This is a genomic window from Chromobacterium subtsugae (assembly GCF_001676875.1).
GTDB lineage: Bacteria > Pseudomonadota > Gammaproteobacteria > Burkholderiales > Chromobacteriaceae > Chromobacterium > Chromobacterium subtsugae.
Genome location: NZ_JYKA01000015.1, coordinates 54,908 through 103,199, shown reverse-complemented (window position 1 = coordinate 103,199; position 48,292 = coordinate 54,908). Strand labels below are relative to the sequence as shown.

Below are 48,292 nucleotides of genomic sequence, written 5' to 3'. Positions count from 1 at the left end.
TGGAGCGGTGACGGTTTGGCCGGCGTAGCCGCTCAGCAGGGCGGCGATTTCCGCCAGGGTGGCGGCGCTGCGCAGCTCGTCGCTGGCGGAGGCGGCGGAGACGCCCAATGCGTCGCGGACGCTGGAGAGGATTTCCACGCGCTTGATGGAGTCGACGCCGAGGTCGGCTTCCAGGCGCATGTCCAGCGACAGCATGTCCACCGGGTAGCCGGTTTTGTCGGCGACGGTGGCCAGCAGCAGCTGGCTGATGTCGGCCGACGGCGCGGCGGTGGGGACCGGAGCCGCTTGGGCAGCCAGCGGCGCAGCGGCCGGAGCCTGTGGCGGCGCGATGGCGGGGGCTGCTTGGACGACGACCGGCTGAGGAGCCGCGCTCGCGGCGGCGGCCGGGCGCTGGCTGTCGAGGAAGGCCTGGTGCAGCGCGTGCACCTTGTCCTGGGCGCGGCGGATTTCCGCCAGCACTTCCGGCGCGGGCTGGCGTTCGGCCAGGATGCGCGCCAGCTCGGCCTGCTGCTGCAGGAAGCTCTGGTGCACCTGGGCCAGCAGCTGGGCGCTGTCGACGGCGGGTTCGGAGGCGGCGGCCGGCTGCGGAGCGGGCGCGGCGGCGGTTTTGTCGACTACCGGCCAGGCCGGCTGATTGGCGGTGCGGATGATATGGGCTCCTACTTGTATCGACAGCGGGCTGGCCGCCGGTTTGCGCGGGGCCGGCGAGGCCAGGCGCATCGCCTGTCCCAGCACGGCGAGCCGCAGGATCGCTTCCTGGATTTGCCGGCCGTCGTCGCCAGCCGGGTCGTGCGCCACCGGCAGGGCGATGTGCGCCCTGTCGCCGAGGATGTCGTCGACCATGCGGGTGAGGATCGCGCGCGGGCCGATTTCGATGAAGATCCGGCCGCCGGCCTGGTAGGCGGCTTCGATCTGCTGCTGGAAGCGCACCGCGTTGAACGGCTGCTGCGCCAGCAGCGAGCGGATGCCCTCGCTGTCAGCCGGGTAGGGCTGGGCGTTCAGATTGGCCAGCACCGGCATTTTGGGGGCCTGCAGCGGTATGTCGCGCAGCGCCGCCTGCCACGGCGCGGCGGCGTAGCCGACATGGCCGGTGTGGAAGGCGGCGGCCACCGCGATGCGGGTGGCCTGGATGCCGTGGCGCGCCAGTTCGGCGATGGCGCGCTCCAGCGCGGCGGCGTCGCCGCCGGCGACGGTCTGCTTCGGGCTGTTGTGGTTGGCCAGGTGGAGGCCGGGCAATTGCGCGGCCAGCGCCTGCAGCTGTTCGGCCGATGCCTGGATGGCGATCATGCCGCCGGCGTCGGCGCCGGCCGGGGGGGTCAGCGCGTCGCCGCGGGAGAGCACCGCGGCGCGGTAGCCGGCGTCGTCGAACACGCCGGCCGCCCACAGCGCGCTCAGTTCGCCGAAGCTGTGGCCCAGGGCCATTTTCGGCTGCAGGCCGGCGTCGCGCAGCACCGAGTAGGCGGCCATGCTGTAAGCGCCGATGGCGGTTTGCGCGTACAGGGTATGGGTGAGCGCGGCGCGCTGGGCGTCGGCGCGCTCGGCGCTGAAGGTGTCGGGCGCGAAGATCAGCTGCGACACCGGCGTGAAGCCGCGCTCGCGGCCGGCGTCGTCAAAGGCTTCGAAGTATTGCCGGACTTGCGGCTGGTCTATCAGCAGGCGCGAACCCATGCCCACGGTTTGCGAACCCTGGCCGCTGAACACCGCCACCACTTCGCCCGCCAGCGCCTGGCGGCGGTAGTGGACGCCGGTGGGCAGCGACCAGGCGTCCTGGTCGGGCCGCTTGTCCAGCATGTCGGCGGCGCTCTTCAGCAGTTCGGGCGCGGCGTCCAGCGAGCGGGCCAACAGGCCGACGCGGGCGGCCGCGGCTGGCGGCGGCGCGTCCGGCCACAGCGGCGCGCTGTGGTCGCCGGCTTGCAGCCGGTCGGCCAGTTCGCGGCAGCGGCGCGCCAGTTCCGCCGGGGTGTCGGCGCTCAGCAGCATGGGCGCGGCCGCGTGGTGGCTGGGGGCGGGGTGCTTGTCCTGGTATTCCTCGACCGCTACGTGCAGATTGGCGCCGCCGAAGCCGAACACGCTGACGCCGGCGCGGCGCGGGCCGTTGGCGGGAGCCAGCCACGGCCGGGCGCGGCGCGGCAGGTAGAAGGGGCCGTCCTGCTTCAGGCGCGCGTTGGGCGCCTGCACATTCAGCGTGGCCGGGATCACTTTGTGATAGAGCGCCAGCACGGTCTTGATCAGGCTGGCCGCGCCGGCGGCCGCCTTGGTGTGGCCGATCTGGGCCTTGACGCTGCCCAGCGCGATCGGCGCGGCGGCCTCGCCCAGCACGGCTTCCAGCGATTCGATCTCCACCGCGTCGCCGACCACGGTGCCGGTGGCGTGGGCTTCGATCAGGCCCACCGACAGCGGATCGAAGCCGGCGTCGGCGTAGGCGGCGCGCAGCGCGCGCATCTGGCCTTCGCTGCGCGGCGCGTAGATGGCGCCGCCGGCGGCGTCGGTGGAGGCGCCCAGGCCGCGGATCACGCCGTAGATGCGGTCGCCGTCGGCCTCGGCGTCTTCCAGCCGCTTGAGCACCAGCATGCCCACGCCTTCGGAAATCATGGTGCCGTCGGCGTCGGCGTCGAAGGAGCGCACCTTGCCGGTTTTGGACAGCGCCGGAGTTTTGCTGAAGCTGAGAAAGGCGACATTGGAATTGTCGGTGTCCACCCCGCCGGTGACCATGATGTCGGCGGCGCCGCTGCGCAGCTCCTGGCAGGCCAGCCGCACCGCGGCCAGCGAGCTGGCGCAGGCGGCGTCTACGGTATGGCTGGCGGCGCCCAGGCCGAAGCGGTTGGCGACGCGGCCGGCGACGACGTTGGCGAGAAAGCCGGGGAAGGTGTCTTCGGTCCAACTGGGGTAGTGGCTGCGCATCGCGCGCGCCACGCTGTCTATCAGCTGGTCGTCGACGCCGGCCTGGCGCAGCGTGTCTATCCACTTGGGGATTTCGCTGCGCTTGGCCATTTCCAGCGTCAGCTTCATGGTGGTGCCGGACACGCCGAGCACGATGCCGGAGCGGCTGTTGGGCAGCTTGCGGCCGGTCCCGGCCGGGTCCGGATTGTAGCCGGCGTCAAGCAGCGCTTGCCGTCCCACCGCCAGCGCGTACAGCTGGGCGGCGTCGGTGGAGCTGAGGACATTGGGCGGCAGGCCGAACAGCAGCGGGTCGAACGCCAGGTCGGGCACGAAGCCGCCGCGGTCGGAATAGGTGCGGTCCGGCGCGGCGGGGTCGGCGTCGAAATATTCATCCAGCGGCCAGCGGCTAGACGGAACCCGCTCCAGGCAGTCGGTTTCGTTGAGGATGTTGGTCCAGTAGTCGCTCAGGCTGTTGGCCTTGGGCATCAGGGCGGCCAGGCCTATCACCGCTATCGGCGCGGCGTGGTGGTTGCGGGGCGGAGTGTTGCTTGCCATGTCCATTTCTCTTGTGCAATTGGAAAAATCTGGTTTTTGGTTTGGGTGCTGCCTGGATGTAAGGTGCTCACACTGTCGCCGCCGCCTCCTTGTCTCGCGCCTGTCCCGCTTCCAGCGCGCTGTCCACGCACAGCACGATCCGCTTGGCCAGCTCCGCCGCGTGGGCGGAGGCCACCATAGAGATGTGGTCGCCCGGCGCCGCCGCCGTGATGCCGATTTCCCGGCACAGTCCGCCCCAGCCCAGGGTGGGGTCGTCGATGCCGTGTTCCTGTTCGCTGCGGATCACGCTGAGCGCGCCGTCCCAATAGGCCGGGCGATAGGCGGAAAACGCCGCGATGCTGTTTTGATAGGTGGCCAGCAAATCGTCTATCACCTGCCGCGACGCGCCGGCGGGCAAGGCCCCGGCGGCCTGGAAGCGCGCCAGCATCAAGGCGCGGCGCGCGTCGGACGGCAGCGGCTCCAGCTCTTCCGGCGCGAGGTCGATAGGCTGGCCGAAGTAGCTGCCGGCGGCGTCGGCGATGGAGACGATCCAGTCGATCTCGCCGAAGCCGGCGAATTCGTCGCCGCCGTTCGGCACCGGGGTGTCGATCAGCACCAGCGCGCCCACGGTCCGCCCCTGGCGGGCCAGCAGCCGCGCGGTTTCAAAGGCGATGGCGGAGCCGAAGGAGTGGCCGGCCAGCAGCACCGGGCCTTGCGGCTGGCGGCGTTCGATAGCCTGAGCCAGGTCGGCGGCCACGGCTTCTATCGTCAGCGCCGCGCCGCGGTCCACCATGTCCGGCTGCGCGCCTATCAGCGCGTAGCGCCCCTCCAGCGCCTGCGCCAGCTCCAGGTAAGCCAGCGGGTTGCCGCTGGCGCCCGGCATCAGGTACAGCGGCCGGCCCTGGTCGGCCAGCGGCAGCAGGCTGACGCCGCCTTGCAGCTCGTCGCCGGCCAGCAGCCGGGCCAGGCCGGCCACGGTAGGCTCGGCCAGGAAGGCGGTGAACGGCACGCGGCGGCCGAAGCGGGCGCGCAGCCGCGCCATCAGGTCCAGCGCCAGCAGCGAATGGCCGCCCAGCAGGAAGAAGTTGTCGTCCGCGCCTATCGGGCTGAGCGCGAACAGGTCTTCCCACAGCTTGGCGATCTCCAGCTCCAGCGCGGTGCGCGGCGGCTGCACCACGCGTTCCGGCTGGCGGCACAGCCGCGGCGGCTGCGGCGGCAGGGCGGCGCGCACGCCGTCCAGCGCGGCGCCTTCGTCGGCCAGCGCGGCCAGCAGGCGGATGAAGGCGTCCAGCAGGCGGGCCGCTTCCTCGGCCGGGATGTACTGGTTGTCGCAGACGAATTCGCAGCGCCAGCCGTCGCCCGGCATGATCAGCAGCGTGACCGGGAAGTGGGTGCGGGCGCCGCGGCCGGCCACCGACACCAGGCGCGCGCCGCCCTCGGCAACCGGCTGCTGCGGGGTGTTGGGGTAGTTTTCGAAAATGATCAGGGTGTCGCTCAGGCTGCGGCCCAGCGATAGCCCCGACCAGGCGTGGATGTCGCCGCCGGCGCACCATTCGTACTGCGAGCGCTCGGCGGCGTTGTCGCCCAGCTGTTCCAGCCAGCGCCAGGCGTCGCCGGCGGCGGGCACCGTCAGCCGCAGCGGCAGGCTGTTGATGAACAGGCCCACCCAGGCCTCGCTGCCTTCTATTTCGGTGGGGCGGCCGGACACGGTGGAGGCGAACACCACATCGTCCTGGCCGGAGGCCCAGGCCAGCGTCAGCGCCCAGGCGCCCTGGGCCAGCATCGCCGGGGTGATGCGGCGGCGGCGCGCCAGGGTTTCCAGCTTTTCGGCGCGGGTGGCGTCCAGGGTCTGGCGCAGGTCGGCATAGCCTTCGCCCGGCTCCAGTTCGGCATCGCGGCGGCCGGGCAGGCTGGGGGTGGCGGCGTCGGCCAGGTAGCGCCGCCAGAAGGCCGCCGCGGCCTCGCGGTCGCGGCTGGCCAGCCAGCGGGCGTGGTCGCGCGCGCTGGCGGGGGCGGCCTTGCCGCTGGCCGGCTCCAGCACTTCGGCCAGCAGCCGCGCCACGCTCCAGCCGTCCAGCAGCGCGTGGTGATAGGTCCAGACGAACAGCCAGCGCTCGTCGTCCAGGCGCATGGTGGCGAAACGCAGCGGCGCGGCGCTGCCGGCGAAGCCGGCGGCGGCGTCGACCGCCAGCCAGTCGCCTATCCGGCTTTCCGCGCCGGCGTCGGCGCGCCAGTCCAGGTGCTGCCAGCCGGCGGCGGCCTGGCGATGCACCACGCGCAGCGGTTCGCCGTCATGGCGCCAGATGAAGCCGCTGCGCAGCGTTTCGTGGCGGGCGATCAGGCCGCTCCACGCCGCTTCTAGCGCCGCCGGCTCCAGCGGGCCGGCGAAGGTGGCGACGAATTGCTCGACGTGCATGCCGCGGCCGGGGTGGGCCAGATTTTCCAGCAGCATGCCGCGCTGCTGGGCGCTGACGGGCAGCAGGTCGTCCAGCGCCGGCGCCGCCAGCTGGTGCTCGGCCAGCAGATCGTCCAGCTCGCGCTGGCTGGCTATGCCGGACAGCGGGAAGTCGCAGGGGGCGCGGCCGCCGGCGGTTTCGGCGTCGGCCAGCGCGGCCAGGGCCAGCAGATTGGCGCGGGCGGCGTCCACCCAGGCGGCGATGGTGGCGCGCTCGAACTGTTCGGCGCTGTGGCGGAAGTCCACCCGCAGGCCGTCGGCGTCGACGCTGGCGACGATTTCCAGCGCGTAGGGACGCGCGCCGGCGGGATCGGTGCAGACGCCGCTGTCGGCGTCCAGCGGCCGGAACGGGCCGCCCGGCGGCAGGGTGTTGTCGAAGCGCCCGAGGTAGTTGAACGCCACCGCCGGCGCGCGGCCGTCGCCATTGCGCATCCGGCGCGGCGCGGTGCGCGCCGCCTGCTTGACTGCCAGCAAGGCCTGGCCCGGCGTTTGCGCCGCGGCGAGATCCAGCCGCACCGCGGCGATGGCGGTGAACCAGCCGACTGTGCCGGACAGGTCGATGCCGTCCGCCTCGCGGCCGTGCCGCTCCAGCGCCACCGTCAGCGCGTCGCGGCCGAAGGCGTCGCGCAGGCCCAGCATGATGGCGGCCAGCAGCAGCTCGGTCGGCTCGGTGCGGTAGGGCGCGTTGGCCGGCCCCAGCAACTGGGTAGCGGCATCCGGCGGCAGCAGCAGGCTGGCGATGGCGGTTTGCGATTCCAGATTGCCGCCTTGCGGATGGTCCAATGGCGGCAGGGCGGGAGCGGTTTCGGCGGCGGCCGGCTCGGCGTCCGGCTCGGCGTCCGGCTGTTCCGCCAGGTGGGCGGCCCAGTCGCACAGGCCCAGCGCCGGCGGCGTCAGCGCGCGGCCTTGCAGCGCCAGCGCCAGGTCTTCCAGCAGGATGCGCCAGGACACGCCGTCCACCACCAGGTGGTGGGCGATCAGCACCAGCTGCGGCCAGTCGCCCAGGCCCTCCAGCAGCAGCGCGGTCCATACCGGGCCATGCTCGATGTCCAGGCTGCGCTGGGCGGCGGCGATGCGTTCGCCGGCCTGTTCCTCGCCGGCGACCCGCTCGCGGCGCAAGCGCGGGCTGGCGGCGGCCGCGGGCAGTTGGCGCCAGCCGCCGGCATCGGGGCTGAAGCGCAGGCGCAACGCGTCGTGGGTTTGCTCCAGCGCGGCCAGCGCGGTTTCCAGGCGCTCGGCCGCGGCCGGCTCCAGCGCCAACCGCAGCGCCTGGTTCCAGTGGTTGCGGTTGGCGAGCGGCAGCTGGAAGAACCAGTTCTGGATCGGCGTGAGCGGCAGCGGCTGCGAGAACTCGCGCCGGGCCAGGGTTTTCGCCTTGCGGCGCAGCAGGCGGCTTTGCGCGCGCAAGGTGGGATGGCGCAGCATGTCCTGCGGCCGCAGTTCCCACTCTTGCCGGGTCAGGCGCATCGCCACCTGCATCGCCATGATGGAGTCGCCGCCCAGCTCGTAGAAGTTGTCGTCCAGGCCGATGCGCTCCGCCTGCAGCACATCGCGCCAGATCGCCGCCAGCAGGCGCGCTTCGGCGCTGGCCGGCTCCTGGCCGGCCGAGCTTTCCACGGCAGGCTGCGGCAGCGCGCGGCGGTCCAGCTTGCCGTTGCGGGTCAGCGGCAGCGCGTCCAGCGCCACCAGCGCGCCGGGGATCATGTGTTCAGGCAGGCGTTCGGCCAGGAAATCGCGGATATCGTCCAGGCTCAGCGGCGCGGACGCCACCACGTAGGCCACTAGGCGCTGGATGCCGCCTTGCTTTTGCGGCTCCACCGCCGCTTGCGAGATGGCCGGGTGCTCCTGCAGATGCGCTTCGATTTCCGCGGGCTCGATGCGGAAGCCGCGGATCTTCACCTGGCGGTCGGCCCGGCCCATGAATTCCAGCAAACCGTCGGCGCGCCGGCGCACCAGGTCGCCGCTGCGGTACATGCGGGCGCCGGGCGCGGCGTTGAACGGATCGGGGAGGAAGCGTTCGGCGGTGAGGTCCGGGCGATTGATGTAGCCGGCGGAGACGCCGGCCCCGCCGATGTACAGCTCGCCGGCGGCGCCGGCCGGCACCGGCTCGCGCCGGCTGTCCAGGATGTAGAGCCTGGCGTCGCCGTGGGCGCCGCCCAGCGGCACCGAGCGGGCGTCGGGGCCGACATCGGCCGGCAGGATGCGGTGGAGGGTGGCGAAGACCGTGGTTTCGGTCGGGCCGTAGGCGTTGTATACCCGCGCCGGGCCGTTTTGCGCCAGCACCGCGCGCGCCGCGGCCACCGACAGCCTGTCGCCGCCGCTCAGCAGGTAGTCCAGCCGCGACAGCGCCGCCGGATGGGCCTCGCACATCTGGTGGAACAGGCCGGCGGTCAGCCAGCAGACATTGACGCCCCGGCTCTCGATCAATTCAGCCAGCGCGTCCAGGCTGGGCAGGCCGGGCGGGGCGATCACCAGCCGGGCGCCGATCAACAGCGCGCTCCAGATCTCGATCACCGACGCGTCGAAGCCGGACGGCGCGAACTGCAGGAAAACTTCGCGGCCGCTGCCCGGCGTGGTCGGCATGTTGGCGACGAAATGCAGCGCGTTGGCGTGGCTGACCACCACGCCCTTGGGGCGGCCGGTGGAGCCAGAGGTGAACATCACGTAGGCGGGCGAGGCGGGGTCTATGGCGGGCAGTTCGGCGCCATCATCGCCATTCGCGGCGGCGCGGGCGTCGAAGGCCGCGGCGAAGCTGCCGGCCAGCGCGGCGCCGGCGTCGTCGCTGAACACCAGGCGCGCCGCGCCGGAATCTTCCAGCATTTCCTGGACGCGGGACGGCGGCAGGTCGGGCGCCAGCGGCATGTAGCCGCCGCCGGCGGCCAGGATGGCCAGCATGCCGACGATGAAGTCGCCGGAGCGATCGCCGGCCAGCGCGACGATTTCACCCGGACGGACGCCGGCGCGGCGCAGGCTGCCGGCCAACGCTTGCGCCCGGTCGCGCAGCGCGCCGTAGCTGAGCCCAGTGTCGGGGCCGGCGTGCTGCCATTGCGCGGGCAGCGTCAGGGCGGGGCGCTCGGGATGGGCGTCGGCCGCCTGCAGGAAGCGCCGCCAGAGATCGCCGGCACCGTCCCAGGCCTTAGGACTGCGCGGCGGGGCCAGCAGAGCCCGGCGCTCGTCCGCGTCCAGCATGGCCAGTTCGGACAGCGGCAGCTCCGGCGCCGCCACCGCGGCGGCGGCCAGGCGCACCAGGTGATTCAGCAATTGCCGCATGGCCGGCTGGTCGAAGCGGGCGGTGCTGTACTCCAGCGCCAGCGCCAGGCGGTCGTCGGCTTCGTCCACTGCCAGGAACAGCTCGAACTTGGCGGTATGGCCGGCGATCGGCAGCGGCTGGACTTCCAGGCCGATGAAGTCCAGCCGGTTTTTCACCGCGTTCTGCAGCGCGATCATCACCTGGAACAGCGCCGGCCGGGCATCGGGCGCCACGGCTTCGGCCAGGATGCGTTCGGCCGGCACCTCGGCGTGGGAGAAGGCTTCGGCTGCGGCGCCGGCCACGCGCCGCAGCAACTGCAGGAAGGAGGGATTGCCGTCCAGATCCAGCCGCAGCGGCAGGCGGCCGGCGAACAGGCCGATCACGTCTTGCAGCTCGGCGCGGCTGCGGCCGGCGATGGCGGTGCCCAGGGTCAGGTCGGTTTCGCCGGTGTAGCGGTGCAGCAGCGCGGCGAAGGCGGCGGCCAGCGCGCTGAACAGCGTGGTGCCGCTCTGCTTGGCCAGCTGGCGCAGGCCGTTGGCGGTGGCGGCCGGCAGTTCGGCGTGCAGCTCGGCGCCGGCGAAATCGACATCGGGCGCAGCCGCGCGGTCACTGGGCAGCTCAAGCGGCGCCGGCAGGTCGGCCAGCGCGCGGCGCCAGTAGTCCAGATCGGCGCGGTCGCCGCCCTGGCTGCGGCGCGCGTCCTGCCACAGCGCGAAGTCGGGATAGCCGAGCGGAACCGGGCCCAGGTCGGCGGGGGCGGAGTCCGGACGGTAGAGCCGGCTCAGCTCCCGCACCATGATGTCTATGCTCCAGCCGTCGGACATGATGTGGTGCGGCGTCAGGATCAGCACATGGTTGTCGGCCGCCAGGCGCAGCAGACGGGCGCGCAGCAGCGGCGGCGTAGCCAGATCGAAGGCCTGCTCGGCTTCGGCGGCCAGCTGCGCCGCAACGCTGGCTTCGCGGCCGGCCTGGCCTTGCGCGGACAGGTCGGTCAGCGGCAGCTCGAAGCGCACGTCCGGCAACGCCACCTGCATCGGGACGTCGTCCACCAGCCTGATCGCGCAGCGCAGCGCCTCGTGGCGGTTCACCAGCGCCTGCAGCGCGGCGCGCAGCGCATCCACGTCCAGCGCGCCGCGCAGGCTGAGGGCGCCGGGAATCAGGAAGGCGTGGCCGCCGCCGTTTTGTTCGGCCATCCACACCGAGTGCTGCTGCGGCGACAGCGGCACCGGCTGGCCGGCTGGCATGTCGCGGCGGACGATGGCGGTTTCCGCCGCCGCGTCCTTGTCCAGCAGCGCCAGCAAGGCGTCGCGGCGCGCCGCCAGTTCGGCTTTCAGCGGTTCGGTCAACCGGCCTTTGGGGGCGCGAAAGCGCAATTGGCCTTGCTCCGCCCAGACGCTGATGCCCAGGGTGTTCAGTTCGGCCAGCAGGCGTATCGCTTCGGCGCTCATAGTGCTCCCTCCTCGTATTCTTCCGCGTCGTCGGCGACGGCTGCGGCACCGCCTTGCAGCGCGGCGATGGCGGCGGCCAGCAGCCGCACGGTCGGCGCCTGCAGCACCAGACCGACCGACAGCGGCAGTCCGGTGGCGCCGCGCAGCTTGGCGATGACGCGGGTGGCGACCAGGCTGTCGCCGCCCAGTTCAAAGAAATTGTCGTCCGGGCCGATGGCGGGCAGGGCCAGGGTCTCGGCCAGGGTCTGCGCGACGATGGCCTCGGCGGGATTGGCGTAGCCGGCGATGTCCACCGGCGCGGCGGGAGCCGCGTCGGTTTCGCCGCCGCCCTGGGTCCAGCGCGCCAGCCGCTCCTGCAGCTGGCCGGCGCTGGCCAGCACCCGTCCGCTCAGTCCGGCGGCGATGGCTTGTTCGGCCAGCGCCACGCCTTGCGCTGCGCTCAGCGCCGCATCCTTGCCGGCCGGCTCGTCGAAGCGCCAGCCGTCGAAGGCCAGCGCCAGCCAGCGGGTGTCGCCGCTGCGGCTTTGCCGTTCGGCGAACACTTCCAGCCAGCGGTTGCCGGCGGCGTAGGCGGCGAAGCCCAGGCCGCCCAGCACGGTGGACAGCGACGAGCACAGCAGCACGTGGTCCAGCGGCAGGCCTTGCAGCGCCTCGGCCAGATGGAGGCTGCCGTCGCGCTTGGCGGCCCAGATGGCGGCGCTTTCCGCGGCGTCGGTTTCCAGGATCGGGCGGTGGGCGGCGTCGCCGGCGATGCCGGCGGCGTGGATGACCGCGTCAAGCCGGCCGAAGCGCGCCAGCGCGGCTTCCACCGCCTGGCGGGCGACGCCGGGTTCGGCGATGTCGCCGGCCAGCGGCAGCACCTCGGCGCCCAGCGCGCGCAATTCCAGCAGGCGCGGATCGTCGTCGGCCGGGATGCGCCGGCCCAGCAGCGCGAGTTTGGCGGCGCCGGCGCCGGCCAGGCGGCGGGCGAAGGCCATGCCGACATTGCCGAAGCCGCCGGTGATCAGCGTGACGGCGCCCGCCTGAGCCGCAGTGGCGGCCGGAACATCCAGCGGGCAGAGGCTGGGCGCGCGGCGGCGGCCGTCGCTCAGCACCAGCACCGCGGGACCGGAGGCCAGGCATTCATCGGCCAGCGCGGCCAATTGGCGCGGCCGCCGCGCCGGATCGCCGCCGGCCAGGTCTACCTGGCGCAGCGACAGTTCGGGCAGCTCCTGGCCGATTGCCAGCGCGGCGGCGGCGGTCATCGCGGCGTCGGCGTCGGCGTTTTCGTCGTCCAGCTGCGCGTTGCGGGTGACCACCAGCAGGCGGGCCGGTTGGCTGGCCAGCTGCCCGGCCAGCCGCGCCAGCGCGTCGAAATCGGGCGTCAGCGCCACCAGAAGCTCTATGTCGCGCTGCGCGGGCAGCTCGCGCCAGCAATGGGCTTCCACGCCGCGGGCGCGCAGCTTTTCCGCCAGCGCGCCGGCCAGCGCGGCATCGCCGCCGAGGATGGCGGCGCGGCGCAGCGGCCGCAGCTCCGGCGCTTCGGCGTAGCGCCAGTCCAGCAGCGCCAGGTGCGCGCCGCTGCGGCCTTGAACCGGCGCGGCGGCGTTTTGCGCCAGCCAGTGGCGTTTGCGGTTGAACGGATAGGTAGGCAGCGGCACGCGGCGCGGCGGCGCGTCATGCTGCAGCGCGCGCCAGTCCGGCGCGCAACCGGCCTGCCACAGCTGGCCGACGGCGGCCAAGAGCGCGCGGCGGCCGTTTTCGGCGCCGGCTTGCGGCAGCGCGGCGACGGCGGCGACGCCGGCCTGGCGGGCGAAGGCGGCCAAGGTGCGGCCAGGGCCGACCTCCAGCACCAGCGCGCCGCGCAGCCGCGCCTGTTCCAGCGCCTGGGCGAACAGCACCGGCTGGCGGATCTGCCGCGCCCAGCGGCCGGCGTCCAGCGCGTCTTCGGCGCTCAGCCAGCCGCCGCTCAGGTTGGTGAGGATGGGCTGGCTGGGAGCGGCGGTCTGCAGGTTGTCCAGCTGGCGGGAGAATTCCGCCGCGGCTTGGTCCATCAACTGCGAGTGGAAGGCGTAGCCGGTGTCCAGGCGCTGATGGTCGATGCCTTGCCCGCGTAGCGCGTCGGCGAAACGGTCCACCGCGTCTGCCGGTCCGGCGACCACGGTCAGCTCCGGCGCGTTGCAGGCGGCGATGGCCAGCTCCGCCGGCAGCATCGCCCGCAGCGCGTCGGCGGACAGCGCCACCTGCAGCATGCCGCCGGCCGGGCTGTCGTGCATCAGCCGGCCGCGCAGCGCCACCAGCCGCAGCGCGTCGCCCAGTTGCAGCATGCCGGCCAGCGCGGCGGCGCTGATTTCGCCCAGGCTGTGGCCGACCAGCGCGCTGGGGCGCAGGCCCCAGGCCTGCAGCAGCGTGGCCAGCGCGTATTCCATGATGAACAGCGCCGGCTGGGCGATGTCGGTGCGGGCCAGCAGCGCGTCGGCGTCGGCCGGCGGCTGCGGCGAGAACACCGCCGCGCGCAGGGTGGCGGCCAGTTCGCGGTCCAGCAGCGCGAGGCAGGTTTCCACCGTCTGGCGGAACAGCGGCTCTTCGGCGAACAGGCCCGCGCCCATCGCCGCACGCTGGCTGCCCTGGCCGGGGAAGGCGAACCACAGCTCCGGCGCGGCGGCGGCGTCGCGCGGCGGCGTCGCGGCGGCCAGCGCCTCGGCGGCGGAGGCGGCGTCGCTTGCCGCTACCGCCAAGCGCCACGGCAGTTCGCGGCGGCCGGTCTGCAGCGTCCAGGCGATGGCCGCCAGATCGGCGCCAGGCTGCGCCAGCGCGGTTTGCAAGCGCTCGCTCAGGCGCGCCAGGCTGGCGCCGTCGTTGGCGGACAGCGTGAGGAGCTGCGCGCTGGTCTGGATCGCCGCCGCCTCGGTGCGCGGCGGCTGCTCGACGATGCAGTGGGCGTTGGTGCCGCCAATGCCGAAGGAGCTGACGCCGGCGCGGCGCGGACGGCCGTCCGGCTGCCAGTCCTGGGCGGCGGTGGCCACCTGGAAGCGGCTGGCGGTTTCGGCCAGCAGCGCGTTCGGTTGTTCGACATGCAGGCTGGCCGGGATGACGCCGCGCTCCACGGTCAGCGCCGCCTTGATCAGGCCGGCGACGCCGGCGGCGGCGTCGAGGTGGCCGATGCCGGACTTGAGCGAGCCTATCAGGCAGGCGCCGCCGTCCTTGCCCAGCGCAGCGTTGAGGGCGCTCAGCTCCACCTGGTCGCCCAGGCGGGTGCCGGTGCCGTGGGTTTCGACGTAGCCGATGTCCTCGCCGCGCAGGCCGGCGTTCTGCAGCGCGGCGCGCAGCACGTTTTCCTGGCCGGCGATGGACGGCGCGGAGAAGCCCACCTTGTCGTCGCCGTCGTTGTTGATGGCGATGCCGCGGATCACCGCGCGGATGGGGTCGCCGTCGGCCAGCGCGCGCGACAGGCGCTTGAGCACCACCAGGCCGGCGCCGTTGCCGGGCACGGTGCCGGCGGCGGCGTTGTCGAAGGCGCGGCAGCGGCCGTCCGGCGACAGGATGGAGCCTTCCTCGTACAGGTAGCCCACCCGTTGCGGCACGGCCACCGAGATGCCGCCGGCCAGCGCGGCGTCGCATTCGCCGGACAGCACAGAGCGTATCGCCAGCGATACCGCCACCAGCGAGGTGGAGCAGGCGGTCTGCACGCCGATGGCCGGGCCGGTCAGGCCCAGCTTGTAGGCGGCGCGGCTGGCCAGGTAGTCCTTGTCGTTGGAGAACAGCGCGCGCAGCAGCTCGCTATCGGCCAGCGTGAGGTTTTTCAGCGCGCCCAGCGCGTAAGTGCTGACCGAGCCGCCGGCGAACATGCCGATGCGGCCGCCGGCGCGCGCCGGGTCGAGGCCGGCGCTTTCCAGCGCCTCCCAGGCGGTTTCCAGCAGCAGCCGGCCTTGCGGGTCGATCAGCGCGGCGTCGGCCGGGCTGTAGCCGAACAGCTTTTCGTCGAACTGGTCTATGCCTTCCAGCACGCCGGAGAAGGGCACGTAGCCGGGATGGTCCAGCAGCGCCGGGTCGGCGCCGTCGGTCAGGGCTTCCTCGCGGCTGATCTCGCGCACGCCGCTGCGGCCGGCCAGCAGGTTGTCCCACAGCGCCTCGACGCTGTCTGCGCCCGGGAAGCGGCCGGCCATGCCGATGATGGCGATGGCGTCGTCGCCTTCGGCGCGGCGCGGCGCGGCGGCCAGCGGCGCGGCCTGGTCCTGGCCGCCGGGGGCCAGGTGGGCGGCCAGCGCGGCGATGGTCGGGTGGCGCAGCAGATCCACCAGCGCCGGGGCCGGCTGGTACAAGGCCTTCAGCCGCGAATGCACCTTGATCATCAGCAGCGAATTGCCGCCGGCTTCGAAGAAGTTGGCGCGGGTGTCGATGGAGGCGAGACCCAGCACTTCGCACCAGATCGCTGCCAGCTGGCGCTCCACCTCGCCCAGCGGGCTATGGCCGGCGGCGGGGGCCGCCGCTTGCGCCAGCTGGGCCAGCAGGGCGCGGCGGTCGGTCTTGCCGCTGCTGGTGAGCGGGAAGCCGGGCAGCGGCAGGATGGTTGACGGGATCATGATTTCCGGCAGGCGGGAGGCGATCTCGCGGCGCAGCGCGGCCACGTCGATGCCGCCGTCCGGCGCCAGCAGGAAGGCGACCAGGCGCTGCGATTCGGCGTCGGCGCCGGCCACCAGCACGGTGGCGTCGCTGACGCCCGGATGCTGGCGCAGCACCGATTCGATCTCGCCCAGCTCGATGCGGAAGCCGCGCAGCTTGATCTGGTTGTCGCGGCGGCCGACGTATTCGATCCAGCCGCCGTCGCACCAGCGGCCGATGTCGCCGCTGCGGTAGAGCAGGCCGCCCGGGCGGTGGTCCAGCGTGTCGGGCAGGAAGCGCTCGGCGCTCAGTTCAGGCCGGTTCAGGTAGCCGTGCGCCACCTGGACGCCGGCGATGCAGATTTCGCCGGGCACGCCCACCGGCATCTCCATGCCGTTTTCGTCGAGGATGTGGACGCGGCTGTTGGCGATCGGGCGGCCGATGGGCAGCGGCTGGCCGCGCTCGATCGGCGCGCACGGCCACATGGTCATCTCGATGCAGGTTTCGGTGGGGCCGTACATATTGAACAGCCGGGCGTGGCGGGTCCAGTCGTGGAAACGATCGCGCAACTGCGGCGGCAGCGTTTCGCCGCTGGTGAACACCTGGCGCAGCGAGGCGCAGCGCGCGGCGTCGACCTCGGCCAGGAAGATGGCCAGCATCGACGGCACGAAATGCATGTGGGTGATGCCGCTTTTCTCGATCAGCGCGCTCAGGTATTCGTGGTCGCGCTGGCCGCCCTGGCGGGCCATCACCAGCGTGGCGCCGTTGGCCAGCGGCCAGAAGAATTCCCATACCGACACGTCGAAGCTGGCGCTGGTTTTCTGCAGCACCTTGTCGCCGGCCGCCAGGCCGAAGGCCGACTGGCCCCACAGCAGGCGGTTGACCACGCCGACGTGCGGCACCAGCACGCCCTTGGGCTTGCCGGTGGAGCCAGAGGTGTAGATCACGTAGGCCAGGTCGTCGACGCTGCGCGCGATTGCCGGCAGCGCTTCGGTTTCAGGCCCGGCCTCGTCCACCGGGACGACCTCCGGCAGCGGGGCGCTCAGCCAGCCGGTGCTGCCCGGATAGGCGACGATGGCGACCGGCGCGGCGTCTTCGACGATGTAGGACAGGCGCTCATGCGGCAGGTCGGGGTCGAGCGGCAGGTAGCCGGCGCCGCTGCGCAGGATGCCGACCAGCGCCATCGGCAGGTCCTGGCCGCGCGGCAGATGCACCGCCACCAGCTTGCCGGGGCCGGCGCCCAGCCGGCGCAGGCGGACGGCCAGCGCGTCGGCGCGCGCCATCAGCGCGGCGTAGTCCAGCGCGCCGTCCTCGGCTTCTACCGCGCAGGCATGCGGGGTGCGCCGCGCCTGTTCGGCGATCAGGGTGTCGATGTGGACGGCGGGGCCGAAGTCGACGTCGGTGTGGTTCCAGGCCGCCATCAGCTCGCGGTCGTGGTCGTTGACGATGGGCGCGAGCCACAGCGAGCGCGCCGGGTCGGCGCCGGCCTCCAGCAGCATCTGCAGCGCCGCGCCCATGCGGGCGATGTGGCGCGGCGCGAACAGGTCGGTCCGGTACACCAGGCTGGCGACGATGTCGGTCCCGTCGTCCTCCACATACAGCCCCAGTTCGAACTGGGCGGCGCCGGCGTCCACCGCCAGCGTCTCCATTTGCAGGCCTTCCACCGCGTGGCGGCCGTGGTCGGTGTGCTGGTAGTTGAACAGCACCTGGAACAACGGCGTGCGGTCGGCGTCGTGGGCCGGGCGCAGCTCGTCCACCAGGCGCTTGAACGGCAGGCCCTGGTGGGCGAACGCCGCCAGGCTGCTCGCCTTGACGCGCTCCAGCAGCGACAGGAAGCCGCAGTCGCCGGACAGGTCGGCGCGCAGCGCCAGCGTGTTGACGAAGCAGCCGACCGTGTCGTGCACGTCGAGGCCGTCGCGGCCGGACACCGGCACGCCGACGGCGAAGTCGCGCTGGCCGCTCCAGCGCGCCAGCAGCATCTGGAACGCCGCCAGCATCACCATGAAGCGGCTGGCGCCGGCCTGTTGCGCCAGCTTGTCCATCTGGGCGCGCAGCGCGGCCGGCAGGGTGAAGCGGTATTCGGCGGCGGCGTTGTCGGTTTGCGGCGGACGGGCGTGGTCCAGCGGCAGCTCCAGCGCCGGCACGTCGGCCAGCGCCTGGCGCCAGTAAGCGAGATCGTCCTGGCTTTGCTCGTCGCGCAGGCGGGCGGCCTCGGCGCGGGCGTAGTCGGCGTAGCTGGGCGCGGCGGGCAGGTCCGGAGCCCGGCCGGCGGCCAGAGCGGCGTAGATCTGCGCCAGCTCGCGCCACAGGATGCCGATGGACCAGCCGTCGGCGACGATGTGGTGCAGCGACAGGCTGAGCGCGTGGCTTTGCGGCGCCAGCGCGAACAGCCGCGCGCGCAGCAGCGGCGCCTGGGTCAGGTCGAACGGCGTGCGGGCCTCGGCCTCCAGCCGGGCGCGCAGCATCCGCTGGCGGGCGTCCTCGTCCAGTTGGCTCAGGTCTTCCAGCGGCAAGGCCAGCGGCGCGGCCGGCTGGGCAAACTGGCGCGGTTCGCCGTCGATCTGGTCGAAGCGGCTGCGCAGGATTTCATGGCGCTGCAGCAGGATGTCCAGCGTGCGCCGCAGCAATTCGGGCTGCAGCGGGCCGTCGATGCGGATGGCGCCGGACAGCACGTAGGCGGTGTTGGCGGGCGCCAATTGGTGAATGAACCACATGCCGGTTTGCGCAGCCGACAGCGGCGCGCCGGCTGCGGCGTCGACCGGCGCGGCGGCCGGCGTCTCGGCCGGCGCGCGCAGCGAGGCCTGCGCCGCTTCGATGCGGGCGGCCAGCGCGCGCAGCGCCGGCGAATCGAACAGCGTGGTCATCGGCAGGCGGATGCCGAAGCGCTTGCCCAGCCGCGAGGCGACGCGGGTGGCCAGCAGCGAGTGGCCGCCCAGTGCGAAGAAATCGTCGTGGCGGCCCACCCGGTCGATGGCGAACAGCTCCTGCCACAATTCTGCGATGGCGGTTTCAATCTCGCCCTGCGGCGCTTCGTAGGCCTGCAGCGCCAGGTCTTGCTGGCCGACCGCCGGCAGCGCGCGGCGGTCCACCTTGCCGTTGGGCGTCATCGGCAGCGCGTCCAGGGTGACGAAGGCGCTGGGCAGCATCACTTCAGCCAAGGTGCGCGCCAGCTCTTCGCGCAGTTGCGCGGCGGTGGGGGCGGCGCCGGCCGCCGGCACCAGGTAAGCCACCAGGCGCTTGTCGCCCGGGGTGTCCTCGCGCACGACCACCACCGCGTCGCGCACGCCGTCGCAGCGGCACAGCTGGGCTTCTATCTCGCCCAGCTCCAGCCGCTGGCCGCGGATCTTCACTTGCAGGTCGTTGCGGCCCAGATATTGCAGCGAGCCGTCGGGCAGCCAGCGGCCCAGGTCGCCGCTGCGGTACATGCGCTCGCCCGGGCGGAAGGGGTCGGCCAGGAAGCGTTCGGCGTTCAGCTCGGGCCGGTTCAGATAGCCGCGGGTCACGCAATCGCCGGCGATATAGAGTTCGCCGACTTCGCCCGGCGCCAGCAGGCGGCCTGCCTCGTCCAGCAGGTAGACGCGGGTGTTGGCCATCGGCCGGCCGATGTGCGGCATGTCGCCGGCCTCGTGCAATTCGCAGTAGGTGGAGTCCACCGTGCACTCGGTCGGGCCGTAGGTGTTGTAGATGAAGCAATCGTCGATGGCGCGCAGCCGGTTCCAGGTGTGCTCGGAAATGGCTTCGCCGCCGATCAGCACGCAGCGCGGCACGTGGCCGCCGTCGCCGAAGCCGGCGGCCAGCAGCGGCTCCATGATCGCCGGCGTGCAGTCCAGCGCGTCCAGCCGGTGTTCGCGGATGAAGGCCAGCAGCGCCGGCGCGTCGGCGCGCAGCTCGTTGGGGATGATGTACAGGCAGTGGCCGCTCAGCAGCTGCAGCAGCGGCTCCAGCGAGGCGTCGAACGATATCGGGGCGTTCAGGCTGTGGCGGCTGCCCGGCGGCAGTGCGGCCAGCAGCGGCTGCAACGCCGCCTGCAGATTGAGCAGCGAGCGGTGTTCCACCATCACGCCCTTGGGCCGGCCGGTAGAGCCGGAGGTGTAGAGCACGTAGGCGAGGTGGTCGGGGCGCAGGCCGATCTCGGCGTCGTCCGGGTCGCTGTCCGGCAGCTGCGCCAGCGCGGCGGCGAGCTCGGCCGAATCCAGCGCCAGAACGCGCGCGGCGGCGCCGGCCAGGCGCGGCGCCAGCTCGCTTTCGGTCAGCACGATCTGCGCGCCGCTGTCGGCGAGCATGAATTCCAGCCGCTCCTGCGGGTAGACCGGGTCGAGCGGCACGTAGGCGCCGCCGGCCTTCAGCACCGCCCACAGCGCGATCAGCTGGTCGAAGCCGCGCTCGAAATGCAGCGCCACGCGGCTGTCGGGCATCACGCCCAGCGCGCGCAGATGATGCGCCAGCCGGTTGGCGCGGCGGTTGAGCTCGGCGAAGTCCATTTGCCTGCCGTCATGCCACAGCGCCGGCGCGGCCGGCGTTTGCGCGGCCTGGCGGGCCAGCTGGGCATGCAGGAGCGGCGCGCCGGGCAACGCGAGCGCGGTGTCGTTGAAACGGTCCAGCTGTTCGCGCTCGGCGTCGCTGGCCAGGCGCTGGGCCGGCGCGGCGGCGAGCAGGGCGCGCAAGGGCTGGGCGCGGGCGGCGGGCAGTTGCGCCAGCAGGGCGGCGTAACGCTCGGCCAGCCAGGCGATGGTTTCGGCGCGGAACAGCGCGCCGTCGTAGTCCAGCGTCAGCGCGTAGCCATCGCCGGTTTCGTCGACTTCCAGCGACAGGTCGGCCTTGGCGTCGCCGTCCGGCAACGATAGCGTTTCGGCTTGCAGGCCGGCCATGTCCAGCGGCAGCGCCGGCGGGTTCAGCGAGAACATGGTCTGGATCAGCGGCGTGCGGCTGCGGTCCTGCGGCCGGCGCAGGCGCTGCACCAGGCGGTCGAAAGGCGCGCCGGAGAAGGCCAGCGAATCGCGCCAGACGTCGCGCATGGAGAGCAGAACCTGGTCGACGCTGGGGTCGCCCTCCAGCTTGAAGCGCAGCGCCGAGGTTTCGGCGAACATGCCCACCACTTCGGCCAGCGCGGGGTCGTTGCGCGCGCTGACCGGGCTGCCGATGGCGAAATCGTCCTGGCCGCTCCAGCCGGCCAGGGTCATGCCCCAAGCGGCGAGCAGCACGGCGAACGGCGTGGTTTCCAGCTCGCGCGCAAGCGCGGCCATCGCGTCGCGGACGGCGGCGGGCAGATGGGCCTCATGGCGCGCGCCCCTGGCCTCGCGCAGCGCGGGGCGGGGGAAGTCGGTTGGCGGCTGCAGATCGGGCACGCCGGCCAGCCGCGCTTCCCAGGCCGCCAGCAGCGCCTCGCTGGCTGGACTGGCCAGCTGCTCCTGCTGCCATTCGGCGAAGTCGGCGAACTGCAGCGGCAGCTCGGCCAGCGCCGGCTGGGCCGGGTCTTGCCGATGGGCGTAGGCGCGGGCCAGGTCCTGCATCAGCAGGCCCAGCGACGGGCCGTCGCAGACGATGTGGTGGATGGCCAGCGCCAGCAGCCAGTCGTCGTCGGCCAGGCGGAACAGCGCCGCGCGCAGCAGCGGCGGCTTTTCCAGCGCGAAGGGGCGGCGCGCCAGCTCGGCGGCGGCGTCCATGGCCTGGCGCAGCGCTTCTTCTCTGGGCAGCGCGCCCAGATCGACGCGCGCCAGCGGCAGCGAGGCGGCGGGTTCGATCGCCTGCATCGGCACGCCGTCGACGTCGACGAAGCCGGTGCGCAGGGTTTCGTGCCGCACCAGGCAGTCGTCCAGCGCCTGCTGCAGCGCCTCGGGCCGCATCGGGCCGGACAGGCGCAGCGCGCCGGCGATGGTGTAGTTGCTGCGTTCGCCCTCCAGGCCGCATACCAGCCACAAGCGTTGTTGCGCCGCCGACGCGTCGCACAGGAAAACTTCGTGAGCCATGCTGTTGTCTTGCATATCCGTTGCCTTGCCTGTCATGTCTTGATGAGCGCTCATTTGTCGGCGCCGCCCAGGGTTTCGTTTTCGATCTGATCGCGGCGCACGCGGCGGCGTTCGCGGCTGCGCAAGCCGCCTTCGTCGTCAGCGGAGGCCGGCCCAGCCTGGCTGATCAGCAGCGCCAGCTGCGCCAGCGTCGGCTTCAGCAGGAAGTCCTTCAGCGCCAGGCGCGCGCCGAAGCGCTGCTGCGCCCAGGTGACCAGTTGCGCGGCGGCCAGCGATTGCCCGCCGGCGACGAAGAAGTTGTCCTCCACGCCGGCCATTTCCAGCGCGAGGTTCTGCCGCGCGTAGTCGAGCAGCTCGGCTTCCACCGGGTTGCGCGGCGCCTGGACGGCGCCGGCGTCGGGGCGCGGCTCGATCAGCGCGCCGCGGTCGATCTTGCCGTGGCGGCTCAGCGGCAGCGCGGCCAGCGCGGCGAATTGCGCCGGGATCATGTAGATCGGCAGCCTTTGCGCCAGGTATTCGCGCAGCGCCTGCTGCCAGTCGCCGGCCGGCAGGGCTTCTGCCTGCTGGCGCGGCACGATCCAGGCCAGCAGCCGCTGGGTGGCGGCGCTGTCGCCGCGCAGGTCCACCACCGCTTCCTGGATGGCCGGGTGGGCGCGCAGCGCGTGCTCGATCTCGCCGATCTCGATGCGCAGGCCGCGCAGCTTGACCTGGTTGTCGACGCGGCCCAGGTATTCGACGGCGCCGTCGTCCAGCCAGCGGGCGCGGTCGCCGGAGCGATAGAGCCGCAGCGGCGCGCCGTCGTCGGCTACGGTTTCGATGAAGGCGGCGGCGTTCTGCTCCGGACGGTTCAGGTAGCCGCGCGCCAGCTGGACGCCGCCGATCAGCAGATCGCCCTCGATGCCGACGCCGACCGGGCGGCCGCGGCTGTCGACGATGCGCAGCGAAGTGTTGGCGATCGGGTAGCCGATGGGCACCGCGCCGCGGCCGCCGGCGCGCAGCGTGTAATGGGTGACCAGGATGGTGGCTTCGGTGGGGCCGTACAGGTTGTGCAGCTCCAGGCCCGGCAAGCCCAGTTCGCGCACCGCGATGCATTGCGAAGGCAGCAGCGCCTCGCCGCCGGCGAACAGGTGGCGCAGCGAGCGGCATTCGCGCGCGGCCGGGGTGGCGGCGAAGGCTTCCAGCATCGCCGGCACGAATTGCGCGGCGGTGACGCGTTCAGCGGCGATCAGCCGGGCCAGGTAGTCCGGATCGCGGTGGGTTTCCGGCGGCGCCACCACCAGGCGGGCGCCGGTCAGCAGCGGCCAGCACAGCTCCCACAGCGAGATGTCGAAGGTGTACGGCGCTTTTTGCAGCACCGCGTCGGCGGCGTCGAGCGGGAAGCGCTCGGTGGTCCACTCCATCAGGTTGGCCAGGCCGCCATGGGTGCATAGCACGCCCTTGGGCTTGTTGGTGGAGCCGGAGGTGTAGATCACGTAAGCCAGGTCGCCGGCTTCGACGGGTGCCGGGTTGACCCAGGCATCGGCGGTGCTGGGCCAGCCGGCGGCCAGCTCTTCCGGCGATTCGACGATGATGGCCGGGCAGTCCACCGCCAGGCGCGAGGCGATGGCGGCATCGGTCACCAGCGCGATGGGCTGGGTCTCGGCGAAGATTTCCTCGCGGCGCAGCGCCGGTTCGTCCGGGTCTATCGGCATGTAGGCGGCGCCGGTGTAGAAGATGCCCAGCAGGGAGGCCACCAGTTCGGCCGAGCGCGGCAGCATCACCGCCACGATCTTCTCCGGGCCGGCGCCGTGGTTGACCAATTCGCTGGCGATGGTGCGCGCCGCCAGGTCCAGCGTGCGGTAGTCGATATGGCGGCCGTCGGCGGTGATGGCGATGGCGTCGGGCGTCAGCGCCGCCTGGCGGGCGATGCGTTGCGGCACCGGCAGCGCGGTTTTGCCGTTGGCGGTGGCGTTGAAGCCGCGCAGCACCTGCTGCAGCTCGGCGGCCGGCAGCGGGTTGGCGCGCTCCAGTTCGACGGCCGGGTCGGCGGCGACGCGCGCGGCCCAGTCCAGCCAGCGCTCGGCCAGCCGCTGGATGTCTTCGCGGCGGTAGCGGCGGCTCTGGTAGTCCAGGTCCAGCAGCCAGCCCTTGGGCGTCTGCATCAGGTTGATCGCCAGGTCGAACTTGACGCCGGACACCGGCGCGTCCAGCAAGGTGACCGGCAGGCCGGCGAAATCGCTCTGGCGCACGCGGTCGAGGTTGAAGGTGACGGTCAGCGCGCCCGGGCGCTCGCCGCCGGCCAGCACCGGCTCCAGCAGGCGCGCCAGCGGGTAGGCCTGGTGGTCGGACATCGCCTCCAGTTCAAAGTCCACCGTTTCCAGCAGTTGCTCGAAGCGCGCGCCGGGCGCGAGGCGCGAGCGCAACGGCATGATCTGGGCCGCCTGGCCCACCATGCGCTCCAGACCGTCGAGGCGGCCGTGGGTCGGCACCCCCAGCAGGATGTCGTCGCGGTCGAACAGGGTGTGGAACAGCGCCAGCGTCAGGCTGAGCGTTGTGGTGAACAGCGTGGCCTTCTGCCGCACGGCCAGCTGGGTCAGCGCGTCGGCGGTGCCGGCCGGCACCGGCAGCCGCAGCCGCTCGCCCTGCCAGCGGGCCTGCTGGCCATCGTCGCCGGCGTTGGCGCGCGGCAGCGGCAAGGCTTCCGGCGCGTCGGCCAGGCGTTGGCTCCAGAAGGCTTCGGCCTGCTCGTCGCGCGCCGACAGCAGCCATTCCAGCTGGCGGCGGAACGGCTGCGCCGCTTCCAGCGCGGCGCGGCCGGCCGGGTCCAGCAGCGCGCCCAGCTCTTCCAGAATCAGCGCCAGCGACCAGCCGTCTATCAGGATGTGGTGGGCGCGCAGCGCCAATACCGGCTTGCCGTCGGCAAGCTGGAACAGGCCGGCTTGCAGCGGGCCGGCGCTTTCCAGCGCGAAGGGCGTGGCGGAGAACGCGCGCAGCCAGTCGGCGCCGTCGCCGCCTTCGCCCAGCGTCAGCGGGATGGCCAGTTCGGCGTGGACGCGCTGGATGCCCTTGTCGCCGTGCACGGTGGTGCGCAGCGCCTCGTGCCGGGCCGACAGCTCGGCCAGGGCGCGTTGGAGCGCGGCGGCTTCGATGCGGCCGCCCAGCTCCAGCGCGACGGTTTCGCAATAAGCGGCGGCGCCGGAGGCGTCCAGCTGCGAAGCCAGCCAGATCTGGCGCTGGGTGTCGGACAGCGGCGCTTCGCCGGCGGCGAGGCCGGTGCCGGCCGGGCGCGCCGGCAGGTAGCCGCCTGCGCGCAGGGCTTCGACGGAATCGATCACGCTGTCGACGATGAAGTCGATCTCCTGTTGGCCGTGCGCGTCGCACAGGAAGCAGTTGCGGCCTTCCCAGACGAACAGGCCGCGGTGCAGCAGATGGTAGTAGAACAGGTCCAGATTGCCGGCGTGCTTGAAGCGGAACACCGAGCCGAAGTGGATCATCGACAGCGGCAGCTTCTCGGCCTGGAAGTACTGGTTGAGGCGTTCGGTCAGCTGCCGGGTGCGTTCGGTCAGCGACTGCTGGAAGGCCGGGCCGCGCTGTTTCAGCTCCTTCAGCACCGCGTGCGCCATCGCCAGGCCCAGCGGGTGGTTGTTGAAGGTGCCGGCGAAGAAGGTGGTGCCGGCGTCGGGTGCGGAGTCGTCGCCGAAGCGCCAGATGCCGCCGTCTATGCCGTCCAGCAGCGAGCCGCGCGCCGCCAGCGCCGCCATCGGCACGCCGCCGCCTATGGTCTTGCCGTAGGTGACCAGGTCGGCCTCCACGCCGAACACTTCCTGCGCGCCGCCGGGGGCGCAGCGGAAGCCGGTGATCATTTCGTCGAAAATCAGCAGGATGCCGTGGCGGCGGGTGACTTCGCGCAGCTTGTGCAGGAATTCGCGCGGCTGGGCGTCCAGCACGCGGCTTTGGATCGGCTCCACCAGCACGGCGGCCAGTTGATCGGCGTTGGCTTCAATCGCCTGCAACGCGGCGTCGTCGCAGTAGTCCAGCATCAGCAGGTCGGCGACGAAGTTGGGGAGGATGCCGGGCGCCACCGGCTCGGTGGCGTCGCCGATGGCGGAGCGGTCTCCCAACAGGCCGTCGAAGTGGCCGTGGTAGGACTTGCGGAACACCGCCACCCGCGAGCGGTCGCGCAACAGGCGCGCCAGCCGCAGCGCCGTCATCAGCGATTCGCTGCCCGACTGGCAGAACAGGACCCGGTCCATGCCGGTCATTTCGCACAGCATGGTGGACACTTCGCCGGCGAGGGTGGAGCGGGTGCCGAGCGCCAGGCTGTTTTCGGCTTGCTCGTGCAGCGCCGCTTTCAGGAAAGGCGCGCCATGGCCGAAGATGTTGACGCCGAAGTCCATCGAGATATCGATGTACTCATTGCCGTCCACGTCCCAGACCCGGGCGCCGTCGGCGCGGTTGCCGGTGAGCGGGTAGACGATTTCCTTCAATGTGGGGCGGAAGCCGGCGGAGGCGCGCACGTCGGCCAGCCGCTGCCGGCGTTCGTCGGCCAGGCGCTTGGAGGTGGCGGTGCGGGCGATGTAGGCCTGGGAAAAGGCGGCAAAGTGGGCGGCCTGCTGCTGGGACTGGGCGGAGCCGGCGGCGCGGGCCGGCGCGGCTTTTGCCGCCGGGATGCTGCTGGGCGCGGCCGGCAGGGCGGCGATGGCCGCGGCCACCGGGCGAATCGGCGCCGGCGCGGCTTGCGGCGCGCCGCCCAGCGCGGCCAATTGGCTGTGGATCACCTGCTGCACCAGGTTCAGCTGTTGCTGGAACAGCGCGTTCATGTCGCCCGCCGCGGCGTGGGCCGGCAGCGCGATGGCCGGCGCAGGCGCGGCCGCCGCCGGGGCGGCCTGCGGCGCGGTTTGCTCGGCCAGGTGCACGCTGAGGCGGTCTATGGTGTTCAGTTCGTTCAGCAGCTGGCGGGCGCTGATCTTGACGCCGTAGCTGGCCTGGATGCCGCGCATCGCCTCGGCCAGCATCACGGAGTCGGCGCCCATTTCGATGAACAGGCGGTCGGTTTGCAGGTCGGCCTCCGACTCTCCCAGCGCCTTGGCGATTTGCCGCACCAGGTCGGCGCGGACTTGCCGCACGTGGTCGTCGGAGGTCGACGGATTGGATCGGGGATCCAGAGAGCTGTTGACTTGTGGCATGGATGGCTCCAGCGAAGATGGAATGGAGGATCGGGCGGCGGGGGCCGGCAGGGCGCGTCGGCGGTAGGGCTGGTCGAAGCGGCTCCAGTCAAGGTTGACGCCGGCGTTGTGCAGCGCGCCCGCGCTGTCGAGCATGGCTTGCCAATCGTTGCCGGCGCCGTCGAGCGAACTGAGCCAGTTGACGGCCAGCTCGCCGCTGGCGGCGCGGCCCAGCGCGCTCAGCGTCGGCCGCGGGCCCAGCTCCAGGAACAGCCTGTGGCCTTGCGCCAGCAGGGTTTGCACGCCCTGGCGGAACTGCACGGTGCCGCGGGCATGCGCCGCCCAGTAGGCGGCGTCGGGCGCTGCCGCGTGCGCCAGGCCGTTGAGGTTGGAAATCACCGGCACCGTGCCGGGCTGCCAGTCTATCGGCGCGGCCAGCGCGGCCATCCGCTCCAGCACCGGGTCCAGCAGAGGGGAATGGAAGGCGGTGGAGACGTCCAGCGTGCGCCAGCGTATGCCTTGGGCGTCCAGCGCCTTCAGCGCCTCGGCCAGCGCGTCGGACGCGCCCGACAGCACGCAGCTGGCGGGGCCGTTGTCGGCGGCCAACGCCAGGCTGCCGGCATGGGGGGCGACCAGCTCGCGCAGTTGCTCCGCCGAAGCCTTCACCGCGACCATGCCGGCCGCGCCGGCGGTTTCCTGCATCAGCGCGCCGCGCGCCGCCACCAGCGGCAGGATCTGTTCTATCGATGCCATGCCGGACAGCGCCGCGGCGGTGTATTCGCCCAGGCTGTGGCCCAGCAGCGCCGCCGGGCGCACGCCCCAGTCGGCCCACAGCTGGGCCAGCGACCAGCTGAGCGCCACCCAGGCGGGCTGCGCGTAGCAGGTGTTCTGCAGCAGCGCGTCGCCGCGGACGCGGTCGAACAGCAGCCGCGACAAGGAAACGTCAAGCACCGGCTTGAGCAGGGAGGAGCAGTGTTCGATGGCGTCGCGGAAGCGGGGATGGCTGGCATAGAGTTCGGCGCCGGCGCCGGCCAGCGCGCTGCCCTGGCCGGTCAGCAGGAACACCACGCCGGGCTCGGCGGCCGGCGCGGGCGCGGGCTGGGGCCGGGAGGCCAGTTGCTGCAGGCCGCGGCGCAATTCTTCGGAGTCGGCGGCGCCGACGCTGGCGCGCCAGGGCTGCTTGGCCAAACCGGCGTTGGCGGCATGGCAGAAGTCGGCCAAGGCGTCGGGCGGCAGTTGGGCGCAGTCTTGCAGCGCTTGCGCGGCTTGGCTGGACAGCGCTTCGGCGCTGGCGGCGGCCAGAGCGAGCAGATGGCGGGGGCGGTCGGTGACGCGCGCGGCCAGGCCTTGGTCGCCGTACCAGCAGCGGCGGCGCTGCCACGGATAGGCAGGCAGTTCGGCCAGCGCGCCGGCCGGCTGGATCCGCTGCCAGTCCAGTTCGTGGCCGTAGGCGTAGAGCAGGCCGAGCGCGGCCATGGCGTCGGCGGGAGCGGCCAGCGGCCGAAGCCTTTCCGGCAGCGCGGCGGCTTCGCCATGGCTGGGCGCGAGGATGTCCCAGCGGCCCGGCAACTGCTGTTGCCAGGCCTCGGGCGACGAACTCTCCAGTTCGGCGTCCGCGGCGATGCCGGCTTGGGCGAGCGCTGCGCGCAGTTCCGGCGCAGCGCCATGCAGCGCCAGCTTGCGGGCACCGGCGGCCGGGCGGCGGCCCAGCGACAAGCCGGGATGCGTCTGGCCGCCGGCCGCGGCGCGCAGGGCGGCGATCAACTGGCCGCGATCGCCATGAGCCGCCAGCCGGTGGTCCATATGGTCGCGGTGGCGCGCGGCGGTGTGGACGATGTCGGCCAGCGCGGCGCCGCCGGATCGCTCCAGCAGCGCCGCGTATTGGGCGGCTTGCGCGCGCAGGGCGTCGGCGGAGGCGGCGCTCAGCGGCAGCAGCCAGCTGGCGGCATCGTCGGCATGGGCCGTCCGCGGCGGTTGCGCCGGGGCGGTCTCCAGTATCAGGTGGGCATTGGTGCCGCCGAAGCCGAAGCTGCTGACGCCGATGCGGGCGGGGCGGCGCGCGGACGGCAGCGCGACCGGCGCGCTGGCGACGGCGAGCTTCAGCCGCGCTAGGTCGATGTCCGGATTCGCCTGGCGGAAGTTGAGCGAGCTGGGCAGCTTGGCCTCGCGCAGGGCGATCACGCCCTTGAGCAGGCCGGCGATGCCGGCGGCGGCCTCCAGGTGGCCGATATTGGTCTTGACCGAGCCGACCGCCAGCGGTTGTTCGCGATCCGCGGCGAAAACCTCGCCCAGCGCCTGGGCTTCGATCGGGTCGCCCAGCGGGGTGCCGGTGCCGTGCAACTCCACCGCGTCGATATCGGCGGGGAGCAGTCCGGCGTCAGCCAGCGCGTCGCGGATCACGCCGACCTGGGCCGGGCCGCTGGGGGCGGTGAGGCCGTTGGTGCGGCCATCCTGGTTGACCGCGCTGCCTGCGATCAGCGCCAACGCGCGTTCGCTCTCCGGCTGTAGCTGGCTGGCGCGCTTGAGGATGACGATGCCGGCGCCTTCGCCGCGCACATAGCCGTCGGCGGCGGCGTCGAAAGTCTTGCAGCGGCCGTCGGGCGACAGCATCTTGGCGCCGGCGAACACTTTCATCAGGTCGGGCGCCAGCAGCAGGTTGACCCCGCCGACGATGGCGAGGTCGATTTCGCCGGCGCGCAGCGCGCGGACGGCGAGGTGGGCGGCGGTCAGCGACGACGAGCAGGCGGTGTCCACCGCCAGGCTGGGGCCGGCCAGGTTGAGGAAGTAGGACAGTCGGTTGGCGACGATGCTGAAGGCGTTGCCGGTGCCGGCGTACAGGTCGAGATCCTGGCCTTCGTTCATCTGCAGCCGGCTGTAGTCGAAAGTGGAGATGCCGATGTAGACGCCGGTGCGGCTGCCGGCCAGGCTGGCGCGCGGGATGCCGGCGGACTCCAGCGCTTCCACCGCCAGCTCCATCACCAGGCGTTGCTGCGGGTCCATCTGATTGGCTTCGCGCTGGGCGATGCCGAAGAAAGGCGGGTCGAAACCATCCGGCGGGTCGATCAGGCCGGCCCGGCTCACGCCGTCGGCGGCGATGGCGCCGCGGTCTATGGCGATCTGGTCCACGGCTTCGCGTTCTTCCAGCAGCAGGTTTCTGAGCGCCTGGAGGCTGTTGGCGCCGGGGAAGCGGCAAGCTGCGCCGATGATGGCGACGCGTTCTGGTTGGCGCGACGGGAGGAGGCGATTTTCCGAAGCGCTGGTCGGTTGGGACGGTTGCGGATGGTTCATGAGGATTGCGCCATTATTTGGGCCGATTTGCTAGCGGCATAGTAAAAGGGGTGATCCGGTTTGCTTCTTCCTGATATTGTTTTTATTCAAATTGTTTTTTCGATGAATTTATTTCTTTGCTTTATCTCATTGCGGTCAAATAGGGTTGTGGCTTGGCTGCATAAAAATGACTTTGTACTATTTTTTGTTTTCAGCATTAAATTTTCTGCCAATGACGAGTAAATGATACCGCATGCCAAAACAGGTATGTACGACATTGTAATTCCCCTGTTTTCATGACGATCTCATTGCGCGGCGTGGCGTGAATGTCCATGGTTGGACATACAGATCATTGATAAAAAAGGAAATATCTAGTTTTGCTGATGTGTTGAAATCGATGTGAGTTAGGTAGGCTTGGCGGCCATGACTGGAGAAGTGACAGTTTGACGTCAGTTTGGCTGTGCTTTAGGACAGGGGTGGTGTGGTAGAAATGCTCTAATTATGGCTAAGCGTTTTTGTATTGAAATTTTAATGAAGCATTGTCTTAATCATTTAAATTAAAGAGCAGACATTTATTATTTTGATCTTTAATTTAAATTACAATGTCATTATTTTCGGGGCGGCGCCGCGCCAGCGGCGGAGTGACAGGCTCCGCGTGATTAAGCGAATCTTGTGTCGCGATTGCAGAGCCGGCGGGAAGAGGATGCCGGCGGAAGCCTGGCTTGGCGCGGGCTATGCCGGTTCGGCATGGCTGCGGGAGAAGCGAAAGGGGCATGTAAGACTAGGCTGTTCATGCCGATACGGCGGCAGGCGCGAATTTTTGGGCTTTGCCGCATCACTATCGCCGCGCAGCGTTCTGGCAGGCGCTGCGGGCCATGAATGAAAAACGGCCACCCATCAGGGTAGCCGTTTGTCTTGGGGCGAGGGTTCCGCCTTACTGGCAGGATTCGCAGTCCGGATTGTCGATGCTGCAGAACTTGGCGTCGGTGGCCGGGGTGTTGTCCACCTCGGCGGCCGGAGCCTGCTGGCTGTTGCCGCTGGACACCGCGTTCAGCTCGCCGCCGCGGCCGGTGGATTTCTCGGCGCTGGTGGCTGCCAGGGTGCGCAGGTAGTAGGTGGTTTTCAGGCCCTTGATCCAGGCGTGCTTGTACAGCTCGTCCAGTTTCTTGCCCGACGCGCCGGCCATGTACAGGTTCAGCGATTGCGCCTGGTCGATCCACTTCTGGCGGCGCGAAGCGGCTTCCACCAACCAGCGCGGATCCAGTTCGAAGGCGGTGGCGTAGATGGCTTTCAGCTCGGCCGGCACGCGGTCGATCTGGCCCAGGCTGCCGTCGAAGTATTTCAGGTCGGCCACCATCACTTCATCCCACAGTCCGGCGGCTTTCAGGTCGCGCACCAGGTATTCGTTGGTGACGGTGAATTCGCCGGACAGGTTGGATTTCACGAACAGGTTCTGGTAGGTCGGCTCGATGGATGCGGACACGCCGATGATGTTGGCGATGGTCGCGGTCGGCGCGATGGCCAGGCAGTTGCTGTTGCGCATGCCGAACTGCTTGATGCGGTCGCGCAGCAGGTTCCAGTCCATGCGTTCGGTGCGGTCCACTTCCAGATAGCCGCCGCGCTCGGCCGCCAGCAGGTTGATGCTGTCGTGCGGCAGCACGCCGCGGTCCCACAGGCTGCCGCTGTACGACGGGTAGCGGCCGCGCTCTTCCGCCAACTCGGTGGAGGCCAGGTAGGCGTAGTAGGCCACCATTTCCATCGATTCATCGGCGAATTCGACGGCGGCGTTGGAGCCATAGGGCACGCGCTTGATGTGCAGGCAGTCCTGGAAGCCCATCACGCCCATGCCGACCGGGCGGTGCTTCAGATTGGAGTTGCGCGCCTTCTTCACCGGATAGAAGTTGATGTCGATGACGTTGTCCAGCATGCGCAGCGCGATGCGGATGGTGCGCTGCAGCTTGTCGCCGTCCAGGCTGCCGTCGGCCTTCAGGTGCGCCGCCAGGTTGACCGAGCCCAGATTGCAAACGGCGATCTCGTCGTCGTTGGTGTTCAGGGTGATTTCGGTGCACAGATTGGAGCTGTGGACCACGCCCATGTGCTGCTGCGGGCTGCGGATGTTGCACGGATCCTTGAAGGTCACCCACGGATGGCCGGTTTCAAACAGCATGGTCAGCATCTTGCGCCACAGGCTCAGGGCCGGGATGCGCTTGTAGACTTTCAGCTCGCCGCGCTCGCCGCGGGCTTCGTAGGCGGTGTAGGCCTTTTCGAAGGCGCGGCCGTACAGGTCGTGCAGGTCGGCGGTTTCGGACGGGGAGAACAGGCTCCACTCGCCGCCTTCCATCACGCGCTTCATGAACAGGTCCGGAATCCAGTTGGCGGTGTTCATGTCGTGGGTGCGGCGGCGGTCGTCGCCGGTGTTCTTGCGCAGTTCGAGGAATTCCTCGATATCGGCGTGCCAGGTTTCCAGGTAGGCGCAGACCGCGCCTTTGCGCTTGCCGCCCTGGTTCACCGCCACCGCGGTGTCGTTGACCACTTTCAGGAACGGCACCACGCCTTGCGATTTGCCGTTGGTGCCCTTGATGTGCGAGCCCATCGCGCGCACCGGGGTCCAGTCGTTGCCCAGGCCGCCGGCGAATTTGGACAGCAGCGCGTTTTCCTTGATGCCTTCGTAGATGCCGTCCAGGTCATCGGCGATGGTGGTCAGGTAGCAGCTGGACAGCTGGCTGCGGCGGGTGCCGGAGTTGAACAGCGTCGGGGTGGACGACATGAAGTCGAAGCTGGACAGCACGTTGTAGAACTCAATGGCGCGGTCTTCGCGGTTCACTTCGTTCAGCGCCAGGCCCATGGCGACGCGCATGTAGAAGGCCTGCGGCATTTCGATGCGGGTGCCGTCGATGTGTAGGAAGTAGCGGTCGAACAGGGTTTGCAGGCCCAGGTAGCCGAATTTCAGGTCGCGCTCGGCATCCAGCGCGGCGCCCAGTTTCTTCAGGTCGTATTCGGCCAGCTTTTCATCCAGCAGCTCGGCGGCGATGCCCTTCTTGATGAAGCTGGCGAAATAGTGCGGATACTGCGCGGCCATTTCGTCCTGGCCCACGGCTTCGCCCAGGATTTCCAGGCGGATGTTGCCCATCAGCAGGCGGGCGGTCACGTAATCGTAGGCCGGGTCCTGCTCGATCATCGAGCGGGCGGCCAGGATGGCGGACTTGCCCACTTCCTCTTCCGGCACGCCGTCGTAGATGTTCTTCAGCGTTTCGCCGAGGATGGCGTCGACGTCGATGCCGGCCAGATTCTTGCTGGCGGCTTCGATGTTGCCGCGCAGGCGGGCCACGTCCAGCGGCAGTTTGCGGCCATCCTTGCGCAGCACGTTGATCTGCACCTGGGTGAGCGCCTCGCCGCGCGCGGCGCGTTCTTGCGAGCGTTGTTCGCGGTACAGCACGTAGGCGCGGGCCACATCGTGCTCGCCGAAGCGCATCAGCGAAAGTTCGACCTGGTCCTGGATGTCTTCGATGTGGATCGCGCCGCCTTCGGGCTTGCGGCGCATCAGCGCATTGACCACCTGTTCGGTCAGTTGGGCCACCTTGTCGCGGATGCTGGCGGAGGTGGCGCCTTGTTGGCCAACCACGGCCAGGAAGGCCTTGGTCATCGCGATGGAGATTTTGACAGGCTCGAACGGCACTACCGCGCCATTGCGGCGAATGGTCTTGTACAGGCTGAAATCGGCTTGCGGCGCGGCGGCGCGGCCGAGTTCTGCGGCGGTTTGCCCTTCAAAGGTGGTCAATTGCATGTATCCCTCGATAAAGAGAAGTTTAGGCCCGGCCGCGCTGCGTTCTTGAGGGCAGGTCGGCTTGTGGACAATTTTGTTGAAAAGCTGTGCGCTGTTTGTGGGTAAACACAAGATGTGCTGTCCGCAGCGCTTTAGATGCCCAAATTCTAGTGGTGGGGGTGACGTAGTTCAAGTCTTGACTTTGTCTGAAACCAAGGAAAGCCGCGTCGTTATTGGCTTTGCGGCGTGAGATTTTTTTCGGGGCCGTCGCGGCGGCGGAATGGCGTCGACAGGAAATGGCGGAAAACCACGCGCTGGCCGGCAGCAGGTGCCAGGGACGCGGGCGGTGTCGCGCCGCGAGCGCCGCTTCTGTTGCGCCTTCGCCACGGCCGCGGCGTGAAAAGTGGCCTGACGACAGGGGGAGGGTGGCCATTCAGACGGTTTGTCGGCAAGCGCGGGTCGGCTAGGGTAAGGAGGCTGTCGCGCGTCCGGGCCGGGTTCCGGGCCGTGGCCGGTCAACCAGGAGAACACCGATGGCTTCATCCAGGCGGCAATATATCCATGCGCTGCGCTTTTCGGCATTGACCGCGCTTTACGATCCGCTGGTGGCGCTTACCGCCCGGGAGAAGCATTTCAAAAACGCGTTGCTGGACGCCGCGCAACTGCGGCCCGGACACCGGGTGCTGGATGTGGGCTGCGGCACCGGCACGCTGGCGATAGCGGCCAGCCTGCGCGCGCCGGGCCTGCTGGTGCAGGGGCTGGACGGCGACGGGCGCATTCTGCGCCTGGCGACGGACAAGGCGGAACGGGCGGGCGCCAGGCTGGCCTTTCGCCAAGGCATGTCGTTTTCCATGCCCTATCTGGACAACGCCTTCGACCGGGTCTTGTCCAGCCTGTTTTTCCACCATCTGGACACCGAGGACAAGCGCCGCACGCTGGTGGAGATCCAACGGGTGATGAAGCCGCGCGGCGAGTTATATGTCGCCGATTGGGGCGTGCCGCAAAACCGGCTGATGCGCGCGTTGTTCTATCCGGTGCAGTGGCTGGATGGTTTCGCCACTACCCAGGGCAATGTCGAAGGCGTGCTGCCCCGGCTGATGGGCGAAACCGGTTTTGCCGGCGTGCGGCTGGTCCGGCAGATTCCCACTCTGCTGGGCACCCTGGCGATCCACGCCGCCAGCAAGCCCTGAGGCGGGCAGGGCGTCAGCGCGCGCGGAAGCGGTCGATTTCCGCTTCCAGCTGGCTGACCAGCGCCGCCAGGCTGTCTGCCGCGGCCGACGCTGCCTGCACCGAGCTGTCGTTCTCGCCGGCCATCGCCGCGATGTGCTCTATCCTTTGCACGATATCCGCTGTCGCCGCGCCTTGTTCCACGGTGGCGGAGGCGATCTCGGCGATCTGCCGCGCCGAGGTCTCGGCGCCGCCGCGTATCTGCTGCAGCGCCTCCATCGCCCGTTCGGAGCTGCGCCGGCTCTCCTCTATCAATTCCGAACACATCTGAGTGTCCTTGACCACGCTGGCCACGTCGCTCTGAATGCCGCCCAGCATGGCGCCGATCTCGCCGGTGGCGCTGGTGGTGCGTTCGGCCAGCTTGCGCACCTCGTCAGCCACGACCGCGAAGCCGCGGCCTTGCTCGCCGGCGCGCGCCGCCTCGATCGCCGCGTTCAGCGCCAACAGATTGGTCTGTTCGGCGATGTCATGGATCACGCTGACGATGTTGTTGATCTGCTGCGAGCGCTGCGCCAGGCTCTGCGTCAGTTCGGCGGTCTTGTGGATGGCGCCGTGCAGGGTGTTGGCGTTGGATGCGTTTTCCGTCAGCACCTGGCCGCCCTGTTCGGACAGGGTTTGCACGGACAGCGACAAGGCGGTGCTGTCGCTGGCGGTCTGCGCCACCCGCTGCACGCTGGCCGAGACATCCTCCACCGCGGTGGTGGTGTGCTGCGCCGCCTGGTTTTGCTCCATGGTGCCGCGGGCGATGGCGCGCGCGGCGTCGGCCACCGCGTGCGAGCGTTCGCTCACCTGTTCGCCCACCGCGCGTATCCGCTGCAATGCGGATTCGAACGCCGACATCAGCCGGTTGAAGGCATCGGCCACTTCGCCGAATTCGTCGCGGCCGCCGACGCGGGCGCGCAGGCTCAGCCGCAAGTGGTCGGCGGCTTCCAGCATGGTGGCGCGCAGCTTGTCCAATTCCTCGCTAATCAGCTTGGCCAGCGCGAAGCCTATGGCCAGGCTGAGCAGCACCGACACCGCCAGCACGCCGTAAATCAGCCGGCTTTGGCTCTGATAGGTGCGGTTGGCGTCCTGGTAGGCGGTTTCGGCGATAGCCAGCTGGCGCGGCATCAGCGCGCCGACCTGGTCGCGCAGTCCTTCGTACTGCTTGACGAATTTGGGATAGATCGCCTTGGCGTCCTCGATGCGGTTGGCGCGGATGGCGTTGACGAAGGGCTCCAGGCTGTTGGCGGCCATGTCCTGATACAGCGCGGCGATGGCGTCCACCTGGGGTTTCAGTTCCGCTGAAATGTGTCCTTGCTGCAGCTTGGCGATCGCCTCCCGCATTTCGCCTATCTTGCCGTACAGCCGGTCGGCGCGCTGGGTGGGGGTGCGGTAGCCGGCGCCGCCGGCCATGGCGTCCATCATCGCCTGCATCACGTCTATGCGGGTGCGCGGCACCAGAGAGCTGACCTTGGACACTTCGAACAGCGGCGCGGCGCTGCTGACGTAAACCTTGGCGACGTGGTCCTTCAATTCGGCCATGGTCACCAGCCCTTCCCCGGCTACGGCGGCGATGGCCAGCAGCGGGATCGCCAGCAGCAGGGCCAGTTTATGGCGTGTCCGCATATCGTGCAGCAGCATGACAGTCACCTTGGGGTCTGAACTAGTCTGCATTCAGACTAGTTCGCGGCGCGGGCCGGCGACAGCGCGGCTTGATGATTTTCCTTCGCGGGCGAGACCCGGCCGCGCCGCGCGCTGCGATAAACGCCTTTTCGCGCCGAGGGGACGGGGGGGCATGAAAATGACGTTGAAATTTCATCCTGCGGCCAGAGCCCCGGGCAGAGGGCGCTTCCCGCGTCGGCGATGCGGCAATGAACCCTTTCGCTTAGCGGAGAGGGCAAAGGACTGTAGGGCGGCGTGGTTTGTTTACATACTGCTTACGGGTTTTTCTGGGTGAAAATATTAAATTTATGACCCAACTAGAATATTTATTGGAATTTTGTTGCTTTAGAGCAACAACTCTTCCGGGATTTGCCGCTATCGAGCAGGCTTGTATTTTCTTGATGGCTGCCATGAGTATTATTACATTCTTGTTAATTAATATTGCAACTGTGAACTTGTATGAATGAAATGCTCAGACCTCTTTTGCTGACGGCCATGGTTGCCGGTTTGACGGCATGCGGCGGAGGAGGCGGAGGAGGTGGTTCGCCATCCGCCAATGATGGCGGCGGCGCGGTTGCGCATGGCGCCGCGCCGGAGGCGAAGTCGGGGGCGGAGGCGGGAGAGTTGGTCTGCAGCGGCAACCGTTGCCGCCTGGCGGATGGCGCCAACCAGGCGGTCGGCTCGATGTACCGTTTTTACAATGACAGCCATCTTGAACGTGAGCTGGTGGTATCGGGCCTGTCGCCGGCGATCTGGCACGCGGTCTCGACCAAGGTGAGCGGCGCCGGCGTGGCGGCCGGCGAGCTCAGCCTGCGTCAGGAAGAGAAGGACGCCGGGCCGCGCGAGCCGGACTATCAGGCGGAGCATGCCGAGCTGAGCGCGATTTACGCGCAGAAAGCGCCGGCGCAACGTCTGAAGCTGGGGCAGGGCGCCAGGCGGGAGGCGCCGGTCGCATATGCGCCGGGCGAGGAAAAGACATGGTTCGATTCCATCCATGAGAATGATGTCGCGACCACGCTCAGGACAAAGCGCGCGCTGCCGGGCGGCGCCTCGGTGCATGTCTGGACCGAGAACGGCGCCGGCGTCAGCGCCAGGCAGGCCGACTTCCTGGCCGAGCGTTTCGCGGGCAGCGTCTACCCGCTCGAGGTGTCGCTGCTGGGGCAGCCGTGGGGCGTGGTCGGCAATCCGGTGTTCGCCGGATTTACCATCCCGGCGGATACCCGCGACGTCCATATCGTGGTGACGCCGTTGCGCGCCCAGGGCAACGCCGCCGGGCTGATGGGTTATGTCTGGTCGGGCAACGCGCTGCGCAATTTGTGCACGGAAGACGCGAAACCATGCCAGAAATACCAGCGCAGCAACGCGGCGCTGGCGGTCTTCTTGTCATCCGAAGTGCTGGCGCGCAGCGCGGCGGGTGAGGAGTGGCATGAGCGCTCGCAAGGCGCGGGCGAGGCGCTTTCCACGCTGGCGCATGAGTTTTCCCACCTGTTTTACAGCTACAACAAGCGCTACAAACCGGCTGTCCCAGTCAAGGTGGAAACCTGGGAGGACGAAATGTTCGCCCAGTCGATCGCTTATCTGGTGCTGGCCGATACCTTCGGCGGCGGGCGCGGCGCCGGGCGGGACGCGCATCCGGACTTGCGGCCAAGAGCGGACTTCGAGCGGGCGCTCGATTTCGTCCCTTGCGACTTCTCTCGCTGGAATGGCGCGAGCAGCTGTTATCCCAAGGCGCTGGCTTTGGGCGCGCTGATGGTGCATCAATACGGCCATCAGTTGTTCCGGCCGTGGCTGGAAAGCCAGAATCCCGGCGCGCAGGCGGTCTCCGAGGGCTTGCGGGCCGCAGGCGGCGCCGGTTATGCGGACATGCTGGAGCGCTACGCCGGCACCATGCTGAGCGCCGGCGCGGCGAATGTCGCGGGGCGCTATGGTTATCCGGCCAAGCGGGTGGTGCTGCCGGGCAGTCCGCTGCTGCCGCAGGGCAGGGAAATCCAGCTGCCGGGCATTGCGCTGTCCGCCGACAAGCCGCTCATTCCCATGGATGGGCAATACGATACCAGCAAGCAGTTCTCTTATATCGGCAACGGCATCTGGACTTTGCGGGTGCCGGCAAACAGCTGGATCACGCTGACCAAGCGCTGAGCGCTCTGCGAGAATCGGCGCGTGGCGGATGCTCCCTCGGGGGCGTCCGCCATTTTTCATGGCGGTCCGAAAATGCAAACCGCCGGGCGGGGCCGGCGGCGTGGAGCGGGGCGGAGCGGAGGGCCGGATTCAGGCATCCAGCCCATCGGCCACCATTTGCGCGGCGCGCAGCACCGCGCGCGCCTTGTTCTGCGTTTCCAGCCATTCCGATTGCGGCACCGAGTCGGCCACCACCCCGGCGCCGGACTGCACGTAGAGCATGCCGTTTTTCAGCACCGCGGTGCGGATGGCGATGGCGAGGTCCATGTCGCCGTTGAAGCCCAGGTAGCCGACCGCGCCGCCGTAGACGCCGCGCTTGGTCGGTTCGAACTCGTCGATGATCTGCATCGCCCGCACCTTGGGGGCGCCGGACAGGGTACCGGCCGGGAAGGTGGCCTTGATCACGTCGATATTGCTGATCTTGCGGTCTACCTGGCCTTCGACGTTGGAGACGATGTGCATCACGTGCGAGTAGCGCTCGATGGCCATATTGTCGGTGATCTTGACCGTGCCGATGTCGGCGACGCGGCCGACGTCGTTGCGGCCCAGGTCCATCAGCATCACGTGCTCGGCGATTTCCTTGGGGTCGGCCAGCAGCTCGGCGGCCAGCGCCTCGTCCTGTTCGCGGCTCTGGCCGCGCGGGCGGGTGCCGGCGATCGGGCGCACGGTCACGGTTTCGCCCTCGCGGCGCACCAGGATTTCCGGCGAAGCGCCCACCACGTGGAAGTCGTCGAAATGGTAGAAGAACATGTACGGCGACGGATTGAGGTTGCGCAGCGCGCGGTACAAGGCGATGGGCGAGCCCTGGTAGGGCTGCTGCATGCGCTGGGCCAGCACCACCTGCATGATGTCGCCGTCGTGGATGTAGCGCTGGCTGGCGGCCACCGCGTCCATGAAGGCCTGCTCGCCGTATTCCGACACCGCCTCCGCGGCGGGGCCGGTGGGCAGCGACAGCGGAATGGCGAGCGGCTCGCGCAGTTTGGCGCGCAGCTGCGCCAGCCGCGCCTGGGCCTTGGGCAGCGCGTTGGGCACTTCCGGGTCGGCGTACACCACCAGGTGCAGCTTGCCGGACAGGTTGTCCACCACGGCGATTTCCTCGGACAGCATCAGCAGGATGTCCGGCGTGCCCACCGGGTCCGGTTTCTGGACGTCGGCCAGGCGGCGTTCGATATAGCGTATGGTGTCGTAGCCGAAGTAGCCGACGAGGCCGCCGGAGTAGCGCGGCAGGCCGGGCAGCTCGGGGATGCGGAAACGGCGCTGGAACGCTTCGATGAAGGCCAGCGGATCGCCGTCGTGGCGCTCTATCACCTTGTCGCCGCACTCCACCTGCACCCGCTGGCCGTTGACGCGCAGGCGGGTGTCGGCCGGCAGGCCGATGATGGAGTAGCGGCCGCGGCGCTCGCCGCCCACCACCGATTCCAGCAGGTAGCTGTACGGCTGGTTGGCCAGCTTCAGGTAGATGGACAGCGGGCTGTCTAGATCGGCCAGCAGCTCCTGGGTGACCGGGATGCGGTTGTAGCCTTCGGCGGCGAGTTGCTGGAAAGTCTGTGGCTGCATGGGTGTTCTTCCTTGGGTTCTGTCAGTTGGGGGCGGGGCGCCGGGAGCGGGTGCAGCGGCGCCATCGCCAGCTGGCGGGAGCGGGAAGAAAAGCCATGAGTCAGGGGTTTCCGGTTTTAGAGTGAGATGGAGCCGTCATTCTTCATCAAATCGTACAGCTCGGCAATGCTGGCCACGGTCAGGTCGGCGCCCAGCGAGGCGGCGTCGCCGTAGCCGTAGCCCACCGCGATGGCGGCGCAGCCGGCGGCGCGCGCGGCGGCCACGTCGTTGGCGGAGTCGCCCACCATCGCCATTTCCTTGGCTGAGATGCCCAGCACCTGGCAGGCGTGTTGCAGCGGCAAAGCGGATGGCTTCTTCTCCGGCAGGGTGTCGCCGCCCAGGACCAGGCTGAAGTGGTCGCGCAGCTCCAGTTGTTCCAGCAGCGGCACGGCCAGCCGCTCGGATTTGTTAGTGATGACCAGCAGCGGCAGCTTGAGGGCGCGCAACAGGCTTAGGCCGTCGCGCACGCCGGCGTAGACCGTGGTCTGGTCGGCCAGGTGTTCGCGGTAATGCTGGATGAAGAAGCGGTAGCCGCGCTCCCACAGCGGGCCGTCGGCCTCGGCGTGGCGCTCGTCGGTGATGGCGCGGTGGACCAGGCTGGCGATGCCGTCGCCGACATGGCTCTTGATGCGCTCCGGGTCCAGCGGCGGCAGGCCCAGATGAGCGCGCATGGCGTTGGCGGCATTGGCCAGATCGGGGATGGAGTCGATCAGGGTGCCGTCCAGATCGAAGGCGACGGCTTTGATGTGCTTGAGATTCATATATTGGCTTTTGAAGCCGCGGCCGGCGGGCCGCGGCGGAATTGAAGAATGCGGGCTTACAGCTCGCGGATGTCGACGACTGGCGCCTGGCCGAAGGCCGGCGACACCAGGTAGTCGACGATCTTGCGCGCGGCGTCGCCGGGGCTGCTCAGCGCGCCGTCGGCCTTGTAGGCGTCGAAGCGCGCTTTTTGCGGGAACTGGCCTTCGTCGCTGGCGCGGATATCGCCTTGCATGTCGGTGTCCACCACGCCCGGATACAGCGCGACGATCTGCGCCGGATTGGCCTTGCCTTCCTGCTCCACGGCGACGCTGCGGCTGAAGTGGTCGAGCGCGGCCTTGGTGGCGCAATACACGCTCCAGCCGGGGTAGGCCTTGGCGGCGGCGCCGGACGAGATGTTCAGAATGCGGCGGCGCGCCGGCAGATGGTCGGTGGCGGACAGCAGCGCGTCGCTAGCCAGGAGCGGAGCGGTGACGTTGATGGCGACGGCCTTGACCACCTCGTCGGCCGGATAGCGGCCGGCCTGGGCGATGGGCGTCACCACGCCGGCGTTGTTGATCAGCGTGACGGTCGCGCACTCAGACAGCGGCAGTTGCTGCAGCGCGGAGTGAATCGACGCCGACGCCTGGGCGGCGTCGGCCAAGTCGGCGTTGACGGCCAGCAGCCGCTCCGGGTGGCGGGCGGCCAGGCCTTCCAGCGCCGGACCGGCATGGCGGGCGACGCCGACGACGAAGTAGCCGTCGTTCAGCAGCGTTTCGCAGATGGCGTAGCCCAGGCCGCGCGAGGCGCCGGTGACGATGAATGCATGCATTGCTTGCTTTATCCCTTTGATGGATAGGAATGAAACGGCTGCGCGCTTATCCTTGCACGCGGGCCAGTTCGGCGCGCATGGCGTCTATGACCGCCTTGTAGTCCTTCTGGCCGTAAATGGCGGAGCCGGCCACGAAGGTGTCGGCGCCGGCGGCGGCCACCTGGGCGATATTGTCCACCTTGACGCCGCCGTCCACTTCCAGCCAGATCTCGCCGCCGCGCTTGGCGGTGTATTCGTCGATGCGCTGGCGCGCCAGACGGATTTTCTCCAGCGCGTGCGGAATGAAGGACTGGCCGCCAAAGCCAGGGTTCACCGACATGATCAGGATCATGTCCAGCTTGTCCATCACGTGGTCCAGACAGGACAGCGGCGTGGCCGGGTTGAGCACCAGGCCGGCCTTGCAGCCGGCTTCCTTGATCAGGCCCAGCGTGCGGTCGACGTGCTCGGAGCCTTCCGGGTGGAAGGTGATGATGTCGGCGCCGGCCTTGGCGAAGGCGGCCGCCAGCGCGTCCACCGGCTTCACCATCAGGTGCACGTCGATCGGCGCCTGGGTGTGCGGGCGGATGGCCTCGCAGAACATCGGACCCATGGTCAGGTTCGGCACGTAATGGTTGTCCATCACGTCGAAGTGGATGATGTCGGCGCCGGCGGCGACGACATCGCTGACTTCCTGGCCCAGGCGGGCGAAATCGGCGGACAGAATGCTGGGGGCGATACGGAAAGTGCGCATGGCGATTGCTCTGACATCGATAAACACGGATGCCGGGCATTCTACCGCGCCAAAAGGCCATTGGCGGGATAAAATGAAAACCATATCAATCAGGAGAAGCCGCAATGGCCGACAAGACCTACCTCATGGAAGTGATGGCGGAGCCGCATTACATCGACGAGCAATCTAATGTGGCCAACGACATCTACGTGTTCGGCTACCGCATCCGCATCGTCAACACCGGCAGCGAGCCGGCGCAGCTGGTCAGCCGCCACTGGATCATCACCGACGCCAACCAGCAGGTGCAGGAGGTGCGCGGCATGGGCGTGGTGGGCGAGCAGCCGCACCTGGACCCGGGCCAGGCTTTCGAGTACTCCAGCGCCACCCATCTGAAAACGCCGTACGGCAGCATGAAGGGCAGTTATCAGCTGGTGGCCGACGACGGCCAGCGCTTCGAGGCGGAAATCCCGGAAATGACGCTGGTAGCGCCGCGGGTGCTGCACTAGTCGCGTTTACAGGACGGGTCCTTGTCCTCGCGCGGCCAGGTCCACCAGACGATGAAGGAGGCGAGCGCTCCGGCGCCCAAAGCTTCCAGCAACAGAATCCACATGATGCCTGCCCCTTGTTGAGTGAGCCTTCTTCACTTTCGGACAGGATAGATCGACAGGCAAACCCTTTATGCGCATCAGTCATAGCGGCCCGGCCCCGGCCAATCGAAACGATTTGCAAACCATCAAGACGCTGTTGCCGTATCTGTGGAGTTTCAAGGGCCGGGTGATGCTGGCGCTTGGCTGCATGGTGCTGGCCAAGGTGGCGGCGGTGACGGTGCCGCTCTACCTGAAGGACATTGTCGACCAGCTGTCGCTGCCGGCCACGCTGCTGGCGGTTCCGGTGCTGGCGCTGACCGGCTACGGCGTGGCGCGGCTGCTGTCCGGCGTGCTGGGGGAGTTGCGCGACGCGGTTTTCGCCCGGGTGATCCAGGGCGCGGTGCGCAGCGTGGCGCGCAATGTGTTCCGCCATCTGTTCAGGCTGTCGCTGCGCTTCCATCTGGAGCGCCACACCGGCGGCATGAGCCGCGACATCGAGCGCGGCACCAAGGGCATAGGCTTCCTGCTCAATTTCACCGTGTTCAACATCCTGCCGACGCTGCTGGAGATCGGCATGGTGACGGCGATCTTGTTCCACCGCTACGCCTGGGAATTCGCGGCGGTGACGCTGGGCACCATCGGGCTCTACATCGCCTTCACATTGCTGGTGACCGAGTGGCGCACCGTCTACCGCCGCACCATGAACGATCTGGATTCCAAGGCCAATTCCAAGGCGATAGACGCGCTGCTCAATTACGAAACGGTCAAGTACTTCAACAACGAGGAGTATGAGTCCAAGCGCTACGACCGCAATCTGGAAGCCTGGGAAGCGTCGGCGATCAAGAACCAGGTGTCGCTGTCGTTGCTGAACGCCGGCCAGGCGGCCATCATCGCCATCGGCGTCACGCTGGTGATGGTGCTGGCCGCGCGCGACGTGGTGGCGCACCGGATGACGGTGGGCGACGTGGTGCTGGTGGCGACGTTCATCACGCAGCTGTACGCGCCGCTGAACTTCCTGGGCTTCGTCTACCGCGAGATCAAGCATTCGCTGGCCGACATCGAGCGGATGTTCAAGCTGCTGGACGTCAATCTGGAAGTGGCCGACGCGCCGGGAGCGAAAACGCTGGATACCCGCAGCGCCGCCATCCGCTTCGAACGGGTGGGCTTCGCCTACGAGAGCAAGCGCCAGATCCTGCACGATGTGGACTTCGCCATCCCGGCCGGCCAGACGCTGGCGGTGGTGGGAGCCAGCGGCGCCGGCAAATCGACGCTGTCGCGCATCCTGTTCCGCTTTTACGACGTCAACGCCGGCGCGGTGCGCATCAACGGCGCGGACATCCGCGAGCTGAGCCAGGACTCGCTGCGCGCCCACATCGGCATCGTGCCGCAGGACACGGTGCTGTTCAACGACACCATCTACTACAACATCGCCTACGGCAAGGCCGGCGCCAGCCGCGAGGAGGTGATTGAGGCGGCGCGCTCCGCGCATATCCACGATTTCGTCGCCAGCCTGCCCGACGGCTACGACACCCTGGTGGGCGAGCGCGGCCTGAAGCTGTCCGGCGGCGAGAAGCAGCGCGTCGCCATCGCCCGCACCATTCTGAAAAACCCGCCGATCCTGATTTTCGACGAAGCCACCAGCGCGCTGGATTCCCGCACCGAGAAAGCCATCCAGCACGAGTTGGCGGAAATCGCGGCCAACCGCACCACGCTGATCATCGCCCACCGGCTGTCCACTGTGGTCGACGCCGACCGCATCCTGGTGCTGGACGCCGGCCGGGTGGTGGAGCAGGGCAGCCACCGCGAACTGCTGGCCCTGGGCGGCCGCTACGCGGAAATGTGGCAGCTGCAGCAGGAGAGCGAGGCGGTGGAAGGCTAGCCGGCGGAGCGCCGCGCATGATCGTTTACTCGACCGGGGAAGCCGCATGTTAGCCAGGCTGCTGTTTCTGCTGCCCGCGATGCTGTGCGCGCTTGGCGCCCGGGCGGATGAGCTGACGATGTGCTACGACAAGTACCCGCCGTACGCGCTGGGCGAGTTCGACACTGTGGCCGGCGGCGGCATCAAGGTGCGCCTGCTGCAGGAGATAGGCCGGCAGCTGGGCCTGGCGGTGACGGTGAAGATCATGCCCTGGAAGCGCTGCCTGACCGAGGCCAAGGAGGGTCGGGTGGACGGCATCCTGCCGCTGTACAAAACGCCGGAGCGCGAGCAGTACATGGAGTTTTCCGCGCCGGTGATGCGGCAGTACAACTGCTTCCTGTACAAGAAGAGCGCATTCCGCGGCGCGGTGGACTGGCGGGATTACGACAGGCTGAAAACGCACCGGCTGGGCATGGAGATAGGCTCGGTGGTCGACAAGGACATGGAGGCCGCCTTCATGACGGCGCACCCGATAGAGCGGGCCCGGGATTCGGTCACCCTGATCAAGATGATCGAGTCCGGCCGCATCGACCTGGCGACCATCGATTCGAATGTCGGCAAATATCTGGTCAACCAACAGGGCGTGGCGGATGCGATCGGCGTGTCCGACGTGCCGATCGGCGAGTTGAGCTACGCCGCCTTCGGCTTTTCCCGGGCGGCCGGCGCCGATCACTGGGCGCCGGAGTTCAACCGCGTGATCGAGCAGATGCGCGCGTCCGGGCTGCTGGAGAAAATCGTCTCCAGCGAAGTCAAATAGCGGCTTATACCGGGCTTTTGGCGTTTTGCAGCACGGTGCGGTAGCCGTCGTGGTCGGCGAAGGTGACGCCGCGCGCGTCCCAGTACGGGTTGGCGGACGGCACGGCTCGGAAGCCGGCGGCGCGCATGCAGGCGCACAGCGCCTCCCATTCGGCCTTGTCCGGCAGGTAGAGCACCAGCAAATCTTCCACGCCGGGGGCGGGGCTGACCGGATGCCGATGGCTGACGATGAATTCCAGATGATAGCCGGCGTCGGGCAGCCCCAGCAGCACGCCGTCGAAGCCGTCGTGGCCGGCGAAGCTGCCCAATAGCTGCAGACCCAGGCCTTCGCAATACATGGCCTTGCTGGCGGCGAGATTGCTGACCGGGCGGGCGACGCGCAGATGGGGAATGCGGTTGTACATGATGGCGACCTATGGCGTGGCGGTGCAGCCATCATGCCATGCGGATGGCTGCCTCAGCCAGCTTTGCCGGCGGCTTTGATCCGGCGCATTTCGGTTTCCACCTGTTCGCCCAGCCGCAGGGCCTGCAGCAGCTCGTCCGCCTGCGGCAGTCCGGCGAAGACGAGTTCTGGGTCTAGCGCGGCCAGCGCGCGGCGGGCGCAGGCGCAGACGTCGGCGGCGGCGGTGAAGTCGGCCGCTCCCATCACCTTGCCGTTGCGGATGCGGCGGTAGTAGGCGCGGGTGGAGTTCAGGTATTGGCTGGCCTGCTGGTTGCCGTCCAGGCGGCCGTCGGCGGCCAGGGCTTCCAGCAGCGCGACGAGGCGGCGGCAGGCGTCTTCGGCCTGGCCGTGGCGTTGCTCCTGAACGCGGCGGTCCAGTTGGCCCGCCTTGGGGGCGGCGGATTTCTTCTTGTGCTCGGCCATATGGCCTCCTGGTATGCTGGCCGCGCATTCTAGCCGCAGGCGGCGGCGGGCGTCTAATGCAGCTGGAACTGCGCCATGTGTTCGAAGCTGGCCGGCAACGAGACTTCGACGAAGTCGCTGACGCAGAACAGCGTCAGCTTGCCGCCGTAGACCGCGCCGGTGTCCAGGTGCATCACGTTGTCGTACAGGATGGCGTTTTCCTGCGGCGTGTGCCCCACCAGCAGCAGGTCCAGACCATGGACGGCGCCGCCGCCCCCGTTTCGTACCCGCTCGCGCGACCACAGCAGCGCCTCGTAGTCCTGGTCGCGGGGATTGTCGGCTTCCAGCCTGGCGCGCAGCGACGGCCAGTCGTTGTCGGGGCAGTCGGCGTGTACCACGCCCATTTTGCCGCCTTCCACGTCGATTTCCAGCGCCAGCGGCAGGCCGGCGAATGCGGCGAGGCAGGCGTCGCGCTCGGAATGGCTCAGCTCGGTCAGCCAGCGGCCGCCGTTGCGCAGGTGGCGCTCCAGGTCTTCCAGCGGATTGCGCATCGCGTCCAGCGCCATCTGTTCGTGATTGCCGCGCACCGCGTGAAACCACGGCTGCGTCAGCCACTCCACCGCCATCCGGCTTTCCGGCCCCCGGTCCACCATGTCGCCGACCGACAGCAGGCGGTCGCAGGCCGGATTGAAGGCGATGATTTTCAACAGCCGGCCCAGTTGGCTGAAGCAGCCATGCAGATCCCCCACCACCCAGTCGCGGCCTGCGGTGTTGCGCGGCAGCTTGCGGATCATCATGGCGGGGGCGCCTTCGGCCTAGCGGGCCATCCAGTCCTGGCAGAACTCGTCGCGGAAGGCGAGCAGCCATTGCAGCTTGCGCTCGGCGATGCCGCGGCCGGCTTCGGTCTGCATCATCGCCGGCAATTTGGCCAGCTTCACCGCGATATGGTCCAGCGCCCAGGCCTGGTCGTCGGTGCCGCGCTGTTCGGCCAGCGGGTCCAGCGGGTGGGCCAGCGCGCGGCCCATGCGGCCGGAAACGTAGAACATCCGCGCCAGGCCGACCGGGCCCAGCGCGTCCATGCGGTCGGCGTCCTGCACGATCTTGGCTTCCAGCGTGCGCGGCGGGATGGCGGCGGAGTAGCTATGGGCCTCGATGGCGTGCGCCAGGTTGTCCAGCTGCTCGGCCGACAGCGCGTCGTCGGCCAGCAGCTGGCGGGCGCGCTCGGCGGACCAGTGCGATGCCAGCTGGCGCTGCGGGTGGTTTTTCGGCAGATTGACCAGGTCGTGCAGGTAACAGCCGGCCATCACCACCCGCGCATCGGCTTCGGGATGGTGGGCCAGCAACTGGCGCGCCACCGCCCATACCCGGTGCAGGTGGCTGAGGTCGTGGGCGCCGTCGTCGTCGGGCGGTTGCTGCTCGAGCAGCGTGATCAGGCGGTTCTGCCAGTCGGTTTGTTGTTGTGGAGTCATCGGGCTGGCCTTGGATTCTGCGCCGGGCCGCGAGTAAGCGGACGGCCTGGCTGGTTGTGTCGCGTGAATGGCGCCGGCTGCGGACGCGCCGCCGCCGACACTTTCTATTTTATCACCGCGCGGAGCGAATGCCGGCCTCGGCTGCGGCCGGTTTCAGCATTTCCCATTGCGACAGCCGGTAGGCGGCCTGGTGCCGAAGCAGCAGGCTGAGCAGGGCCAGGTCGCGGCGGTCGACGTTGTTGAATGCCAGCCGGCCGCCCGGCGTCAGCAGCTGTCCCGCGCGCAGCAGTTGGCTGGCGATGCCGCGGCGGCGGTGGGCCGGGTCCACCATCAGCTCCAGCGCTTCGCCGTCGGCCGACAGCAGCAGCGAGCCCAGCGCCGCGCCGCCGGCGTCTACCGTCAACCAGCGCGGGGCGGGCGTGGCGCGCCGCAGCGAGTCCCGGCGGTTCGGCACCGCCGGCGGATAGGCCAGCCAGTCAGCGCTTGGCCAGCGCGCCGGCGTGTAG

Annotated in this window: 20 protein-coding genes (1 of these 20 only partly in view); 5 read left to right on the top strand and 15 right to left on the bottom strand. The window is 69.5% G+C overall.

The annotated features are described in order from the left end of the window. The 5 genes from MY55_RS16735 to MY55_RS16715 all read right to left on the bottom strand — a co-directional run. Nucleotides 1–3,435 (bottom strand): type I polyketide synthase (locus MY55_RS16735; protein WP_167595307.1); only part of this gene is annotated, 3,435 nt, incomplete at its 3' end. Nucleotides 3,436–3,502: 67 nt separating this feature from the next. Further along, nucleotides 3,503–10,567 carry a non-ribosomal peptide synthetase gene (locus MY55_RS16730; protein WP_065202744.1) on the bottom strand — a complete coding sequence of 2,355 codons (7,065 nt, stop codon included), beginning with the start codon at nt 10,565–10,567 and terminating at the stop codon, nt 3,503–3,505. Further along, complete coding sequence (locus tag MY55_RS16725; protein WP_167595306.1) at nt 10,564–21,114, bottom strand: non-ribosomal peptide synthetase/type I polyketide synthase; 10,551 nt, start codon at nt 21,112–21,114, stop codon at nt 10,564–10,566. The genes MY55_RS16730 and MY55_RS16725 overlap by 4 nt, the downstream gene beginning before the upstream one ends. A 50-nt stretch (nt 21,115–21,164) precedes the next feature. Next, nucleotides 21,165–29,546 (bottom strand): hybrid non-ribosomal peptide synthetase/type I polyketide synthase, encoded by an 8,382-nt coding sequence (locus MY55_RS16720; RefSeq protein ID WP_065202742.1) that lies wholly within the window; start codon nt 29,544–29,546, stop codon nt 21,165–21,167. A 913-nt stretch (nt 29,547–30,459) separates the two neighbouring features. Next, nucleotides 30,460–33,309, bottom strand: a complete 2,850-nt coding sequence (locus tag MY55_RS16715; protein ID WP_043573390.1) for a ribonucleoside-diphosphate reductase subunit alpha — start codon at nt 33,307–33,309, stop codon at nt 30,460–30,462. A gap of 512 nt (nt 33,310–33,821) precedes the next feature. On the opposite strand from MY55_RS16715, the gene MY55_RS16710 reads away from it, so the two are divergent. Continuing rightward, on the top strand, nt 33,822–34,478 hold the full coding sequence (locus tag MY55_RS16710) for a class I SAM-dependent methyltransferase (RefSeq protein ID WP_043573392.1): 657 nt from the start codon (nt 33,822–33,824) through the stop codon (nt 34,476–34,478). Nucleotides 34,479–34,491: 13 nt separating this feature from the next. Here the strand turns inward: MY55_RS16710 and MY55_RS16705 are convergent, their stop codons facing one another. Continuing rightward, entirely contained in the window at nt 34,492–36,138 is a 1,647-nt protein-coding gene (locus tag MY55_RS16705) for a methyl-accepting chemotaxis protein (protein ID WP_043573394.1), read from the bottom strand. 489 nt (nt 36,139–36,627) lie between these two features. On the opposite strand from MY55_RS16705, the gene MY55_RS16700 reads away from it, so the two are divergent. Then, nucleotides 36,628–38,298: a M30 family zinc metallopeptidase gene (locus MY55_RS16700; protein ID WP_157889354.1), complete on the top strand. Its 1,671-nt coding sequence runs from the start codon at nt 36,628–36,630 to the stop codon at nt 38,296–38,298. Between the two features lie 129 nt (nt 38,299–38,427). Here the strand turns inward: MY55_RS16700 and trpE are convergent, their stop codons facing one another. The 4 genes from trpE to rpe form a co-directional block, all read right to left on the bottom strand. Continuing rightward, a complete protein-coding gene (gene trpE / locus MY55_RS16695) occupies nt 38,428–39,894 on the bottom strand; it encodes an anthranilate synthase component I (protein ID WP_043573399.1) in 1,467 nt (488 codons plus the stop codon). Nucleotides 39,895–40,010: 116 nt separating this feature from the next. Beyond that, nucleotides 40,011–40,694: a phosphoglycolate phosphatase gene (locus MY55_RS16690; RefSeq protein ID WP_043573401.1), complete on the bottom strand. Its 684-nt coding sequence runs from the start codon at nt 40,692–40,694 to the stop codon at nt 40,011–40,013. 56 nt (nt 40,695–40,750) lie between these two features. Beyond that, nucleotides 40,751–41,503 (bottom strand): SDR family oxidoreductase, encoded by a 753-nt coding sequence (locus MY55_RS16685; protein WP_047236730.1) that lies wholly within the window; start codon nt 41,501–41,503, stop codon nt 40,751–40,753. Between the two features lie 46 nt (nt 41,504–41,549). Next, on the bottom strand, nt 41,550–42,233 hold the full coding sequence (gene rpe, locus MY55_RS16680; RefSeq protein WP_047236729.1) for a ribulose-phosphate 3-epimerase: 684 nt from the start codon (nt 42,231–42,233) through the stop codon (nt 41,550–41,552). A 104-nt stretch (nt 42,234–42,337) separates the two neighbouring features. On the opposite strand from rpe, the gene apaG reads away from it, so the two are divergent. The 3 genes from apaG to MY55_RS16665 all read left to right on the top strand — a co-directional run bounded on the left by apaG (nt 42,338) and on the right by MY55_RS16665 (nt 45,474). After that, nucleotides 42,338–42,718 carry a Co2+/Mg2+ efflux protein ApaG gene (gene apaG, locus MY55_RS16675; RefSeq protein ID WP_043573408.1) on the top strand — a complete coding sequence of 127 codons (381 nt, stop codon included), beginning with the start codon at nt 42,338–42,340 and terminating at the stop codon, nt 42,716–42,718. A gap of 172 nt (nt 42,719–42,890) precedes the next feature. Next, on the top strand, nt 42,891–44,678 hold the full coding sequence (locus MY55_RS16670; RefSeq protein WP_047236728.1) for an ABCB family ABC transporter ATP-binding protein/permease: 1,788 nt from the start codon (nt 42,891–42,893) through the stop codon (nt 44,676–44,678). Nucleotides 44,679–44,724: 46 nt separating this feature from the next. Further along, entirely contained in the window at nt 44,725–45,474 is a 750-nt protein-coding gene (locus MY55_RS16665; protein ID WP_065202740.1) for a substrate-binding periplasmic protein, read from the top strand. Between the two features lie 4 nt (nt 45,475–45,478). Here the strand turns inward: MY55_RS16665 and MY55_RS16660 are convergent, their stop codons facing one another. The 5 genes from MY55_RS16660 to MY55_RS16640 form a co-directional block, all read right to left on the bottom strand. Further along, nucleotides 45,479–45,877, bottom strand: a complete 399-nt coding sequence (locus MY55_RS16660) for a VOC family protein (protein WP_043573414.1) — start codon at nt 45,875–45,877, stop codon at nt 45,479–45,481. Between the two features lie 53 nt (nt 45,878–45,930). Further along, nucleotides 45,931–46,338 (bottom strand): hypothetical protein, encoded by a 408-nt coding sequence (locus tag MY55_RS16655; protein WP_043573417.1) that lies wholly within the window; start codon nt 46,336–46,338, stop codon nt 45,931–45,933. A 53-nt stretch (nt 46,339–46,391) separates the two neighbouring features. Further along, entirely contained in the window at nt 46,392–47,114 is a 723-nt protein-coding gene (locus tag MY55_RS16650; RefSeq protein ID WP_065202739.1) for a metallophosphoesterase, read from the bottom strand. Between the two features lie 18 nt (nt 47,115–47,132). After that, complete coding sequence (locus MY55_RS16645) at nt 47,133–47,786, bottom strand: HD domain-containing protein (protein WP_043573420.1); 654 nt, start codon at nt 47,784–47,786, stop codon at nt 47,133–47,135. A 112-nt stretch (nt 47,787–47,898) separates the two neighbouring features. After that, nucleotides 47,899–48,292: the 3' end of a GNAT family N-acetyltransferase gene (locus MY55_RS16640; protein ID WP_065202738.1), read on the bottom strand. 479 nt of this gene lie beyond the right edge of the window; only the last 394 of its 873 coding nucleotides appear in the window; the start codon falls outside the window, past its right edge; it ends in the stop codon at nt 47,899–47,901.

Coding starts and splice junctions, on each gene's coding strand:
- MY55_RS16670 (WP_047236728.1), top strand. CDS start 42,891: ATGCGCATCAGTCATAGCGGCCCGGCCCCGGCCAATCGAAACGATTTG.
- MY55_RS16690 (WP_043573401.1), bottom strand. CDS start 40,694: ATGAATCTCAAGCACATCAAAGCCGTCGCCTTCGATCTGGACGGCACC.
- MY55_RS16730 (WP_065202744.1), bottom strand. CDS start 10,567: ATGAGCGCCGAAGCGATACGCCTGCTGGCCGAACTGAACACCCTGGGC.
- MY55_RS16725 (WP_167595306.1), bottom strand. CDS start 21,114: ATGGCTCACGAAGTTTTCCTGTGCGACGCGTCGGCGGCGCAACAACGC.
- MY55_RS16700 (WP_157889354.1), top strand. CDS start 36,628: ATGCTCAGACCTCTTTTGCTGACGGCCATGGTTGCCGGTTTGACGGCA.
- MY55_RS16715 (WP_043573390.1), bottom strand. CDS start 33,309: ATGCAATTGACCACCTTTGAAGGGCAAACCGCCGCAGAACTCGGCCGC.
- MY55_RS16665 (WP_065202740.1), top strand. CDS start 44,725: ATGTTAGCCAGGCTGCTGTTTCTGCTGCCCGCGATGCTGTGCGCGCTT.
- MY55_RS16660 (WP_043573414.1), bottom strand. CDS start 45,877: ATGTACAACCGCATTCCCCATCTGCGCGTCGCCCGCCCGGTCAGCAAT.
- MY55_RS16655 (WP_043573417.1), bottom strand. CDS start 46,338: ATGGCCGAGCACAAGAAGAAATCCGCCGCCCCCAAGGCGGGCCAACTG.
- apaG (WP_043573408.1), top strand. CDS start 42,338: ATGGCCGACAAGACCTACCTCATGGAAGTGATGGCGGAGCCGCATTAC.
- MY55_RS16685 (WP_047236730.1), bottom strand. CDS start 41,503: ATGCATGCATTCATCGTCACCGGCGCCTCGCGCGGCCTGGGCTACGCC.
- MY55_RS16710 (WP_043573392.1), top strand. CDS start 33,822: ATGGCTTCATCCAGGCGGCAATATATCCATGCGCTGCGCTTTTCGGCA.
- trpE (WP_043573399.1), bottom strand. CDS start 39,894: ATGCAGCCACAGACTTTCCAGCAACTCGCCGCCGAAGGCTACAACCGC.
- MY55_RS16720 (WP_065202742.1), bottom strand. CDS start 29,546: ATGAACCATCCGCAACCGTCCCAACCGACCAGCGCTTCGGAAAATCGC.
- MY55_RS16650 (WP_065202739.1), bottom strand. CDS start 47,114: ATGATGATCCGCAAGCTGCCGCGCAACACCGCAGGCCGCGACTGGGTG.
- rpe (WP_047236729.1), bottom strand. CDS start 42,233: ATGCGCACTTTCCGTATCGCCCCCAGCATTCTGTCCGCCGATTTCGCC.
- MY55_RS16705 (WP_043573394.1), bottom strand. CDS start 36,138: ATGCTGCTGCACGATATGCGGACACGCCATAAACTGGCCCTGCTGCTG.
- MY55_RS16645 (WP_043573420.1), bottom strand. CDS start 47,786: ATGACTCCACAACAACAAACCGACTGGCAGAACCGCCTGATCACGCTG.